At 64.1% G+C, this 48,140-nt stretch carries 45 protein-coding genes and 2 pseudogenes; 27 read left to right on the top strand and 20 right to left on the bottom strand.

The window, feature by feature from the left end:
- Positions 1-167, bottom strand: a pseudogene (locus tag ASR47_RS26815) (IS1595-like element ISJsp4 family transposase); the annotation flags it as partial.
- A gap of 343 nt (positions 168-510) precedes the next feature.
- Between ASR47_RS26815 and ASR47_RS01760 the strand changes: the two are divergent.
- Together ASR47_RS01760 and ASR47_RS01755 are read left to right on the top strand one after the other, a co-directional pair.
- Entirely contained in the window at positions 511-978 is a 468-nt protein-coding gene (locus ASR47_RS01760; protein ID WP_065306048.1) for a cache domain-containing protein, read from the top strand.
- A gap of 61 nt (positions 979-1,039) precedes the next feature.
- On the top strand, positions 1,040-2,590 hold the full coding sequence (locus tag ASR47_RS01755) for a methyl-accepting chemotaxis protein (RefSeq protein WP_281218412.1): 1,551 nt from the start codon (positions 1,040-1,042) through the stop codon (positions 2,588-2,590).
- Between the two features lie 33 nt (positions 2,591-2,623).
- On the opposite strand, the gene ASR47_RS01750 is transcribed toward ASR47_RS01755, so the two are convergent.
- Together ASR47_RS01750 and ASR47_RS27310 are read right to left on the bottom strand one after the other, a co-directional pair.
- Positions 2,624-2,920 (bottom strand): hypothetical protein, encoded by a 297-nt coding sequence (locus tag ASR47_RS01750; RefSeq protein WP_065306047.1) that lies wholly within the window; start codon positions 2,918-2,920, stop codon positions 2,624-2,626.
- 71 nt (positions 2,921-2,991) lie between these two features.
- Positions 2,992-3,150 (bottom strand): hypothetical protein, encoded by a 159-nt coding sequence (locus ASR47_RS27310; protein WP_171898867.1) that lies wholly within the window; start codon positions 3,148-3,150, stop codon positions 2,992-2,994.
- 118 nt (positions 3,151-3,268) lie between these two features.
- Between ASR47_RS27310 and ASR47_RS01745 the strand changes: the two genes are divergently transcribed.
- The 4 genes and pseudogenes from ASR47_RS01745 to ASR47_RS28310 form a co-directional block, all read left to right on the top strand.
- Positions 3,269-4,486: a Bcr/CflA family efflux MFS transporter gene (locus tag ASR47_RS01745; protein WP_065306046.1), complete on the top strand. Its 1,218-nt coding sequence runs from the start codon at positions 3,269-3,271 to the stop codon at positions 4,484-4,486.
- An 18-nt stretch (positions 4,487-4,504) separates the two neighbouring features.
- The gene (locus tag ASR47_RS01740) at positions 4,505-5,107 is read left to right on the top strand and encodes a TetR/AcrR family transcriptional regulator (RefSeq protein WP_065306045.1); all 603 of its coding nucleotides are present in this window, start codon (positions 4,505-4,507) and stop codon (positions 5,105-5,107) included.
- A 16-nt stretch (positions 5,108-5,123) separates the two neighbouring features.
- Entirely contained in the window at positions 5,124-5,630 is a 507-nt protein-coding gene (locus ASR47_RS01735; protein WP_065306044.1) for a nuclear transport factor 2 family protein, read from the top strand.
- Positions 5,631-5,970: 340 nt separating this feature from the next.
- A pseudogene (locus ASR47_RS28310) lies at positions 5,971-6,165 on the top strand (hypothetical protein); the annotation flags it as partial.
- A gap of 16 nt (positions 6,166-6,181) precedes the next feature.
- Here the strand turns inward: ASR47_RS28310 and ASR47_RS01730 are convergent.
- The gene (locus tag ASR47_RS01730; RefSeq protein ID WP_065306043.1) at positions 6,182-6,619 is read right to left on the bottom strand and encodes a hypothetical protein; all 438 of its coding nucleotides are present in this window, start codon (positions 6,617-6,619) and stop codon (positions 6,182-6,184) included.
- Between the two features lie 473 nt (positions 6,620-7,092).
- Between ASR47_RS01730 and mgtA the strand changes: the two genes are divergently transcribed.
- The 3 genes from mgtA to ASR47_RS01715 are packed head-to-tail and all read left to right on the top strand — an operon-like array spanning position 7,093 to position 10,652.
- Positions 7,093-9,792 carry a magnesium-translocating P-type ATPase gene (gene mgtA / locus ASR47_RS01725; protein WP_065306042.1) on the top strand — a complete coding sequence of 900 codons (2,700 nt, stop codon included), beginning with the start codon at positions 7,093-7,095 and terminating at the stop codon, positions 9,790-9,792.
- A 36-nt stretch (positions 9,793-9,828) separates the two neighbouring features.
- A complete protein-coding gene (locus tag ASR47_RS01720; RefSeq protein ID WP_065306041.1) occupies positions 9,829-10,167 on the top strand; it encodes a hypothetical protein in 339 nt (112 codons plus the stop codon).
- A complete protein-coding gene (locus ASR47_RS01715; RefSeq protein WP_065306040.1) occupies positions 10,167-10,652 on the top strand; it encodes a ribonuclease HI family protein in 486 nt (161 codons plus the stop codon). Before ASR47_RS01720 ends, ASR47_RS01715 begins: the two co-directional genes overlap by 1 nt.
- 101 nt (positions 10,653-10,753) lie before the next feature.
- On the opposite strand, the gene ASR47_RS01710 is transcribed toward ASR47_RS01715, so the two are convergent.
- The 3 genes from ASR47_RS01710 to ASR47_RS01700 all read right to left on the bottom strand — a co-directional run bounded on the left by ASR47_RS01710 (position 10,754) and on the right by ASR47_RS01700 (position 14,754).
- Positions 10,754-12,325: a methyl-accepting chemotaxis protein gene (locus tag ASR47_RS01710; protein ID WP_065306039.1), complete on the bottom strand. Its 1,572-nt coding sequence runs from the start codon at positions 12,323-12,325 to the stop codon at positions 10,754-10,756.
- 134 nt (positions 12,326-12,459) lie between these two features.
- The gene (locus tag ASR47_RS01705) at positions 12,460-14,085 is read right to left on the bottom strand and encodes a methyl-accepting chemotaxis protein (RefSeq protein ID WP_065306038.1); all 1,626 of its coding nucleotides are present in this window, start codon (positions 14,083-14,085) and stop codon (positions 12,460-12,462) included.
- Positions 14,086-14,262: 177 nt separating this feature from the next.
- Positions 14,263-14,754, bottom strand: a complete 492-nt coding sequence (locus ASR47_RS01700) for a chemotaxis protein CheW (RefSeq protein ID WP_065306037.1) — start codon at positions 14,752-14,754, stop codon at positions 14,263-14,265.
- A 201-nt stretch (positions 14,755-14,955) separates the two neighbouring features.
- On the opposite strand from ASR47_RS01700, the gene ASR47_RS01695 reads away from it, so the two are divergent.
- The 3 genes from ASR47_RS01695 to ASR47_RS01685 all read left to right on the top strand — a co-directional run bounded on the left by ASR47_RS01695 (position 14,956) and on the right by ASR47_RS01685 (position 17,973).
- Positions 14,956-15,630 carry an HD domain-containing protein gene (locus ASR47_RS01695; RefSeq protein WP_065306036.1) on the top strand — a complete coding sequence of 225 codons (675 nt, stop codon included), beginning with the start codon at positions 14,956-14,958 and terminating at the stop codon, positions 15,628-15,630.
- Positions 15,631-15,730: 100 nt separating this feature from the next.
- Entirely contained in the window at positions 15,731-17,008 is a 1,278-nt protein-coding gene (locus tag ASR47_RS01690) for a TCR/Tet family MFS transporter (RefSeq protein WP_065306035.1), read from the top strand.
- Positions 17,009-17,136: 128 nt separating this feature from the next.
- Complete coding sequence (locus ASR47_RS01685; RefSeq protein ID WP_065306034.1) at positions 17,137-17,973, top strand: substrate-binding periplasmic protein; 837 nt, start codon at positions 17,137-17,139, stop codon at positions 17,971-17,973.
- A 10-nt stretch (positions 17,974-17,983) separates the two neighbouring features.
- Here the strand turns inward: ASR47_RS01685 and ASR47_RS01680 are convergent, their stop codons facing one another.
- Positions 17,984-19,939 carry a CocE/NonD family hydrolase gene (locus ASR47_RS01680; RefSeq protein WP_065306033.1) on the bottom strand — a complete coding sequence of 652 codons (1,956 nt, stop codon included), beginning with the start codon at positions 19,937-19,939 and terminating at the stop codon, positions 17,984-17,986.
- A 290-nt stretch (positions 19,940-20,229) separates the two neighbouring features.
- Between ASR47_RS01680 and trpS the strand changes: the two genes are divergently transcribed.
- From trpS to crtB, 8 genes are all read left to right on the top strand, one after another.
- Positions 20,230-21,303 carry a tryptophan--tRNA ligase gene (gene trpS / locus ASR47_RS01675; RefSeq protein WP_245714230.1) on the top strand — a complete coding sequence of 358 codons (1,074 nt, stop codon included), beginning with the start codon at positions 20,230-20,232 and terminating at the stop codon, positions 21,301-21,303.
- A gap of 4 nt (positions 21,304-21,307) precedes the next feature.
- The gene (locus ASR47_RS01670) at positions 21,308-22,903 is read left to right on the top strand and encodes an aminotransferase class V-fold PLP-dependent enzyme (RefSeq protein ID WP_065306032.1); all 1,596 of its coding nucleotides are present in this window, start codon (positions 21,308-21,310) and stop codon (positions 22,901-22,903) included.
- Complete coding sequence (locus ASR47_RS01665; RefSeq protein WP_065306031.1) at positions 22,896-24,116, top strand: voltage-gated chloride channel family protein; 1,221 nt, start codon at positions 22,896-22,898, stop codon at positions 24,114-24,116. Before ASR47_RS01670 ends, ASR47_RS01665 begins: the two co-directional genes overlap by 8 nt.
- Positions 24,117-24,299: 183 nt before the next feature.
- Complete coding sequence (locus ASR47_RS01660; RefSeq protein WP_065306030.1) at positions 24,300-25,280, top strand: polyprenyl synthetase family protein; 981 nt, start codon at positions 24,300-24,302, stop codon at positions 25,278-25,280.
- Positions 25,270-26,598, top strand: coding sequence for a glycosyltransferase (locus ASR47_RS01655; protein ID WP_082988658.1), 1,329 nt, complete (start codon positions 25,270-25,272; stop codon positions 26,596-26,598). Before ASR47_RS01660 ends, ASR47_RS01655 begins: the two co-directional genes overlap by 11 nt.
- The gene (gene crtY / locus ASR47_RS01650; protein ID WP_065306029.1) at positions 26,591-27,778 is read left to right on the top strand and encodes a lycopene beta-cyclase CrtY; all 1,188 of its coding nucleotides are present in this window, start codon (positions 26,591-26,593) and stop codon (positions 27,776-27,778) included. Before ASR47_RS01655 ends, crtY begins: the two co-directional genes overlap by 8 nt.
- A complete protein-coding gene (locus ASR47_RS01645) occupies positions 27,775-29,265 on the top strand; it encodes a phytoene desaturase (RefSeq protein WP_065306028.1) in 1,491 nt (496 codons plus the stop codon). The genes crtY and ASR47_RS01645 overlap by 4 nt, the downstream gene beginning before the upstream one ends.
- Positions 29,262-30,230 carry a 15-cis-phytoene synthase CrtB gene (gene crtB / locus ASR47_RS01640; protein ID WP_065306027.1) on the top strand — a complete coding sequence of 323 codons (969 nt, stop codon included), beginning with the start codon at positions 29,262-29,264 and terminating at the stop codon, positions 30,228-30,230. The genes ASR47_RS01645 and crtB overlap by 4 nt, the downstream gene beginning before the upstream one ends.
- Here crtB and ASR47_RS01635 read toward each other — a convergent pair.
- Positions 30,139-30,660: a sterol desaturase family protein gene (locus ASR47_RS01635; RefSeq protein ID WP_065306026.1), complete on the bottom strand. Its 522-nt coding sequence runs from the start codon at positions 30,658-30,660 to the stop codon at positions 30,139-30,141. The genes crtB and ASR47_RS01635 overlap by 92 nt on opposite strands.
- Positions 30,661-30,686: 26 nt before the next feature.
- On the opposite strand from ASR47_RS01635, the gene ASR47_RS01630 reads away from it, so the two are divergent.
- Complete coding sequence (locus ASR47_RS01630; RefSeq protein WP_082988656.1) at positions 30,687-31,145, top strand: DUF2141 domain-containing protein; 459 nt, start codon at positions 30,687-30,689, stop codon at positions 31,143-31,145.
- A 12-nt stretch (positions 31,146-31,157) separates the two neighbouring features.
- On the opposite strand, the gene ASR47_RS27775 is transcribed toward ASR47_RS01630, so the two are convergent.
- Entirely contained in the window at positions 31,158-31,493 is a 336-nt protein-coding gene (locus ASR47_RS27775; RefSeq protein ID WP_245714229.1) for a hypothetical protein, read from the bottom strand.
- 9 nt (positions 31,494-31,502) lie between these two features.
- Positions 31,503-32,141 (bottom strand): chemotaxis protein CheB, encoded by a 639-nt coding sequence (locus ASR47_RS27770; protein ID WP_245714228.1) that lies wholly within the window; start codon positions 32,139-32,141, stop codon positions 31,503-31,505.
- A 132-nt stretch (positions 32,142-32,273) separates the two neighbouring features.
- On the opposite strand from ASR47_RS27770, the gene ASR47_RS01620 reads away from it, so the two are divergent.
- Complete coding sequence (locus ASR47_RS01620) at positions 32,274-32,621, top strand: DUF1294 domain-containing protein (RefSeq protein ID WP_065306025.1); 348 nt, start codon at positions 32,274-32,276, stop codon at positions 32,619-32,621.
- Positions 32,622-32,755: 134 nt separating this feature from the next.
- Here ASR47_RS01620 and ASR47_RS01615 read toward each other — a convergent pair whose 3' ends face one another.
- The 4 genes from ASR47_RS01615 to ASR47_RS01600 all read right to left on the bottom strand — a co-directional run bounded on the left by ASR47_RS01615 (position 32,756) and on the right by ASR47_RS01600 (position 37,872).
- Positions 32,756-33,499 (bottom strand): DNA-binding protein, encoded by a 744-nt coding sequence (locus ASR47_RS01615; protein WP_065306024.1) that lies wholly within the window; start codon positions 33,497-33,499, stop codon positions 32,756-32,758.
- Positions 33,500-33,646: 147 nt separating this feature from the next.
- A complete protein-coding gene (locus tag ASR47_RS01610) occupies positions 33,647-34,264 on the bottom strand; it encodes an LON peptidase substrate-binding domain-containing protein (protein ID WP_065306023.1) in 618 nt (205 codons plus the stop codon).
- Positions 34,265-34,318: 54 nt separating this feature from the next.
- A complete protein-coding gene (locus tag ASR47_RS01605; protein ID WP_065306022.1) occupies positions 34,319-35,557 on the bottom strand; it encodes a DEAD/DEAH box helicase in 1,239 nt (412 codons plus the stop codon).
- A gap of 107 nt (positions 35,558-35,664) precedes the next feature.
- Positions 35,665-37,872: a TonB-dependent receptor plug domain-containing protein gene (locus tag ASR47_RS01600; protein WP_245714227.1), complete on the bottom strand. Its 2,208-nt coding sequence runs from the start codon at positions 37,870-37,872 to the stop codon at positions 35,665-35,667.
- Between the two features lie 222 nt (positions 37,873-38,094).
- Here ASR47_RS01600 and asd point away from each other — a divergent pair, with 222 nt between their 5' ends.
- Complete coding sequence (gene asd / locus ASR47_RS01595) at positions 38,095-38,943, top strand: archaetidylserine decarboxylase (RefSeq protein WP_065306020.1); 849 nt, start codon at positions 38,095-38,097, stop codon at positions 38,941-38,943.
- Positions 38,944-38,948: 5 nt separating this feature from the next.
- Here the strand turns inward: asd and ASR47_RS01590 are convergent, their stop codons facing one another.
- Entirely contained in the window at positions 38,949-39,854 is a 906-nt protein-coding gene (locus ASR47_RS01590; RefSeq protein WP_065306019.1) for a LysR family transcriptional regulator, read from the bottom strand.
- 118 nt (positions 39,855-39,972) lie between these two features.
- On the opposite strand from ASR47_RS01590, the gene ASR47_RS01585 reads away from it, so the two are divergent.
- The 3 genes from ASR47_RS01585 to ASR47_RS01575 all read left to right on the top strand — a co-directional run bounded on the left by ASR47_RS01585 (position 39,973) and on the right by ASR47_RS01575 (position 42,559).
- Complete coding sequence (locus ASR47_RS01585; RefSeq protein ID WP_065306018.1) at positions 39,973-40,572, top strand: FMN-dependent NADH-azoreductase; 600 nt, start codon at positions 39,973-39,975, stop codon at positions 40,570-40,572.
- Between the two features lie 29 nt (positions 40,573-40,601).
- On the top strand, positions 40,602-41,489 hold the full coding sequence (locus ASR47_RS01580; protein WP_065306017.1) for a pirin family protein: 888 nt from the start codon (positions 40,602-40,604) through the stop codon (positions 41,487-41,489).
- A gap of 122 nt (positions 41,490-41,611) precedes the next feature.
- Positions 41,612-42,559, top strand: coding sequence for a cation diffusion facilitator family transporter (locus ASR47_RS01575; protein WP_065306016.1), 948 nt, complete (start codon positions 41,612-41,614; stop codon positions 42,557-42,559).
- 10 nt (positions 42,560-42,569) lie between these two features.
- Here ASR47_RS01575 and ASR47_RS01570 read toward each other — a convergent pair whose 3' ends face one another.
- From ASR47_RS01570 to ASR47_RS01560, 3 genes are read right to left on the bottom strand one after another with little or no spacing between them, the layout of a single operon-like run.
- The gene (locus tag ASR47_RS01570; protein ID WP_065306015.1) at positions 42,570-44,825 is read right to left on the bottom strand and encodes a RelA/SpoT family protein; all 2,256 of its coding nucleotides are present in this window, start codon (positions 44,823-44,825) and stop codon (positions 42,570-42,572) included.
- 7 nt (positions 44,826-44,832) lie between these two features.
- On the bottom strand, positions 44,833-45,183 hold the full coding sequence (locus ASR47_RS01565; protein ID WP_065306014.1) for a RidA family protein: 351 nt from the start codon (positions 45,181-45,183) through the stop codon (positions 44,833-44,835).
- A 36-nt stretch (positions 45,184-45,219) separates the two neighbouring features.
- On the bottom strand, positions 45,220-46,101 hold the full coding sequence (locus tag ASR47_RS01560) for an alpha/beta fold hydrolase (protein ID WP_065306013.1): 882 nt from the start codon (positions 46,099-46,101) through the stop codon (positions 45,220-45,222).
- A gap of 244 nt (positions 46,102-46,345) precedes the next feature.
- Between ASR47_RS01560 and ASR47_RS01555 the strand changes: the two genes are divergently transcribed.
- Positions 46,346-47,689: a dicarboxylate/amino acid:cation symporter gene (locus ASR47_RS01555; RefSeq protein ID WP_217270514.1), complete on the top strand. Its 1,344-nt coding sequence runs from the start codon at positions 46,346-46,348 to the stop codon at positions 47,687-47,689.
- A gap of 125 nt (positions 47,690-47,814) precedes the next feature.
- On the opposite strand, the gene ASR47_RS01550 is transcribed toward ASR47_RS01555, so the two are convergent.
- The coding region (locus ASR47_RS01550) for an IS1595 family transposase (RefSeq protein ID WP_150127629.1) at positions 47,815-48,140 on the bottom strand (326 nt) is incomplete at its 5' end.

Genomic DNA, 48,140 nt, shown 5'->3' with positions numbered 1-48,140 from the left:
GATAGACATGCCGGACAATGCAGTTGCGCCTGCGCTGTCTGCTCGATCAGGGTGATGGCCGCAGCCTGTGGCGCGCTGGTGCGCAACAGATCGCCGCTGGCAAGGCGCTGGCGATGCGACAGTTGCGGGAATTGCCTGGCGAAGGCCTGCCACTGGGCTCTATCCATGATCGGCTCCTTGAAAGGAAATACCTGATCAGTTAGACCTCAGCAACTGCGGCGCGTTCCCACCGTTTTCGCTGACATAGCCTTTTTTTATCGCTCGTGCGCTTTGCTCCGCATGGACCAGACTCTCACGTTGATAGCCACTTCCCGGTGTTTCACGCGGGACGCACAGGCATGGCACCTTGCACGCGACGTTGTAAAACCACCCATGACAAAAAATAGTTTTATTGCATGGGTGCATGATCACTGGCATCGCGCTACTATGAAACATCGGCTTTCCGATAGGCGCCACCTTATCGCACCGGCCTGCGCCGGCTTTCCAATACGCACCATGAAGGAGACTGCAATGTCCAAGTTAGCCCCTGCTTTTTGCCTGTCGCTCATCCTTGCCGCGAGCGCGCTGCCGCCAGTGGGCAACGCCGCCGAAGGAGGCGCCACGCGCGCCGATGCCGAGACCATGGTCAGGAAGGGTGCGGCCTACATCAAGAGCGCTGGCGATGCCAAGGCTTATGCTGACATCACCGGCAAGACGCCGCAATTCATCCTGCATGACTTGTACCTGGTCGTCTACAAGCTCGACGGCACCGTCGTCGCGCATGGCGCCAACCCCAAGATGGTGGGCAAAAACTTGATCGAACTGAAGGATATCGATGGCAAGGCCTTCGTCAAGGAACGCGTTGACCTGGCCAGGAGCAAGGGTAGCTTCTGGCAGGAATACAAGTTCACGAATCCCGAGAACAAGAAGATCGAGCCGAAGGCGATGTACTGCGAAAAGCTGAACGAAACCGTCGTCTGCGGCGGCATCTACCTGTAGCCGGCCACCGCGCCGCCCGTGCCGGGATCACGCACAGCTCTTTTAACAATATGGGTTTCCTGTGAAAATCGCACACAAGATGTTGATCGTCCCGGTGGTGGCGCTGGCTTGCCTGCTCGCCATGGGAACGATGTCTTATTTCGCCATGCAGCAGGGCGAGCGGCGCATGCATGAATTGAAAGATGTCACCCTGACGGCGGAACGGCTGGCCAGCCGGCAAGCCATCGCCCTGGGCCAGGTGCATGCCGGGGTATATGCCAAGATCGCCATCGCCGCCAGTCTTTCTGAAGCGCAATTCAAGGAGTTCGGCACGCAAACAGAAAGCCAGCTCGACACCATCAGGCAAAGTTTGACCGAGCTGAAAAGCTATGCCGGCGCCACCACCGAAGCAGCCCAGGCGCTGCCGGCCGTCGAACGTTACCGGGCCAGCATCGCGCAGGCGCTGGATCTGGCGTCGATGGACCCCAACACCGGCGTGGCGGCCATGCAGGGCGCGACCACGCACTATCAGGTGGTGCGCAAGCAGCTCGATCAGGTGTTGCTCAATCTCGACCAGCGCACCGGCAATGCGCTGCAAGAAACCAGGCATGCGGGCCAGCGCGCCGCCTGGTTCTCGCTGGGCACGATGGCCATCGGCTTTGCCGTACTGGCGACAATCGCCATCTGGGTGGCGCGCGCCGTGGTGCGGCCCATCGACGAGGCCTGCCGCGCGGCCGAGTCGCTGGCCGCCGGCGACCTGACCATGCGCATCCATGCGGGGGGCGACGACGAGGTGGGCAAGCTGTCGCGCGCGCTGGCGACGGTAGTGCAAAACTGGAATACCCTGCTGAGCGAGATCAGGCAGGCCGGTTCCACCATCACGGTGGAGGCGAGCGAAATCGCGCTGGGCAATGCCGATCTGTCGGCGCGCACGGAATCGCAAGCCCACTCGCTGCAGGAAACGGCGTCATCGATGCATCAGCTGACCGATACCGTGCGTGAAAATGCCAGCCATGCGCACCAGGCCAACCAGATGGTGCTGTCTACCTCGGGCGTGGCACTGGAAGGCGGCCGCGTGGTCGGCCAGGTGGTCGAGACCATGGGCTCGATCAAGGCCAGCTCAGGGCGCATCGTCGACATCATCGCCGTCATCGACGGCATCGCGTTCCAGACCAATATCCTGGCCTTGAACGCGGCAGTGGAAGCGGCGCGCGCCGGCGAGCAAGGACGCGGCTTCGCCGTCGTCGCCACCGAGGTGCGCGGCCTGGCCCAGCGCTCGGCCACGGCGGCGCGGGAAATCAAGCAGCTGATCGAGGATTCCGTGGCCAGGATAGAAGCGGGCAGCGAGCTGGCAGACAGCGCCGGGCGCACCATGGGCGATATCGTCGCCTCGGTCGGGCAGGTGACGGAGATCATGAACGACATCACGGCGGCCAGCCAGCGCCAGAGCAAGGGCATCGAGGAAGTCAACAATGCCATCACTGAAATGGATGAGCTGACGCAGCGCAACGCCGCCCTCGTCGAGCAATCGGCCGCCGCCGCGCAAAGCATGCAGGACCAGGCGCACGAACTGCTCAGGGTGGTAGGCACCTTCCGCCTGAGTAACGCGGCGCCGCAGTTGCCGCAGCACTGAAGCAAATACGCTGAATTCGGCAACGGCGCCTTTTTATCGGCCTTCCGGATTGTCGAAGATCACCTCCAGCGCCTCGCCAAAGCGTGGCGTATCGACCGGGTCGACCAGGTACACCGCGTTGACCCGGTCATGCCTGGTATGGATGCGCACGCAGCGCCGGGCGCTGCGCCACTGATAGACCACGCGGCCAAGATCCCAGTCATCGTAGTCGACCGGCATGCCCAGCAACTGGAAGATATCATCCAGCGGCCGCTCGGCCAGATTCTTGACGCCACGAAAATAAATCTCCGCCACCTCGCCGCTCGCCACTTCCGGGTAGTTGTTTTGCATTTGCCGCCTCCTGGTGCGGATGATAGCCGAAATCATCCGGCCTGCAGGCCGGCGCCGCTTCGATAGGAATGTCACAGCACCAATATCGCCGCAGCCGGCACGGCCAGCACGCCAGCGGCCACGCCGAGCAATACCACGTCGCGCCGTTCGCCGCGCGCACGATTGGTGCTCCACGCCGCGAACAGGAGCGCTACCGCTACCCCAACGAGCAAATTACCTAAATGCATCATGTCGATTCCCCTTGCTGATCCGCTTGATTAAAAAATACGCTACCTACCGGTAGGCAGCAAGTGTACAATAAAAAGCGGCGGCAGTGTAGCCTCCGCGTTTTTTATTGAAAGGTAGTCCATGCAACAGCACACTCTTCCCCGCGCCGGCAGCCTCGGCCTGGCGGCGTCCCTGGCCCTGGTGGCCGTCCTTGGCCCGGCGGGCATCGACATGTATCTGGCCTCGATGCCGGCCATGGCGCGCGAACTGCAGACCTCGTATGCGAATGTGCAGCTGAGCCTGACGGTATTCCTGCTGGCGATGGGCATGGGCCAGTTGCCGTGCGGGCCGCTGACCGACATGCTGGGCCGGCGCCGGCCACTGCTGGCCGGCATCGCCGTGTATATCGCCGCGGCCCTGTGGGCGGCGCAGGCCGATCAGCTGCCCATGCTGCTGCTGGCGCGGCTGCTGCAGGGCCTGGGGGCGGCATTGACACTGGTGGTGGTGATGAGCATGGTGCGCGACGTGGCCGATGGCGTGCGGGCGGCGCAACTGTTCGCGCTGTTGATGACCATCGTTGGCCTGGCGCCGGTACTGGCGCCGGCCGTGGGCGGCATGGTCGATGCGCACTACGGCTGGCGCGCCGTGATGCTGGCGCTGGCCGGCCTGGGTGCGCTGACCCTGCTCAACAGTGCGCTGTTCCTGCCTGAAACCTTGCCAGTATCGAAACGCGTGTCGCCCAAAGGCGCGCTACGCACCTACGCCCGCATCGCGCTGAACCGCGCTTTCCTGCTGCCCGCACTGGCGCTGGCGGCCAGCTTTTTCTTCCTGTTCGCCTATATCGGCGGTGCCTCGCTGGTGTACCAGCACGATTTCGGCTTGCCGGCCGATACTTTCGGCCTGGTGTTCGGCGCCACCGGCGTGGCGGTGCTGCTGGGCGCCATGGCCAGCGGCAGCCTGGTCGGTCGCCATGGCGTGCTGCGCCTGTCGATGGGGGGCGCCTGCGCCATGCTGGGCGGCGCCGTGCTGGCGCTGGCGGCGGCCGCGCTGGGACTGGGCTTGCCGGGCGTGCTGCCGGGCCTGTTCCTGGCGCTCGGCGGGCTGGGCGTGGCCGAAGCGACCCTGATGGCGATCGCCATGGGTTCGCAGCAGCGCGCGCTGGGCTCGACGGCGGCCCTGCTGGGCGCGATACAGCTGACGATTGCGGGCATGGCCACGCCGGTGGCGGCCAGCCTGGCGCAGCTGGGGCCGCTGCCGTGGCTGTTGTTCTTGACCGCGGCGGGCCTGCTGGTATCATGGCTGACGCTGGTCAGCGCCCGCTCCAGTCCTGCGCACTCGGCCAGCCTGCCCCTACACTAATGCTACTTGCCTCACCTTATGAAGAAACGCTCGGCCTCGGCCGATAATATCTGCGCCGTCGCCGTCGCGCATTTTTCCGAACACGGCTACGACGCTTCGTCCCTCAACGATATCGCCGCACTGGCCGGCATGCGCAAGGCATCGCTGTATTCCCACTTCAGCGGCAAGGACGCGCTGTTCCTGGCCGTGTTCGACGATGCGCTGCAGCAGGAACAGGCCTTCATGGACAGCTGCTTTGCCGATGAAGCGAGCCGCTTTGCCAGCGGCGGCCAGCAGGCCGGCGCGCTGTACTGCGACCGCATGGCCGGGCGCTATGCCGATTCGGCCCACCTGCGCTTCCTGCTGCGCACCGCCTACCTGCCGCCATCGACCTTGCGGTTGCAGGTCGGCGCCGGCTTCGAAGCGCTGCTGGCGCAGTTGCTGCAGCACTATGTGGCCAGCCTCACCCGCCTGGCCCCTGCCCTGCCGCCACAGCGCACCGACCTGTATGCGCAGGCCTACCTGGGTATCGTCGACAGCCTGCACGTGGAACTGATCTACGCCGGCGGCGCCGCCTTGCAGCAGCGCCACGCGGCGCTGTGGCAGATCCTGTCCGATTCGCTGTCGATTCAATCTGTTTAACCTCCTGAAAGACCCCATGAAACACAGCCTGCCTGCCCTTCTGCTTTTCAGCGCTTTCAACGTCCAGGCGGCACCCTCGCAGACCGACCGCCAGCAACTGGAACAGGTGGTGGAAACTTTCCGCTTGTCCCTGATCAACAAGGACAAGGCCAGCTTCATGAAGCTGCTGTACAGCGAGACCATCCCCTGGATCGGCGTGGTCAAGGACAAGAGCATGAACATGATCGAAGACCGCGGCGACAAGGTCAGCAAGATCACGCCGGGCGCCAGCGCCGTCAGGTTCATCGATTCCATCGTCAGCGACACGGAAGCGATCGAAGAGAAATTCGACAATGTGCGCATCGATAGCGACGGCGATATCGCCCAGGTGTATTTCGACTACAACTTCAACCGTGGCGACTATCGCTCCAACTGGGGCCAGGAAGCATGGCAACTGGTGCGCACCACGCAAGGCTGGAAGATCAATTCGGTGATCTGGTCGATGGAATTCAACCCGCAAAAGCCGCCGAAAAAATCGCCCTGATCAAGCGCTAATGCCGTTCAGTTAGTGTCCCTGCGCTCCCGGTAAACCTGTAGAACAAATTAAAAACCCAGTCGCCCGCACAGGCCAACCGGGCCAAGCGAGCCTGAAAAATGTCGAGGGCAAGGCGCGGCGACGAAGACAGTACGCATGTACGGCGAGGAGCTGCAACGCAGCCATCGGCATTTTCTCAGGCTCGCGTCTCCGGCCCGCCGTTTTTACGTTTGTCAGCCTTACGCGTTTACATGCGTTGGACAGATTAACTGAACGGCATTACTGATCAAGCGCTGACTTTTTGCAGCATCGCCAGCGGCGCCGGCACGCCCTCGTCCTCTTCCGGATGCTGGTACAGGGCCTGCATTTCCGCCGCCGTCGATTCGGCATTGAGAACGCGCTCCATGCGTTCGCAAACCGGCGCACCCATCCACGGCGCGTGATCTCCAGACGCCTGGCGCCAAACCGCCACCTGCTATGCGCCGCGCCCGCCTACCTGGCGAAACACGGCAAGCCGAAGTCGCCGGCGGACCTGCGCCGGCATGCCTGGCTTGCCGGTTTTACGATGGCCGCAGGCCAAACGCCATGTCCCCCTCCATGCTCAGCACCATGCACCACGCATCATCGGCGGCCATGAAATAGTGGTGCTGCGGAATCGGCAACAGCGCTTCCAGGTGCAGGGCAAACACGCTGACAGGCGCCAGCAAGGCAAAATCGATGGCGCTGTCGCCCAGATACACGGCCTGGCCGTGCAGGCCATGCAGCGCCACCATCGCCCGGAAAAAATCGCCGCTGGCGGCCAGCTGGCGGTCAGGGCAATTTCCGCGGCGCTCGATTGCACCGGGTACGTCGCTCCAGCGTATTTTGGAGCCGGTAACGGGATAGCGTTGCGCCAGCCTGGCAAAATAGCCGGCGCTGTCGGCATCGGCCACCATGGTTCCAGCCAGCAGCGGGCCGTGCAGATCGTTCAATAATGCTGTTTCAAAATAGTTTTCCATCGTCCCCCTCTCGGTCATTCCCTGCGCCACATTACGCTTCGGTAATGTAGCCGATATTTGCTTGACGTTGCCAGGCTGCACTTTTATCATCGGTGCATTATTCATTTTACGGAGTCCCACGTGGGTACTTGTTCCAGTGACAGTAGTCGATCTTGTATCGACAATTAATTCCGGCAAGCACGCGTCCTCTCCCCCGCCGCGCCTTGCCGAGCAAGGTGTGGTCTGCGCCAGCGTACACTGGCGCGCACTTCCTCCCTGACCATTGATTGTCCTGACGGACGGCTACTGAGCCCGACCGCGGCAACGGCATCTCGCCTGCGCCCGGCGACAAGTCTCGCCTGACCTCCCTGCCTCGACAGGAGAACGGTGATGATCTGCCATCAAACGCCACAACGCACTACCCCGCCCGCCGCGTCCGCCCGGCCCGCATGCCGGTTCCTGCCGCAACCATACTTCGCCTGAAAGGAAGAGCCATGACCCTCTTCACCCGCCTGTTCGAATCGTTCCTGCGCAAGCGCCACACGGCTGGCCACTTCCGCCGCCAGGCCATGCCTTTGGAAAACAGCAGCGCCCGGGCCGTCCCTGTGCCCGACCACCTGGCGCGCCAGCTGCTGGCCGCCGCCACCGAAGCCTTGCCCGACGCCATGGCAAGGCTGGCCACGCGCGAAGCGGGCCTGTCCGAAGACGAAGCGCAAGCCGTGCTGGCGCAGACCGGCCCGAACGAAGTCGAGCACGAAAAGCCGCTGGCCTGGTACCAGCATCTGTGGCTGTGCTACAAGAACCCGTTCAACTTGCTGCTGACGGTGCTGGCGATCGTTTCCTACCTGACCGAAGACGCCAAGGCGACGATCGTCATCGGCAGCATGGTGATTTTGTCGACCCTGCTGCGCTTCGTGCAGGAAGGCCGCTCGAACCGCGCCGCCGAACGCCTCAAAGCCATGGTCGGCAATACCGCCACCGTGCTGCGCGGCGGCAAGCAAATCGAACTGGCCATCCGCGCGCTGGTGCAGGGCGACATCATTGTGCTGTCGGCCGGCGACATGATCCCCGCCGACTGCCGCCTGCTGAGCGCAAAGGACCTGTTTGTCAGCCAGTCGGCGATGACCGGCGAATCGCTGCCGGTGGAAAAGATGGCCGAGCTGGCCGGCATGGCCGACACCCACGGCAAGAACCCGATGGATCTGGCCAATTTGCTGTTCATGGGCACCAATGTGATTTCGGGCGCCGCCACGGCGCTGGTGCTGGCCACCGGCAACCGCAGCTATTTTGGCGCCATCGCCACGCGCGTCACCGCCACCGAGCGCACGCCGACGGCGTTCGAAGCGGGCGTCAACAGCGTCAGCTGGCTCTTGATCCGCTTTGCCCTCGTGATGGCGCCGCTGGTGTTCCTGATCAACGGCTGGACCAAGGGCGACTGGATGGAAGCGTTCCTGTTCGCGCTGTCGGTGGCGGTTGGCCTGACGCCGGAAATGCTGCCGATGATCGTCACCAGCACCCTGGCCAAGGGCGCCGTCAAACTGGCGAAAAAGAAAGTGGTGGTCAAACGCCTGGACGCGATCCAGAACTTCGGCGCCATGGATGTGCTGTGCACCGACAAGACCGGCACCCTGACGCAGGACAAGATCGTGCTCGAGCGCCATACCGATGTGTTTGGCCGCCCTTCGGACGAGGTGCTGCAGTTCGCCTACCTGAACAGCCACTACCAGACCGGCCTGAAAAACCTGCTCGACCGCGCCGTGCTCGACCATGTGCAGCTGCAGACGGAAATGCAGCTGGCGCGCGACTATGTGAAAGTCGATGAGATTCCGTTTGATTTCGTGCGCCGCCGCATGTCGGTGGTGGTCTCCGAACGCAATGATCACCACGAGCTGATCTGCAAGGGCGCGGTCGAGGAAATGCTGGCCGCCTGCAGCCACCTGCGCCTCGACGGCGTCGACGTGCCGCTGGACACATCCCTGCTTGACAAGGTGCTGGCCACCACCCACGGCCTGAACGCCGAAGGCCTGCGCGTGGTCGCCGTGGCGGTCAAGGAAGTGCCGCCGCATAAAACCGTGTACGGCGTGGCCGATGAAACGGCGCTGACCCTGATCGGCTATGTGGCTTTTCTCGACCCGCCGAAGGAATCGACGGCGCCGGCCCTGCGCGCGCTCAAGCAGCATGGCGTGACGGTCAAGGTGCTGACCGGCGACAACCACCTGGTGACGGCCAAGATCTGCCGCGAAGTGGGCCTGGCCGTCCATGGCGTGCTGCAGGGACCCGAGCTGGACGACATGGACGACGCGCAAGTGGCGCAGGCGGCCGAAAGCCACACGGTATTTGCCAAGCTCAGCCCGCTGCACAAGGAACGCCTGGTGCGCGCCCTGCGCGGCAACGGCCATATCGTCGGTTTCATGGGCGACGGCATCAACGACGCGCCGGCCCTGCGCGCGGCCGATATCGGCATCTCGGTCGATTCGGCGGTCGATATCGCCAAGGAGGCGGCCGACATCATCCTGCTGGAAAAAAGCCTGATGGTGCTGGAAGAAGGCGTGCTCGAAGGGCGCCGCACCTTCAGCAATATGCTCAAATATATCCGCATGACGGCCAGCTCGAACTTCGGCAATGTGTTTTCCGTGCTGGTGGCCAGCGCCTTTTTGCCGTTTTTGCCGATGCTGCCGCTGCATCTGCTGGTGCAGAACCTGCTGTACGATGTGTCGCAGATCGCGATTCCGTTTGATAACGTCGACGCCGAACTGATACAGCAGCCACTGAGCTGGAACCCGCGCGACATCGGCCGCTTCATGGTGTTTTTTGGCCCTTTGAGCTCGATTTTCGACATCAGCACCTTTGTGTTGATGTGGCATGTGTTCGGCGCCAATACGCCGGCCCAGCAGACCCTGTTCCAGTCGGGCTGGTTCGTCGTCGGCCTGTTGACGCAGACCCTGATCGTGCACCTGATCCGCACGCCCAAGCTGCCCTTTATCGACAGCATCGCCTCGGTGCCGCTGCTGGTGGCCACCACGGCCATCATGGCGGTCGGCGTATTCTTGCCGATGGGCCCGCTGGCCAGCTACTTCAAGCTGCAGGCCTTGCCGCTCAGCTACTTCCCATGGCTGCTGGCCATCCTGGTCGCCTACACGGTGTTGACGACCCTGATGAAACGCGTTTATCTGCGCAAATTCGGCTGGCAATAGTATGATGTGCCGCTTGTAACCACCGTGAAGGCGCGCATGAGCGGCACACTCTCTTCCAAACGGCCCAAAGCCATTTTGCTGTCGGCCCTGGTATTTCCCGGCACCGGACATCTGCTGCTGGGCCGCAAGGCGCGCGGCGCGCTGTTCCTGCTGCCGTCGCTGGTGGCATTGCTGCTGGTGATCCGCAATATCATGGAACGCACCGGCCAGATCATGGACCAGATCAACAGCGGCGCCCTGCCGCTCGATGTGCAGCTGATCACGGAAAAAGTGGCGGCCCTGTCAGCCAACGACGGGCCTGGCATGCAGCTGGCCGTCGGCGTGCTGGTCGCCTGCTGGATCGCAGCGCTGGTCGACCTGCTGTTCATCAAATAATGGTGTCGGAAGCTGCCGCGCGCAAGGCGCGGCTGCGGCGCGAGCGGCATGCGGCGCGCAAGCGCGACGAAGGCGGGCCGCATGCCTGGCGCGGCTGGTTCGACGGCTCGGCCCACCCGAACCCGGGCCGCCTCGGCATCGGCGCGCTATTGCTGGGGCCAAATGGCGAGCGCATCGAAATCAGCGAGCCGGCCGGCGATGGCGACAGCAGCGACGCCGAATATGCGGCCCTGACGGCCCTGCTGCGTGCCGCCGTCAAGGTCAAGCCGGCACAGCTGCTGCTGTGCGGCGACAGCCAGGTGGTGATCAATGATGTGCTGGGCACCGCCATTGTCAAAGGATTGGCAATGGAACGCGCCAGGGTGCTGGCGCTGATGGAACAATTGCCGCAGGTAAGCCTGCGCTGGGTGCCGCGTCACCGCAATGGCGAAGCCGACCGATTGTCGCAAATGGCGATTACCGCCGGATTGCGTAGGTCGGATTAGCGCTTCGCGCGTAATCCGACAACGGTGTTAACGCTGACCGTGGTGTTGTCGGATTACGCGCTTGCGCGCTAATCCGACCTACCCGACCTACCCTATCCGACCTACCTCAACGCCAGCGCGCTGCGCTCGTGCAGCTTGAATACGCTAACCACCTCGGCCAGCTTCTGCGCCTGGTGCTGCATCGATTCGGCCGCTGCGGCCGCCTCTTCGACCAGCGCCGCATTTTGCTGCGTGACGGCGTCCATCTGGCCGATGGCCCGGTTGATCTCGTCGATACCCACGCTCTGCTCGCTGCTGGCGGCCGTGATTTCGGTAATGATGTCGCCCACGCGCTGCACGCTGGAAACGATATCGTTCATGGTCGAACCGGCCTGGGCCACCAGCAAGCTGCCCGCATTGACCTGCTCGACGGAGGCGCCGATCAGGGTCTTGATTTCTTTGGCCGCCTGGCTGGAGCGCTGCGCCAGGTTGCGCACTTCGGACGCCACCACCGCAAAGCCGCGCCCCTGCTCGCCGGCGCGCGCCGCTTCCACCGCCGCGTTCAGCGCCAGGATATTGGTCTGGAAAGCAATCCCGTCGATCACCGCGATAATGTCGACGATCTTGTTCGACGAGGCATTGATCGACTCCATGGTGCCGACCACCTGCGCCACCACTTCGCCGCCCCTGACCGCCACTTGCGAGGCCGAGGCCGCCAATTGATTGGCCTGGCGCGCATTGTCGGCATTCTGTTTCACGGTCGAGGTCAGCTCTTCCATCGACGAGGCGGTTTCTTCGAGCGAGCCGGCCTGCTGCTCGGTACGGCTCGACAAATCCTGGTTGCCGGCCGCAATCTGCGTCGACGAGGTGGCGATGCTGTCGGTGCCGCTGCGTACTTCGCCGACGATGCGCAGCAAACTGGCGTTCATGTCTTTCAGGGCCCGCAGCAACTGCCCGGTTTCATCGTGGGCGCTGGCGTCGATCAGCGCCGTCAGGTCGCCATCGGCCACGCGGCGCGCCACGGCGACGGCCGTGCGCAGCGGATGGACAATGCTGGTCGTCAGCAGCCAGGCGCAGACGGTGCCGAAGGCCAGCGCCAGCACGGCCAGTCCCAGCAGCAGGTTGCGGCTGGTGATGGCCATCGTATCGATATCGTGCGCGGTGGCGTCGATGCTGGCGCGCTGGTGCAGCAGCAGATCCTGCACGAATTTCTGGAACTTGGCCGAGCCGGGAACGAAGGTATTTTCAAACACGACTTTTGCCTCGTCAAGCTGGCCGTCCGTCTTCATCTTGTAGATCTGGTCACGCGAACTCAGGTAGACCTTGCGCATCTCGCTGACATTGCGAAAGATTTCCTTTTCTTCCGTGGTCACCAGCAGCGCTTCGATTTTCTTTTGCAGTTCACCCGAGATCACCGACGAAGCCTTGGACTCGTCCGCAAAATAAGCGCCCAGCGTGGTGTCGCTGCTGCGCGCGATCGCCGTGGTGCGGCGGATGCCACTGTCGATCTTGCTGTACCAGTCGGAAATATAGCGCTCCTTGGCCAGCGGCTGCTCCATCATCACGCGCGTATCGGCGGCCACGCTGTGCAAGCGCCAGACACTGATGCCGGTAATGAGCATGGAAAACAACAAGATGCCTGCAAAACCCAGGCCCAGGCGTACACCGATGCTGACGTTTCTTAACAAATTCATATGATTATCCTGACAGACGACGCAGATTGCGCCATAGCAATACGGTAAAAGAAAAACAAGAAGAGAGCAAGCCGGGAATACGGCGCTGTTGCAGGCGGCACGCATGGACGCGCGCCGCCGGGGAAAGAGAACAACTAGCGCGTGCCGCCCAGGCGCAGGGCCGCCGCTGCTGCAGGGCGTGGCGTGGCCGCCACGGCGCGCGCCGCCGTATTGTGGTCAAGCTTGAAGACACTGACGATCTGCGCCAGCTTGTGCGCCTGGTCCTGCATCGATTCGGCAGCCGCCGCCGCTTCTTCGACCAGCGCCGCATTTTGCTGCGTGACGGCGTCCATCTGGCCGATGGCCCGGTTGATCTCGTCGATACCCACGCTCTGCTCGCTGCTGGCGGCCGTGATTTCGGTAATGATGTCACCCACGCGCTGCACGCTGGAGACGATATCGTTCATGGTCGAACCGGCCTGGGCCACCAGCATGCTGCCCGCATTGACCTGCTCGACGGAGGCGCCGATCAGGCTCTTGATTTCTTTGGCCGCCTGGCTGGAGCGTTGCGCCAGGTTGCGCACTTCGGACGCCACCACCGCAAAGCCGCGCCCCTGCTCGCCGGCGCGCGCCGCCTCCACCGCCGCGTTCAGCGCCAGGATATTGGTCTGGAAAGCAATCCCGTCGATCACCGCGATAATGTCGACGATCTTGTTCGACGAGGCATTGATCGACTCCATGGTGCCGACCACCTGCGCCACCACTTCGCCGCCCCTGACCGCCACTTGCGAGGCCGAGGCCGCCAATTGATTGGCCTGGCGCGCATTGTCGGCATTCTGTTTCACAGTCGAGGTCAGCTCTTCCATCGACGAGGCGGTTTCTTCGAGCGAGCCGGCCTGCTGCTCGGTACGGCTCGACAAATCCTGGTTGCCGGCCGCAATCTGCGTCGACGAGGTGGCGATGCTGTCGGTGCCGCTGCGCACTTCGGCCACGATATTGAGCAAGCTGCCGTTCATGTCTTTCAGGGCCCGCAGCAACTGCCCGGTTTCATCGTGGGCGCTGGCGTCGATCCGCGCCGTCAGGTCGCCGTCGGCCACGCGGCGCGCCACGGCGACGGCCGTGCGCAGCGGATGGACGATGCCGATCGTCAGCAGCCAGGCGCACACCACGCCAAACACCAGCGCCAGCGCCGCCAGGCCCAGCAGCAGGTTGCGGCTGGTAACGGCGACCGCGTCGATATCGCGCGCGGTGGCGTCGATGGCGGCGCGCTGGTGTTCCAGCAGGTCGAACACCATTTTCTGGTATCTGGCGGCGGCCGGCACAAAGGTTTTTTCAAACACCTCATTGGCGGCGTCGGCCTGCGCTTCGCCCTTGAGCTTGTAGACCTGGTCGCGCGAGCTCAGGTACACCTTGCGCTGCTCCAGCAAGGCGGCGAACATGGCTTGTTCCTGCGGCTGGTCGATCAGCGCCTCGATCTTCTTCTGCAGTTCGGCCGAGCTGGCCGACGAGGTTTTCGATTCCTCGGAAAAATACGCGCTCAGCGAGGTGTCCGAGCTGCGCGCAATCGCGATGGTGCGGCGCACGGCGCTGTCGATGCGGCTGTACCAGTCCGAGATATGGCGTTCCTTGGCCAGCGGCTGCTCCATCATGGCGCGCGTGTCGGCCGCCACGTCGTGCAGGCGCCAGACGCTGATGCCGGTGATCAGCATGGAAAAGAGCAAGATAATGGCAAAGCCGGCGCCCAGGCGCACACCGATGCCGACGTTTCTGAATAAGTTCATGTGAAATCCCGAGAAGCACTGGCCGACTGCGCGAGCAGTATCGCGGCGACGCTATGCGTACCGGATGGCTGCTGGAGGAAGCGGGCAATGATGAAAAGAAGCGCACGGTTTGCGGGCAAACCATGCGCCTTGGCTACCCCGGAAATGCGGGGTAAAAACGCGGAAGAAGCTGGTGGATCAGGCCGCCAGTTTTTCGATCAGGCCCATGTCGGCGCTCGACATCAGCTGGTCGATATCGACCAGGATCAGCATGCGCTCGTCGATGGTGCCCAGGCCTATCACGTACTCGGTATTGATCGAGCGGCCCATGTCGGGCGCCGGTTTGATCTGTTCCGGCAGCAAGGTTGTCACGTCCGAGACGCGGTCGACCACCATGCCGACCACGCGGTTGCCGATATTGAGGATGATGACAACGGTAAACTGGTCGTAGCTGGGCGTACCCAGGTTGAACTTGATGCGCATGTCGACGATCGGCACGATGATGCCGCGCAGATTGACCACGCCCTTGACGAATTCGGGGGCGTTGGCAATGCGGGTCGGGGTTTCATAGCTGCGAATTTCGCTGACTTTTTGAATATCGATGCCATATTCTTCCTGGCCCAGGGTAAAGGCCAGGTATTCGGCGGCCTTGGCAACGATGGCGCCTGGCTCGCTGGAAATGGTGTTCATGGTGTTCCTTTGGAATGGACAACGTGCGCGCATGAAAGCGGTGCTGCGCACACGGCGTGAAAATTATTAAATAATGCACGGGAATTGCAATGAAGCAATATTACAGCATATAAATATTCATTGCACCAAAAAAGAACATCGTGCATGCCGCAATAGCCATTTCATGCCACACTAACGGCTTTCATTTCGATATCCGACACCATGCAAGCTTTGCTTTCACACTGGCAGCCGCGCCTGCTGGCATTGGCCGGCGCCGGCCTGGGCAACGACAGCGCCCACGACATCAACCATCTGCAGCGCGTATGGCGCAATGCCGGCGCCCTGCTGGAGCAGCACCCGGTAGCGGACGCGCTGGTGGTGATGGCGGCCTGCTATCTGCACGACCTGGTCAACCTGCCGAAAAACCATGCCGAGCGCCACCTGGCCTCGCGCCAGGCGGCCGCGCTGGCTTGCCGCCAGCTGGCCGAACTCGGTTTTCCGGAAGACAAATTGCCGGCCGTCGCACACGCCATCGAGAGCCACAGCTTTTCGGCCAACCTGGCGCCGACCACCATCGAAGCGCAAATCGTGCAGGACGCCGACCGGATCGACGCGCTCGGCGCCGTCGGCCTGGCGCGCATGTTTTATACGGCGGCCCGCATGGACAGCGCGCTGGCCCATGGCAGCGACCCGCTGGCGCTGCACCGTACGCTCGACGACAAGGCCTATTCGCTCGACCATATCGTCACCAAACTCGACAAGCTGCCCGGCAAGATGCAAACGCCGGCCGGGCGCGCGCTGGCCGAACGGCGCTTGCAGATCCTGCTCGATTTCCGCGCCACCTTTGCCGAGGAATGGGCGCCGGCACCGCCAGCATCTGATGTAAAAGGGCAATGAGCGAGCAATAGCCAGCGCGGCGCGTGCTGTCTATAATACAAAGTCTGACCATTCCAGCCCTGCGCCCCTCATGGCCGCAAGGCGCGCGACGAAAGCTTGCATGCCCGACCACGCCACGCCCGACTCTTCCCCGCCCAGGGCACCGCCTGTGCGCGCCGGCAATCTCAATTTCATCCTGGTCTGCGTGTTTATCGACATGCTGGGCATCGGCCTGGTGGTGCCGGTGCTGCCCATCCTGATCGGCGACTTTGTCGATGGCAAGGACCAGCAAGCCATGTGGTACGGCATCATGGCCGCCGTCTTCGGTTTGTTGCAGTTCATTTTCATGCCGATGCTGGGCGCCATCAGCGACCGCGTCGGGCGCCGGCCGGTGCTGCTCTATTCCATGGCAGGCATGTGCGTGAACTTCCTGGCCACCGGCTGGGCACCGAACCTGGCGTGCCTGTTTATCGGCCGCATTATCGGCGGCGTATCGTCGGCCAGCATGTCGGTCGCTTCCGCCTACGCCTCCGATATCTCCACCCCGGACAACCGCGCCAAAAGCTTCGGCAAGATCGGCGCCGCCTTCGGCCTGGGGTTTATCTGCGGCCCGATGCTCGGCGGCTTGCTCGGCGATATCAACCTGCACCTGCCGTTCTTTGTCGCCGCCGGCCTGTCGGCGGCCAATTTCGTGTACGGCTATTTTTTCGTGCCCGAGTCGCTGGCGCAGGGCTCCCGCGCGCCATTCACGCTGGCCCGCATCAATCCGTTCGCGGCCCTGGTCAAGCTGGCGCGCCGCGTGGAGATCCGTGGCCTGGTGCTGGCCTTCGGCCTGATGACGTTCGCGCAGATGATGCTCAACACCACCTGGGTGCTGTACACCCACTTCCGTTTCGACTGGACGCCGCGCCAGAACGGCATCGCGCTGTTCTGCGTCGGCCTGTGCGCGGCGGTGGTGCAGGCCGGTTTGCTCGGCATCCTGATCAAGCGCCTGGGCGAGGTGCGCCTGTCGCTGCTGGGCATGGCCTCGGGCGCCCTCACCTATCTGCTGTATGGCCTGGCCACGCAGGGCTGGATGATGTATGCGCTGATCCTGTGCAACCTGCTGGCGTTCGCCGCCGGCCCCGCGCTGCAAGGCATCATCTCGAAAAGCTCGGCAGCCAGCGAACAGGGCGAACTGATGGGTTCCTTGCAGTCGATCAGCAGCCTGGGCATCATTATCATGCCGCTGCTGGGCAGCCTGATCCTCGGCGAAGTGAGCCACCTGCCGGCTGATGACTGGCGCATCGGCAGCACCTTTTTTGTCTGCGCCCTGATGCAGACGCTGGGCATGATCGTCGCCTGGCGCTACTTCAAGGCGCGGCGCGGCCTGCGCCTGGTGGTTTCCACCATCAAATAGACGGCGGCGCAATATTTCCATAGGGAAATGAACAGGCGAAGTGGGCTACAATAAGAGACGACATCGCAGATAACCGCAATATCGGCCGCGCCTTACAAAAGCGCATGCCGATGGCAAGCAAGGATGGTATGACTGATCTTTATCGCAGCGCCTGGCGCCGCACCACGGCCGCATTGTCGCTGGCATTGCCAGCACTGGCACTGCCCATGCTGGCCTGGGCCGAGTGCTCGCGCGACATCCATGTGCCCGTCTCGCAGATCGGCGCCAGCGTCGTCGGCGCCGGCACCACTGTCAGTGGCATCTATCCCGACATGCTGCGCACGCTGGGCGCCAAAATGGGCTGCAACTTCGTCTTCACCGTGGTGCCGCGCGCGCGCCTGGAAGCGCTGTTTGAAACCGGCAAGGCCGATCTGCTGATACCGGCCAGCAGCACGCCAAGGCGCGACCAGCACGGCCTGTTCATCCCGCTGCTGGGCAACCGCCCGCTGCTCATCTCCCTGCAGGGCGGACGCGAACCGGTCACCAGCATGCAGGAACTGATCGAGCGGCGCGAACTGCGCGTGGCGCTGGTGCGCGGCTACGACTACGGCCCTTCCTACCAGGCCGTGGCGAGGGAACTGGGCAGCCAGGGCCGCCTGTTCTATGAAGTCGACGCGCTGTCGATCGCGCGCCTGATGCAAAGCGGCTTTATCGACGCCACCATCATGAACCCGACCATCTTGTCGGGCGCGGTGCAAAACGACGCGCGCGTCCATGGCCTGGCCGAGCGCCTGCGCCTCGAAGCGCTGCCCGAGCTGCCGTGGGGCCTCTCCGGCGCCTATATCTCGCGCAAGTCGCTCAGTGCGAACGACCAGGCGGTGCTGCGCGAACTGCTGGAAAAAGCCGGCCGCTCGGGCACCTTGATGGAAAGCTTCCAGCGCAACCACCGCCCCGAACTGCTGTCCATGAGCATACGGCCGCGCTGAACACGCCAGCCTAGCGCGCCACCTGCGCCGCCTCCTGCGCCGAGATGATCGGCAACTCGACCGCACTGGCGCTGCCTGGCGCGTGATACACGCGCTGGGTCGCCTTTTTGTAGTCCCCGGGCTGGGCCAAAAAGATATTCGGCACAAAGGTTTGCGGATTGCGGTCGTACAGCGGGAACCAGCTTGACTGGATCTGCACGGCGATGCGGTGGCCGGGCAGGAACACGTGATTGGCGTTCGGCAGCGCAAAGCGGTAGCGCTCGACTTTGCCCGATGGTATCGCCGTCGGATGCGCCAGGCTGTCGCGGTAGCGGCCGCGGAAGATATCCATCGCCACGCCTAGCTGGTAGCCGCCCATGGCCGGCTGCGACGGCACTTCATCGGGGTATACGTCGATCAGTTTCACCACCCAGTCGGCATCGCTGCCGCTGGTGCTGGCAAACAGGTTGACCATGGGTGCGCCGGCGATGCGCACGGCCTCTTTCAGCGGCGCCGACACATAGCTGAGCACGTCGGTGCGGTCGGCATAGCCGCGCTGGTCGCTGACCAGCCATGGCTTCCACACATCGCCATCGTTCAGGCGCACCGGGCGCGGCACGAACGGCACCGGCTTGGCCGGATCGGCCACGTATTCGTCGAACGCGCCACCGGCCTCGGGTGCGCCGGGCGGCGCGTCAAAGCCCAGCTTGTTTCCGTCCTGCAGATAAATCGCGGTCAGTTGGGTGTCGCAGGTGTCGCAGGCCAGCGGCCAGCGCTGCAACCGCTGCCATCGGTTGGTGCCGCTCTGGTAGGACACCACAGGCGCCGTGTTCGCCTGCGGCGCGTCGTCCTTCAGGTATTGATTCAGGAACGGCTGCATCACCTTTTCGCGGAACTGGCGCGCCGTGTCGCCATCGAATTTCAAGGCGCCCAGACTGCTGCCTTCATAGTTGACGCCGCTATGGCGCCATGGGCCGACGGCCAGGTAGTTCAGGTTGTTGAGCTTGTCTTTTCCTTCCATCGCCGCATAGGCGGCGTAGGCGCCGTAGATATCCTCCTGGTCCCACTGGCCCACCACATGCATGGTCGGCACAATCAATGGCCGCCCGGCGAGGATCTTGTCGAGCGCCTGCTCCTGCCAGTAGCTGTCGTAGGCCGGGTGTTCGAACAGTTTTTTGGTGTAGGTCAGCTTGTCGATGCCGAACTTTCTGGCGAAATCGCCGGCCGAGCCGATGCGCAGATAGGCCTCGTAATCGTCGTACACGCCCAGCACCGGAGACTCGGCGCTGCCGCGCACGCTGGTCTGCCAGGCCAGGTAGGACAAGCTGGGCATGCGGAAGGCGCCATTGTGAAACCAGTCGTCGCCGCGCCAGCCGTCGACCATGGCGCTCATGGGGATCGCCACTTTCAGCGCCGGGTGCGGGTCGACCAGCGCCATCAGCACGGTATGGCCCTCGTAGGAAGAACCGAGCATGCCGACCTTGCCGTTCGACTCGGGTATGTTTTTCGACAACCAATCGATGGTGTCCCAGGCGTCGGTCACATTGTCGACTTTGGTATTGTTGAGCGGACCGCGCACCGGGCGCGTCATCACATACTCGCCCTCGGAACCATGCTTGCCGCGCACGTCCTGGAACACGCGGATATAGCCGTTCTCGACCAGGGTGTCGTCGCCTTGCGGCAAGGTCGCCAGCATGCTGGCGCTGGTGGCGCGCTGGGCGCGGCGCGCCGCGTTATACGGCGTGCGCGTGAGCATGATCGGTGCGCGCTTCGCATCCTTCGGCACCACGATCACCGTGTACAGCTTGACGCCGTCGCGCATGGGGATCATCACCACGCGCCTGACGTAGTCGTTCAGGTCGGGCATGACCAGCCTGGCGCCGATATCGGGCGTCATCGGCGGCGTTTGCGCCAGCGCGAAGGCCGGCATGGCGAGGAGGGTCATCAGGGCAAGACCGGCAAGCCGGACGGGTGGCGCGACACGCATGTGAACTCCATTGATCAGGACAGGCCAAAATAGCCAACGAGCAATAATACCTGTTATACAAAACCATCACGGCAGATAAATCTGCCGGGCGGCTTGACAGACCGCTGTCAAACTGCAACCATACCGCCATGAATTTTATCCAGTCACAACACGCTTGCTCGAATTGGTGGTCCCGCTCACTCCGCGCGGCCACTGCATAGTGATGTGATTTTGATCAACGCCGCCTCGATCGGTGGCGTAACAGGGAAAATCCTGGATCATCCCGACAAGGCGGCTCGAAAGGAAACTTGATGAGCTTGCCAAATACTCCCGATACCAATGACACCGCAGAAGCCGCCGCGCCGCTGTCGGCCGCCGCCATCGCCTCGCAATCGGTGATCCTGACGGGCGACCGTCCGACCGGACCACTGCACCTGGGCCACTACGTCGGCAGCCTGCGCAACCGCGTGGCCTACCAGCACGACTACAAGCAGTTCATCATGCTGGCCGACGCCCAGGCGCTGACCGACAATATGGACGATATCGACAAGGTCCACCGCAACGTGGTGGAAGTGGCGCTCGACTACCTGGCCGTCGGCATCGATCCGAGCAAGACCACCGTCTTTATCCAGTCGCAGATACCCGAACTGGCCGAACTGACGTTTTACTACCTGAACATCGTCACCGTGGCGCGCCTCGAGCGCAACCCGACCGTCAAGGAAGAGATCCGCCTGCGCGGCTTCGAGCGCGATATTCCGGCCGGCTTCCTCACCTACCCGGCCAGCCAGGCGGCCGACATCACGGCCTTCAAGGCCGGCGTGGTGCCGGTCGGCGAAGACCAGATCCCGATGATCGAACAGACCAATGAAATCGTGCGCCGCTTCAACCGCATGTACCACCGCGAAGTGCTGATGGAATGCAAGGCGCTGGTGCCGGAAATCGGCCGCCTGCCCGGCATCGACGGCAAGGCCAAGATGAGCAAGTCGCTGGGCAACACCATCAACCTGGGTGCGACGCCCGAAGAAATCACGGCCGCCGTGAAAAAAGTCTATACCGACCCGCTGCACCTGCGCGTGGCCGACCCTGGCCACCTGGAAGGCAATGTGGCCTTCATCTACCTGGACGCGTTCGACCAGGAAAAAGCGGCGCTGGAAGAAATGAAAGCCCATTATGTGCGTGGCGGCCTGGGCGACAGCATCGTCAAGAAACGCCTGGAAGTGGTGCTGCAGGAAATGCTGGCGCCGATCCGGGCCCGCCGCGAAGAGTTCGCCAAGGACAAGGGCCAGGTCATCCAGATGCTGAAAGAAGGCACGTTACGCGCGCGTGAAGTGGCGGCCCGCACGGCCGACGAAGTCAAATCGGCGCTGGGCCTGAACTATTTCTGATGCAATGAGCGACACCCCTATCGAACAGCTGCTGCGGCGGCATTTTTCCATCGATGCGCTGCAGGAGGCGCCGGCACCGTTGCAGCAGGCGCTGGCCATGCTGGGCGGCTGGCTGGCCGGCGCGCGCGAGGCGCCCTACCCGCACGTGCCGTTCGAGCAGTTGCTGGCGCAGTTGCCCGACACGCGGCTACCGGCCGAGGGCATGCCGGTGACGGATTTCCTGCGCGAACTCGACAGCACGGTGCTGGCCAATACGGCGCAGCTGAACCACCCGCGCTATATCGGCCACATGACGCAGGCCCTGCCCTGGGTCAGCGTGCTGGCGGAAGCGTTTACGGCTGCGCTGAACCAGAACCAGGTCAAGATCGAAACGGCGTATGTATCGACCCTGATCGAAAAGCAGCTGCTGGGCTGGCTGCATCGCCAGGTATACCGGCACGATGACGCCGTCTATGCGCAGGCAATGGCGGCCACCAGCGGCGCGCTGGGCAATGTCGTCAATGGCGGCACCATGGGCAATCTGACGGCGCTGGCCGTGGCGCTGGAACACCAGCTGCCCGGCACCAGGAAGCGCGGCCTGTATGCCACTTTGCACGAGTCGGGCCACGCCGGCCTGGCCGTGATCGGCTCGGCGCGCAGCCATTATTCCGTGAAAAAAGCCTTGGCCACCCTGGGCCTCGGCGAAGCGGCGCTGCACCTGGTGCCGGTCGACCGCGACAACCGCATCGATGTCGAGCAGCTGGAAGCGACGATTGCGGATCTGACGGCGCGCAGGATCAAAATCGTCGCCATGATCGGCATCGCCGGCACCACGGAGACGGGCGCCATCGACCCGCTGGCCGCCATGGCGGCAATTGCCGCGCGCGAAGCGATCTGGTTCCATGTCGACGCGGCCTGGGGCGGCGCGCTGCTGGTCGCCGAACAGTTCCGCCATCTGTACGACGGCATCGCGCAGGCCGACTCGGTGGTGATCGACGGCCATAAACTGCTGTGGGTGCCGATGGCGCAAAGCATGCTGCTGTTCAAGGACAGCGCCAGCCTGAACCTGCTCAAGCACAACGCCAATTACATCTTGCGCGACAACTCGGGCGACCTGGGCCAGACCTCGCTGGAAGGCTCGCGCCGCTTCGACGCCCTGAAACTGTGGACCTCGTTCAAGGTGCTGGGCGTGTCCGGCTACACCACCTTGCTGGAGCAGGCAGCCACCCTGAGCGGCCAATTTCAGGACCTGCTGGCGGACCAGCAGGATTTCGAGCTGGTCACGCGCTCCGACACCTTTATTCTGACCTACCGCTATGTACCAAAGCCGCTGCGCCAGCGCATGGAGCATCTGCTGGCCGGTGGCGAGCTGGACGCGGCACTGGCGCTGAACCAGCGGCTCAACACGCTCAACGCCAGACTGCAGAACCGCCAGAAAGCCGAGGGCCGCAGCTTTGTGTCGCGCACCGTGCTCGAATCGACGCGCTACCCTGGCCCGACCAATGTGCTGCGCGTGGTGATGACCAACGTCAGGACCCGGCCGCAGCACCTGCGCGCCATCCTGGCCGAACAGCGCCAGATCGGCCAGGCGCTGGCAAATGAGCTAGACCTGCGTGGCTAAGCTGCGCCTGCAGGCCAGATGGCTGCTGCTGGCCACCCTGGTCGCCGTATTGGCCGGCACGGCCTCGGCCTGGTTTCTGTTCGCACTGGACTGGGCCACCGGCACCCGCCAGGCGCATGCCTGGCTGATCTGGCTGCTGCCAGTTGCCGGCTTTGCCACGGGCTGGCTCTATCTGCGCTACGGCAGCAAGGTCGAAGGCGGCGTCAACCTGGTGATCACGGAAATCAACACCCCCGACCAACCGATACCGCTGCGCATGGCGCCGCTGGTGCTGGGCGCCACGGTGGTGTCGCACCTGTTCGGCGCCTCGGTCGGGCGCGAAGGCACGGCCGTGCAGATGGGCGGCGCGCTGGCCGATCAGTTGACGCGGTGCTTCCACCTCGATGCGGCGGACCGGCGCATGGTGCTGATGGCCGGCATCAGCGCCGGCTTTGCGGCGGTGTTCGGCACGCCGCTGGCCGGCGCCGTGTTCGGCCTGGAAGTGCTGGCGGTGGGCCGTTCGCGCCACGCCGGCCTCTTGCCCTGCCTGGTGGCCGCCCTGCTGGCCGACCAGGTGGTGCTGCTGTGGGCCATGCTGTTGCACGTGCATCACACCCATTACGCCATCGCCGCCTTGCCTGTTATTTCTGCCATGACCGCCTGGAGCCTGGGCGCGATGGCGATCGCCGGCGTGCTGTTCGGTCTGGCCGCCCGGCTGTTTGCCGGCGCCACCCATGCGCTGGCGCTGGCCATAAAGCGCACCATCGCCTACGCACCGCTGCGCCCATTCGTCGGCGGCGTGGTAGTCGCGCTGGCGGTCTGGCTGCTGGGCAGCGACAAATATATCGGCCTGGGCATTCCCACCATCGTCGATGCCTTGCATCTGCCCTTGCCCGCGCATGATTTCCTGGCCAAGATGGCGTTTACCATCGTCTCGCTGGGCAGCGGCTTCAAGGGCGGCGAAGTGACGCCGCTGTTCTTTATCGGCGCCACGTTGGGCAATGCGCTGGCGCCGCTGCTGCACCAGCCGGTGGGCTTGCTGGCGGCGGTCGGCTTTGTCGCGGTGTTTGCCGGCGCGGCCAATACGCCACTGGCCTCGACCGTGATGGCAATGGAATTGTTCGGACCAGAAATCGGCGCCTATGCGGCGCTGGCCTGCGTGATCGCGTATTTGTGTTCTGGAAAAACCGGAATTTACCGGGCGCAAACCACCGCCAGCGCGGCGACTCGGTGACATGGCACAAGGCAGGCGGCGCTTGCGCGGCTATGATTTGCTTTCATGTCCGTGCCGCATCAGGGTTTTTTGTTAGCCAGCACACCCTGATTCGAGCGAGAACCATCATGTTTTCCAGAACTCCGATACACTCCTGGAAGGACAGTCCGGCTTGTTCCAGCCACGCTAACGGGAGACCAGTGCATGACCACAGAAAGACGACGCTTCGGTGTCGCCATCAACGAGCTCCACGCGGTAGCGGCGGAGGACCACGAGGCCATGAAGCGCCGCTTCGAAGAGCGGATGCGGCAGTTGCTCGCCGATGGTGGCAATGGCGCCGACGGCGGCGACCTGCTGACCCTGTCCATGCGTGCGGCTGCGCTCGGTGCTGGCAAGCGCCTGCGTCCCCTGCTGCTGATGACCATCGCGCGCGACCTCGGCTGTGCCTCGCCGGCGCTGATCGACGTGGCCTGCGCGGTGGAGCTGGTGCATGCCTCTTCGCTGGTGCTCGACGACATGCCTTGCATGGATGACGCCAGGCTGCGCCGGGGCGCACCGGCGATCCATGTCGCATATGGCGAGGATGTCGCCATCCTCGCCTCGATCGCCCTGCTCAGCCGCGCGTTTCGCATCATCGCCTCGGCCACCGACCTCGAACCGCTGGTACGCACCAGCCTGGTGACGGCGCTGGCCGAAGCGGTCGGCGCGCAAGGTCTGGCCAAGGGACAATTCCAGGACCTGCACGGCGGCGCCGCGCGCTCGCCCGCCGATATCGCCATGACCAACCAGCTGAAAACCGGCGTACTGCTGGGCGCCACGGTCGACATGGCCACCATCATCGCGCAAAGCGACGCGCGCGTGACGCAGTCGCTGCGCGCCTTTGCGCTGGCCGCCGGCCAGGCATTCCAGATCCGCGACGACCTGAAAGACCTGCCTGGCAACGACAGCGCCATCACCGGCAAGGACGTCGGCCTCGATGCGGGCAAGGCCACCTTGCTGGCCACCCTGGGCGTGGACGAGGCGCAGCGCCTCCTGTCGCACCACCTGCAGGAAGCGGACCGCCACCTGTCCGACGCGGTCGGCACACGGCAGGGCACGCGCAGCTTTTTGGGCAGTTTTTTTGCCGCGCCGGCGCCCGCCTCCAGCCCCGCGACGCCCATGCTGGCCGCCGCACATGGCGGCTGAAACGGTGCGCATGCGCCATTTCGGCGTGGTGGCGCCGGCCTTTCCCAGCCACTTCAGCGCGATGGAGGCATTGTCGGTGGCGCTGATCGAACGCGGCCACCAGGTCACGTTTTTGCACCGCGCCGAAGCGGCCAGGTGGCTCGGCGACGCCCGCATCGGCTTTCATGCGCTGGGGCGGTCCAGCCACCCGGCCGGCACCCTGGCCGCCGCGCTGCGCCGCGCCGCCAATCCTGGCAGCCCATGGGGCCTGCGCCGCGTGATCGGCGACATGGCCGACACCACCGGCATGTTCTGCCGCGAGCTGCCGCAAGCCGTAAAAAGCCTGGGCATCGACGTGATACTGGGCGACCAGATGGAAGCGGCCGCCGGCATGGTGGCGCAAGCGCTGTCGCTGCCCTTCATTTCCGTGGCCTGCGCGCTGCCGATCAACCGCGAAGCGGGCGTGCCGCTGCCCGTGATGCCGTTTGCGGCCGGCCGCGACGAGCGCGCCGTGCGCATGTGCCAGGGCAGCAGCGACGTCTACGACTGGCTGATGGCGCCGCACCGGCGCAGCATCGCGGCCAACGCGCAAGCGCTGGGATTGCCAGTACGCGACGGCATGCACGACTGGCTGTCGCCATGGCTGCAACTGAGCCAGACCGTGGCCGGTTTCGATTTTCCACGCTTGCAAGCGCCTGCCCACTTGCACCATGTCGGGCCGCTGCGCGGCGCGCCGGGCGGCAGCCGCACGATCGACACCAGCGGTGCGCCCGACCTGGCCGAGGTGGGCGCCGATCGCCCGTTTATCTTCGCCTCGCTCGGCACCCTGCAAGGCCACCGCCACGCGCTGCTGCTGCGCATTGCAAAAGGGTGCCGTCTGGCAGGTGCGCAATTGCTGGTGGCCCACTGCGGCGGCCTCGATGCGCTCCAGTGCGAACAACTGAAACAGGCAGGCGCCACCTGGGTCTGCGCCTTTGCCGACCAGCAAGCCGTGCTGGCGCGCGCCGACGCCGTGGTCTCGCATGCCGGGCTGAACACGGTGATGGACGCGATCGCCGCCGGCACGCCGGTGCTGGCCGTGCCGATCGCATTTGACCAGCCCGGCGTTGCGGCGCGCATCGCGCATGCCGGCATCGGCTTGCGCGCCTCGGCGCGCTGGGCCAGCCCGGCACGCATCGCCGCGCAGCTGCGCCGCCTGCTCGACGAACCGGCATTCGCCCGGCGCTGCACCGCACTGGCCAACGCCGTGCGCACGGCCGGCGGCACGGCGCGCGCGGCGGACCTGGTCGAAGCGGCGCTGCAGACATCCGGCCACGACGCGGGAGCGGCACTTGCATAAGTCCGCACCGGCAGTCCCTTACGACGTGATCCTGGTCGGCGGCGGCCTGGCCAATGGCCTGATCGCCTGGCGCCTGCGCACCCAGCGCCCCGGCCTGCGCATCCTGCTGATCGAGCGCGATGGGCAACTGGGCGGCAACCATACCTGGTCCTTTCACGACAGCGACGTCACCCAGGCCCAGCTCGAATGGCTGTCGCCCTTGCTGTCGCACCGCTGGCCCGGCTACGAGGTGCTGTTTCCCGGCCATGCGCGCACCCTGGCCGGCGGCTACGCCAGCATTGCGTCCGGCGACTTCGCGCGCGTGATCGAAGCGGCGCTGGGCGACTGCCTGCGCCTGGGCACGGCGATCGCCAGCCTGACGCCCACCTCGGTGCACCTGGCCGATGGCGAGGTGCTGCAGGCGCGCGCCGTGATCGACGGGCGCGGCATGCGAGCCAGCCGCCGCCTGGCGCTTGGCTACCAGACGTTCCTGGGCCAGGAAGTGCGCCTGGCCGCGCCGCATGGCCTGGAAGCGCCCATCATCATGGACGCCAGCGTGGCGCAGCAAGGCGGCTACCGCTTTGTCTACGTGCTGCCGTTCGCACCGGACCGCGTGCTGATCGAAGACACGCATTATGTCGACACCAGCGCCTGGGAACCGGAGCGCCTGCGCGCCAATATCGCCGCCTATGCCGCCGCGCGCGGCTGGCGCATCGCCGAGCTGCTGCGCGAAGAACATGGCTCCTTGCCGATCGTGCTGGCCGGCGACATCGACGGCTTCTGGGACGACCTGCAGGGCCAGCCCTGCGCCGGGCTGCGCGCCGGCCTGTTCCACCCGACCACCGGCTACTCGCTGCCGCATGCGGCGCGCCTGGCCGAGCGCATCGCGGCGCTCGATACCTTCGACGCGGAGCCGTTGTTTGGCGTGATCCGCGCCTGCGCCCTGCACGCCTGGCGCGGCCAGCGATTTTTCCGCCTGCTCAACCGCATGCTGTTTCTGGCCGGCGAAGCGGATCACCGCTGGCAGGTGATGCGCCGCTTCTATCATCTGCCGGCGCCGCTGATTTCACGTTTTTATGCGGGCAGGCTGACCCTGGCCGACCAGCTGCGGCTGGTCTCGGGCAAGCCGCCCGTGCCGGTCGGCCAAGCCATGTCCGCCGCACTCAAATTCCACCCTCACCAGATCAGGAAACCTGAATGAACAATGCAAAACAAGCGGTGGTTGTCGGCGCCGGCTTTGGCGGCCTGGCGCTGGCCATCCGGCTGCAGGCGGCCGGCATGCAAACGACCTTGCTGGAAAAACGCGACAAGCCGGGCGGGCGCGCCTATGTGTATGAAGACCAGGGTTTCGTGTTCGACGCCGGCCCCACCGTGATCACCGATCCGACCGCGATCGAGGAATTGTTCACGGTCGCCGGCAAGAAGATGTCGGACTATATCGAGATGCTGCCGGTGGCGCCGTTCTACCGCCTGTGCTGGGAAGACGGCCACCATTTTGATTACGTCAACGACCAGGAATCGCTGGACCGCCAGATCCACGCGCGCAACCCGAAAGACGTGGCCGGCTACCAGCAATTCCTCGCGTATTCGAAAGCCGTGTTCGAGGAAGGCTACCTGAAGCTGGGCGCCGTGCCCTTCCTGTCGTTTCGCGACATGATCGCGGCCGGCCCGCAACTGGCGCGCCTGCAGGCCTGGCGCAGCGTCTACAGCATGGTCTCGCGCTTTATCGAAGACGACCATCTGCGCCAGGCGTTCTCCTTCCATTCGCTGCTGGTGGGCGGCAACCCGTTCGCCACCTCCTCGATCTACACGCTGATCCACGCGCTGGAACGGCGCTGGGGCGTGTGGTTTCCGCGCGGCGGCACCGGCGCACTGATCCTGGCGCTGGTGCGCCTGTTCGAAGACCTGGGCGGGCGCATCGAACTGAACGCCTCGGTGGCGCGCATCGACACCAGCGGCAACTGCGCCACCGGCGTACGCCTGGAAGACGGGCGCGTGTTTCCGGCGCAGATGGTGGCCTCGAACGCCGATGTGGTGCACACCTACGGCTCGCTGCTGGGCCACCATCCGCGCGGCGTGTCCGAAGCGGCCTCCTTGAGCAAGAAACGCTTTTCCAATTCGCTGTTCGTGCTGTATTTCGGCCTCGACCATCACCATGAGCAGCTGCGCCACCACACGGTGTGCTTCGGCCCGCGCTACGAAGGCCTGATCAAGGATATCTTCAAGGGCCAGCAGCTGGCCGACGATTTTTCGCTGTACCTGCACGCGCCCTGCGTGACCGATCCGTCGCTGGCGCCGCCGGGCTGCGGCAGCCACTACGTGCTGGCGCCCGTGCCGCACCTGGGCAACGCCGATATCGACTGGGACGTGGAAGGGCCGCGCTACCGCGACCGCATTTTCGACTATCTGGAAGAGCGCTACATGCCGGGCCTGCGCAGCCAGCTCGTCACCAGCCGCATCTTCACGCCGCATGACTTCCGCGATGAACTCAACGCCCATGTGGGTTCGGCCTTTTCGCTCGAACCGATCCTCACGCAAAGCGCCTGGTTCCGCCCGCACAACCGCGACCGCGATGTATCGAACCTGTACCTGGTCGGCGCCGGCACCCATCCCGGCGCCGGCGTGCCGGGCGTGATCGGTTCGGCCAAGGCCACGGCCGGCCTGATGCTCGAGGACGCCGCACAATGAGCGAGGCGCTGCTGGAACACGCCACCGTGACGATTGCGGTGGGCTCGAAAAGCTTTGCCGCCGCCGCGCGCCTGTTTGCGCCCGAGGTGCGGCGCAGCGTGCTGATGCTGTACGCCTGGTGCCGCCATTGCGACGACGTCGTCGATGGCCAGGAACTGGGCTTTGCCGCCGTCCCGCTCGATGCGCTCGCCGCCGCCGAAGCGCTGGCGCGGCTCGAAGCGCAAACCCGCCGCGCCTATGCGGGCGAGGCCATGGCCGAGCCGGCGTTTGCCGCCTTCCAGGAAGTGGCGCTGCGCTGCAAGATCGCGCCGCAATACGCGTTCGACCATCTGGCCGGCTTTGCGATGGACGTGCAGGAAGCGCGCTATGAAACGCTGGACGACACCTTGCGCTACTGCTATCACGTGGCCGGCGTGGTGGGCCTGATGATGGCCACCATCATGGGCGCGAGCGGCCCTGCGGTGCTGGACCGCGCCTGCGACCTGGGCATCGCTTTCCAGCTGACCAATATCGCGCGCGACATCGTCGACGACGCGCACATCGAGCGCTGCTACCTGCCCGCGCAATGGCTGCGCGAGGCCGGTATTGCCCAGGCCGAGCTGGCGTTGCCCAAGCAACGCGCCGCGCTGGCCACGGTGGCGGCGCGCCTGGTCGATGAGGCCGAACCGTATTACGCGTCGGCCACGCAAGGCCTGGCCGCGCTGCCCCTGCGTTCGGCATGGGCGATCGCCACCGCGCACCGCGTGTATCGCCAGATCGGCATCGAGGTCAAGGCGCGTGGCGCGAGCGCCTGGGATGAACGGGTGGGCACCTCGCGCACCACCAAATTATGGCTGCTGCTGCGCGGCGGCGCCGACGCGCTGGCGTCGCGCTTCAGGAAGCCGGGGTCTGCGCGTCCTGCGGCGCTGTGGCAGCGGCCGACTCGCGCAGCGGACCGCCATGCAGGGCCTGCAGCTGCCGTTTGAGCTGCGTGACCGGTGGCGCATACAGAAAGCCAAAGGAGACGGCGCCGTCCTTGCCATGCACGGCGTGGTGCATGCGGTGCGCCTGGTACAGGCGCTTGAGGTAGCCGCGTCTGGGCACATATTGAAACGGCCAGCGCTGGTGCACCAGGCCGTCATGGGCAATGAAATACAGCATGCCGTAGGCGGTCATGCCGGCGCCTATCCATTCGAGCGGATGGCGCCCTTCGGTGCCCAGCCAGATCAGCACGATGGCGATGCCGGCAAAGACGACCGCATATAAATCGTTTTTTTCGAACCAGCCGCTGCGTGGTTCATGGTGGGAGCGGTGCCAGCCCCAGCCGAAACCGTGCATCACATATTTGTGCGCGACCACCGAGAACAGCTCCATGAACACCACGGTGGCCAGCACGATCAATGCATTGATTAACATTTGTTTTTAACAGGAGTGACAAGAAGATGAGCAAGCCTACCATAGCAGCGCCCGCACACCGCACAATCGCCGCCATCGTGGCCACCACCGCCCTGCTGTACGGCGGTTTGCTGGCCTCCGGCGCGGCGCTGGCCGCCAGTATCGAAGTGCACGTGACCAATATCAGCAACGCCAAGGGACAGATCCGCGTGGCCGTCTGCGATCAGGAACGATTCCTGAAACAGTGCGTGCATACGGCCTCGGCGCCGGCGCAGGCCGGGGAAACCGTGCTCAAGGTGGCCAACGTGCCGGCCGGCACCTGGGCCGTGCTGGCCTATCACGATGAAAACGGCAATGCCGAACTGGACCGCAACATGATCGGCATCCCCAAGGAAGACTACGGCTTCAGCCGCGATGCGGCCAGCCGCTTCGGCCCGCCCAAGTTTGCCGACGCCGCCATCGCGGTGGAAGACGGCGACATGGCGGTGAAGATCAAGCTGCACTAAAACGCGCACAAGTCAGGCCAGCAGCACCCGCTTCAACAGCTCGGCCTGCTCCCTGGCCTGGCGCGCCTTTTGCGTGTATTCGCTGGCCGCGCCCGGATGCAGCCAGGCGGTGGCCTTGGCGGCCAGGCTGGCAAACAGCTGCTCCTTTTCCTGCAGCGCGCGCACGGCGGCCCAGATGGCGTCCTCGGCTTTTTCGTGCTGCAGTTCGCCGAGGATGCGGGCCATGAAACTGTGGCCCGTGTGGCAGCGGAAGCGCTGTGGCTGCGGCTCGCGCAGTTCCCACAAGGTGCCCTGGCATTCGGGGCAGGTGAAGGTCGACGGCGTGGCGATTTTCTGTAATTGCTCCATATTGCCCACTCACCTCGCAAAACGGTTTTCCACGGCGATCCAGGCCGGCGCCTCTGTCCTGTCCGCAACTGACGCGGCCATGTCCTTGACCAGCGCCAGCAGCGCCGGGGCGATCCCGGCTGCCGGCAAGCGCCGGTCGACCGCCACGTTGCGTAGCGCGCTGTCCGGCATCGACGGCGCCACCGCGTCTTCCGGCTCCTGTACCAGCGCCATGCCGCCACAGGCCTTGATGGCCTGCAGGCCGGCCGTGCCGTCATCGAGATAGCCGCTGAGGATCACGCCCACCACCTGCGGTCCCAGCGCGGCGGCGGCCGAGCGGAACAGCGGATCGATGGCCGGGCGCGTATGGTTTTCGCGCGGCCCCCGGGTCAGCTCGACCATGGGCTGGCCGGCCGTGATGGATACCAGCATGTGCAGGTCGGGCGGCGCCAGCAGGATGCGGCCAGGGCGTATCGGTTCGCGGTCCTGCGCATGGCGCACCGGCAGGGCCGAGGTTTTCGCCAGCAGCGCGGGCAGCAGGCTCTTGCGCGCACCGACGTGGGTGACGACCAGGATGGCGGCGGGAAAATCAGCCGGCAAGGCGGCAAAAATGGTGGACAAGGCTTCCATGCCGCCGGCGGAAGCACCGATTGCTATCAAGGGCTGCACGACCGTCTTCCTTCCCCAGTGTTCATGCAGCCATTGTGAAAGCGCGCGCGCGCGTCCTCCGTGCGCTTGCTAACACAGGTGCGTAGCCGGGACTACCGTTACAATGCGGCTCACTTCGCTTCCAGGTCCGCCATGTCCTATTTTGTCCTTGCCGTGTTCGCCTTGCTGTATCTTGCCGCCACCGTGCTGGTTCAGCTGCCGCCGCTGGTGGCGGGCGTGTATGGCGTGATGAGCATCACCTGTTTTGCCGCCTATGCCATCGACAAGCGCGCCGCGCGCGCCAAGGCCTGGCGCACGCCGGAAAAAACCCTGTGGCTGCTGGGCCTGTTGTGCGGCTGGCCAGGCGCCCTGCTGGCCCGGCAATGGCTGCGCCACAAGACGGCCAAGCGTTCGTTCCAGGTGGTGTTCTGGATGACCGTGGTGCTCAATATGGCGGGGTTTGCGTGGATGACGCTACAGTACGCTCAGATAAATGGATAACAACTTGCGTCTCGACACCTGACAAAACCGTAGCGAGCGGAAGGATAGACGGCTAAGAAGCGCAACCGTGCCAAGGCACGGTGAGCATCGCAGGCTGCCTGTACCGATGCGCAGCAGGTTTGGTCAGGTGTCCTTCAGACAGGGGTCTTGAAGATGGGATCGACGATGAATTGCTGCGCCTTGATGCGCAAGGTGCGCTCTTCATCGAGTTCGGCGCGCGTCTCTCCCAGTTCTTCGCGTTCGGCTTCCAGTTCCAGGCGCGCCGTGGCCAGTTCGGTTTCCACGCGAGTCAGGGTTTCCAGTTTCAGCTGGGCTGCGATCAGCTCGGCGCGCGCCGTTTCCGCCGCCGCTTCCAGGCGCGGAATGCCTTCGAGCTTGAACTGCGCCTTGGCCAGGTCCATGCGCGCCTGCTCGGCCGCTTCTTCCAGGCGCGGCAGGCCTTCCAGGCGCAGCTGGGCCTTGGCCAGGTCGGTGCGGGCCTGGTTGGCCACCTGGCGCTCGCGCTCGAGTTCGGCGCGCAAGGTCTCCAGTTCGCCGGCCTGCAGCTCGAGCAATTCCTGCTGGCGCTCGTTCTCGCTGGCCAGGTCCATCAGTTCCTGTTGATTGTCGTTCATCTCGGCGTCATGCGCAGTCTGGCTGGCGGTCAATTCCTGTCCTACAAAATCGAGTATGGCCTGGCGCAGCACGGGCGACAGTTCGGCCGCGGCGGCGATCTGGCGCTGGGCGCCGGCCTTGCGCCTTTGCAGCAACTTGCTGATGGTACCCAGGCAGGCGACGCCGCCGAGTTTTTCGCGCAGCGCGCGCACCGTGATGGCCTGGCCTTCGGCCGCCATCGCATCCATCGCCGCATTGATCTGTTCCACGCCTGCTTTTGCCATGATCGTTCTCGTCTACGTTGCCTGTGGCCGGGAAGCCGCATTGCTCTGGGGCATCATCTTATGCCAGCGGCGGCATAGCGTAAAGTATTTCTCAACAGAAATTGCAATTGCACAACAGAAGCTTGATCCAGGTGATGCCGGCCGCCTTTACTCCTCCAGCAAGCCATTGTCGGACAGCGTGTCCTGGATCAATTCCAGCCGCAGCACGGGATTTTCCTGGCTCAGCAGCAACTGCTTCTGCACCGGCGTCAGCGACAGCAGCTCGCACCAGCGATTCGCTACCCAGCCGCATTCATCGAGCCGGTACGGCGGCTGGATCGGCATCTGGTCCATGGGAATTTTTTGTTCCTGCAAGGTACGGATCAGGGCGCCCAGGGCGTCGGCCACGTTCTGCTGTTCGCGCGGAACCGGCACCGCCCTATCGCCGGGCAATAACTCGACCTGCGCCATCCACAAGCCGGTTTTCATCTGCTCACTGGAAACAATCTGGAAGCGCTGCGTGCCCATGCATTTGATCTGCAGCAGGCCGGACAAGGGCGCGGCCCAGTCGATCACGCGCGCCAGGGTGCCGACCTGGGCCAGCGTCTCGTGCTGGCCAGGCTTGCGCACCTCGGCGCCGTCTAGCAGCTGCACCACGCCGAAGGGCTGCTCGCCCGTGATGCATTTGCGTATCATGTCCAGGTAGCGCACCTCGAAGATCTGCAAGGGCAGATAACCATCGGGATACAGCACGGTATTGAGCGGGAACAAGGGTATCGAGGTCATGCCCTCATGATGGCATGAATGCGCGCGGCGTGCAGCACGACTCGACCGCCGAGTCTACTTGTAAAAGCGGCGCTTGGCCGCGCGTTCGGCCGCCTTGGGCGCCAGCACCTTGACCGGCTTTTTCTGGATCGCCCCGCCGGCCGCCGTGCCCGGCACGCGGTGCTCGGCCTCGAAGCCCGGCTCTTCGCTGCGTTTCAGGGTCTGGCGCGTCAGCGCTTCGACCGCCGACAGCAGCTCCACCTCATCGGCGCAGACCAGCGAAATCGCTTCGCCGGTGGCGCCGGCGCGGCCGGTGCGGCCGATGCGGTGGATATAGTCCTCGGCCACGGTCGGCAAGTCGAAATTGACCACCTGTGGCAGTTGCTCGATATCGAGGCCGCGCGCGGCCACGTCGGTGGCCACCAGCACCTGCACTTCCCTGGCCTTGAAGCGGGCCAGCGCGCGCAATCGGTTCGGCTGGGTCTTGTCGCCGTGAATCGAATCGGCGCGCACGCCCTGCTCCAGCAAGGTTTTCACCAGCACCTCGACGCCTTTGCGGGTTTTCACGAACACCAGTACCTGGCCCCAGCGTTTTTTCTTCAGCAGATGCAGGAACAGTTCCGGCTTGCGCTTCTTGTCGCACACGATCACCGACTGTTTCACGGCTTTCACCGTGCTGTTGCGCGGGCTGACCTCGACCGACAGCGGGTCTTTCAGCATGGTCTTGGCCATGGCGCGGATGGCGTCCGAGAACGTGGCCGAAAACAGCAGGGTCTGGCGCTGCTTGGGCATGGTCATCAGCAGCAGATCGAGTTCGCGCTCGAAACCGAGATCGAGCATGCGGTCGGCTTCGTCGAGCACCAGGGTCTGCAGCTGCTCGAACTTGATGGCGCCCTGTGACTGCAGGTCGAGCAGGCGGCCCGGCGTGGCCACCAGCACGTCGAGCCCCTTGCGCAGTTTGGCTGTTTGCGGTTCGATCGGCACGCCACCGTAGGCGACGAAACTGCGCAGCGGCAAGTTGCCGCCATAGCTGAGAAAGCTCGCATAGACCTGCTCGGCCAGTTCGCGCGTGGGCACCAGCACCAGCACGCGCACGCACTGCGGCGCCACCATGCCTTCCAGTGTCAGGCGCTGCAGCAGCGGCACGGCAAAGCCCGCCGTCTTGCCGGTGCCGGTCTGGGCGGCGGCCATCAGGTCGCGCCCGGCCAGCACCGCGGGGATCGCCTGCGCCTGCACGGGGGTCGGCTTGGCATAGCCGAGCTCGTCAAGTTTGCGGACCAGGGGATCGATCAGGCCGAGGGAGGAAAACGTCATGGGGAACCTTGCAGCAGTATAAGGACAGCGTATCGGAAGCCGCGATTATAGGACAAGGCGGGCCAGCAAGGTCCACCGCAACAGCGTTGCCCTGCAAGATTGTTTCTTTAAAACTTCATTTCCATGGTCGCGCGCGCCTGTGGCGCCGTGCCCGAGACGCCGGCGCGTATCATGCTGCCGTGAGCATCGGCATAGGCACTGTTGCTTTCATAATCTTGCGCCAGCAGGTTCGATACGGCCAGGCGCAGCTGGTGCTTCGGATTGAATTTCCATAGCGCATACAGGTCGAGATCGCGCCGTGGCGAACTGTAGGCGTATTGCTGCGGCGTGATGCGCACCGGGCCGCCGCCGGTAAAGCTCAGGCTGCCGCCGGTGGTCAGCATGCCGCCCGGCGTCTTGTAGTCGATGCCGACGGTGCCGCTGACCGGCGTTTGCTGGTCGAGCCGGTTGTTCGGCCCTGGCACCTGCGCCACTTGCGACCAGTTGCGGTTGATGCTGGCGCGCAAGTCGATCGCCGGCGCCGTCGCCCCCTGCACTGCGCGCAAGGGAAATTTCGCTTCAAGGCCCAGCGTCCGCGTGTTGGCGCGGCCGTCGTTGACGGGCGTGGAGACCCAGCGTCCGTCCTGCCACAGCAGGCCCTGGCGCGTATAGCCGTCGATGCGGCGCGCCGAGGCGCGCGCACTGAGCAAGGCGCCTTCGGCCCAGTAATGGTCGTACGAAGCGTCGACGCCCAGCGCCAGTTCCGGTTTCAGTTGCGGGTTGCCCTGGCGGTCGGGTTCGAACTGGCTATTGTTGGTCGAGATGCTGCGGCGCGGCACCAGGCTGGACGTCGACGGCGCCTTGTAAGTGCGCGTCAGGGCCAGGCGCAGCTGGTCACCCTTGGTATCGGGCAATTTCCACAGGGTCTGCAGCAGCGGGCTCCAGACACTGCTGCGCTGCCCGACATCCTCGAAACGGTTGCCCGAGGTACGGGTGGCAATGCCTTCCCAGCGCAGTCCCGCATACATCGACCAGCGCGGCGTGATATCCCATTCGTCCTGCGCGTACAGGGCCAGCAAGTTGACATGGGCCGCGAAGTTGTCATCGCTGGCAAGCGGAACGTCTCCGCCCGCCACAGCGCGCTGTCGTTCGTGGCGCTCTTCCTCGCGCCGGCTGACAGTACCATCCCAGCCAGTCGACAGCGCATGGCCCGGCATCCAGGGCGAGTAAAACTTGCCGCTCGATGACAAGGTTTTGTACGTCGCCCCGACCTCCACCTTGCGGTCCAGCGCCAGCCCCAGGCCGTCGATATCGCCCAGGGTGGCGCTCCCGGTCGAACTGTTGCTGACCATGCCGCGCAAGCCCAGTTCCAGTTTGGCGCCACCGTCCAGCTTGTGTACCCAGCCGAGGTCGGCACGGCCGAACCGCTGGCGAGTTCGATTGCGGCTGTCGTCGTTATCGACGTCGGGCCGCGCGCCCAGCAAGGTTTCCGTGTGGTAGTTGCTGTGGCTGTTGCTACGGCCGGCATTGAGAAAAAACTGCGCTGTGAAACTGTCGCCACCGGCGCTATTCCAGTTCAGCCGTGGCGCCAGGTTGACGCCTTCGGAGCGTCCGCCGCCACCGCCACTGATCAGGCGCAACAGGTTTTGCTGGCCATCGGGCAAATAAGCGAGATCCAGCGCGGGACTGTCGTGAAGGCCGCCAGCATCGTAGTCGTAGCGGTACACCGAGGCGGACAGCGAATACGACAACCGGCCATCCTTGTCCGACCATTGCAAGCTGCCATTGCGCGAAAATGCATCGCGTCCGCCGCCCATGCCCAGCTTGATCTCGCGCTGCGCTGTTTTCACGGTGTTTTTCAGCACCACATTGATGGTGCCGGCGATCGACTGCGTGCTGTACTCGGCGCTGGCCGCGTGCAGGATCTCGATGCGCTCGATCAGTTCGGGCGCCAGGCTGTCGAGCGAAAAACCGGCCGGCGCCCGTTCGCCGTTGAGCAGTATCTGCGTGTAGCCGCTGCCCAGGCCCCGCATGCGGATCTCGCCACCCTGCCGTCCGGCCGCGCCGGTCACGGTAATGCCGGGCAGGCGCTTGAGCACATCGGTGACGGTGGTGTCGCCGTATTTCAACATTTCGTCGCTGCCCACCACCATCTTGCTGGCCGTATCGTCGCGGCGCGGATCGTAGGCGCCGCCCTTCACTTCCACTTGCTGCACCGGCTCGGCCTGCGGCGTGTTCTCGGCAGGCCTGGGGCCGTCCTGGGGTGCTTGCTGCGCCCAGGTATTGCAGACAAACAGAATGGCAGCACCGCACACGGCAACACGAAAGAAGGGCAAACAGACTGGCATAGGGATAAGTTGAAGTGGCGCGATACCGGAAGCGGGCAGCGGCATTTTGCGGCATTTTTCGCATGGCGAGACAGTTTCCAAAAAATATATCCTGCAACCTGGAAAATGGCTTGCCGGCCAGCGAACGCAATTGCCGGATTCGCCCTCGCCACCCGACACCGCTATAATGCGTTTACATCATTGTTTCCCTCCCCTCAAAGGCCCCCTATCGTGTCCGACCGTCTTGCCGTCCTGCCCCAATATCTGCTGCCCAAGAGCGCGTTGACCAATTTCGCCGGCCGCGTCGCCGGCGCCAGGGGCGGCGCCATGACCACCCGGCTGATCCGCTGGTTCGTCGGCCGCTATAACGTCAACATGGACGAGGCGCTCGATTCGGACGTCACGCACTACACCAGCTTCAACGACTTTTTTACGCGCGCGCTGCGTCCCGGCGTGCGTCCGATCGCGCAAGCCGATTATGTCTGCCCGGTTGACGGGCGCATCAGCCAGTTCGGCGCCATCGACAAGGACCAGATCTTCCAGGCCAAGGGCCATCAGTTCACCACCACCGCGCTGGTCGGCGGCGACGCTGCGCTGGCGGCGCAATTCGAGCATGGCAGCTTTGCCAACCTGTACCTGAGCCCGCGCGACTACCACCGCATTCACATGCCATGCGACGGCCGCCTGACGCGCATGATCTATGTGCCGGGCGAATTGTTTTCCGTGAACCCGACCACCGCGCGCGGCATTCCGGGCCTGTTCGCCCGCAACGAACGCGTGGTGTGCGTGTTCGACACCGCCAACGGCCCTTTCGTGATGACCCTGGTCGGCGCCACCATCGTCGGCAGCATGGCCACCGTCTGGCACGGCGTGGTCAACCCGCCGCGCTCGGGGCAAGTGCGCGACTGGAGCTATGCCAACGACCATATCGTGCTGAAAAAAGGCGAGGAACTGGGCCGCTTCCTGCTGGGCTCGACCGTCGTCATGCTGTTCCCGAAAGACAGCTTGCGATTCAACCCGGCGTGGCAACCGGCCGGGCCGGTGCAGCTCGGTGAAGTGATGGGTAATTTACCGAAGTAAAGCATTCAGACAGGCATGCTCGCCTCGTACATTTCCGCCATCATATCGAGGAATGCACGCGTCTTGGCCGGCATCAGCCGCCGGCCAGGAAACACGGCCCAGCCCGTGACCAGCGGAAAATTCCACTCCGGCAACACCCGCACCAGTTCCCCCGTCTGCAGATAAGCCTTGGCGAAGCGGTCGGTGCTGGCCGCAATCCCCACACCCGTGCAGGCCATGCGCACCAGCAATTCCGGCGAATTGGCCAGCAGGCGCACCGGCAGTTCGCGCTCCCAACTCGTCTTGCCACGTATCAAGGTCCAGCGCACCAGGCCGTGCGCCGTGGGCGGCAAGCTGAGCAAATCGTGCCGGAACAGATCATCCGGGTGCTCGGGCAGGCCATGCACGCTGGTGTATTGCGGCGAGGCATACAGCGCCAGCGTGCTGAAGGCCACGCGGCGCGCCGCCAGGCTGGCGTCGTCGGGCAGCTTGCCCATGCGGATGGCCAGGTCAAAGTGTTCTTCCAATAAATCCACGCGGCGCGCCGACAAATCGAGTTCCAGCGAAATCGCCGGATAGCGGCGCACGAATTCGGCCAGCACCTGGCGCATCAGGGTATCGGCAAAATCGGCCGGCATCGAGATGCGCAGCAAGCCGCTGGGCCCGGCCTGGCGGTGCTGGGCCAGCGCGCCGGCCGCCTCGGTTTCTTCCACCACCTTGCGCGCGTGTTCGAGCAGGCTGGCGCCAAATTCGGTCAGCACCAGCTTGCGCGTGGTCCGCTGCAACAGGCGTTCGCCCAGCTTGCCTTCGAGTAGTGAAATACGGCGTGACAGGGTGGACTTGGGCAAGTCCACGCGCTCGGCGGCGCGCGAAAAACTGCCGCATTCCACCACGCGGGCAAACAGCAGCAAATCGCCGGGATCGATGTCCATGGTGTCCTTATTGTTCCATCAATGGATTAATGTTATCCATTTTAACGGCTTCCGCATCGATTTTGGAATTGCTATAGTTCATTCATCGCAAGACACCTCACTCACACGGAGAAACAAGATGAACATCCTGCAAATCAATTCCAGCGCCCGCAGCACCGGTTCCGCCTCCACCCGCCTGGCCGACGCCCTGGTTGCCAGGGTTGTCGCCGCCAACCCCGGCGCCGCCGTGGTGCGCCGCGACCTGGCCGCCCAGCCGCATCCGATGCTCGATGAAGCAACCCTGCAGGCGCTGTTCACGCCGGCGGAGCAGCGTAGCGCCGAACAGGCTGCCCGCATCGCGCTTGACGACGCCCTGATCGCCCAGGTGCAGGCGGCCGACGTGATCGTGGTCGGCGCGCCGATGTACAACTTCGGCATCACCGTGCAACTGAAAAGCTGGTTCGACGCGATTGCCCGCGCCAACGTCACCTTCAAGTACACGGAAAAAGGCCCGGTCGGCCTGCTGACCGGCAAGAAAGTCCTGGTAGGCCTGTCGCGTGGCGGCCTGCACCGTGGCGGCGCCACCGACAGCCAGGTGCCTTACCTGAACACCATGTTCGGTTTCCTGGGCCTCACCGACGTGCAGTATGTGTATTCGGAAGGCATGGGCATGGGTCCGGAAGCCGTCGCCAAGGCGCAAGCCCAGGCGGACGCCGAGATCAACGCCATCCTCGTGTAATCGTTTCATACTGAGAACTGGAGAGCATCATGAACGATATCACTACCGCCACCACAGTCACCACCGCGCGCACCGTCGAGCGCGTCATTGCCGGCCAGGCCGTCATGGATGGCGCCGGCGTGAAGATCAACCGCGTGTTGACGCAGCAATTGCAGCGCCGCCTCGATCCGTTCCTGATGCTCGACAATTTTGCCAGCGACCAGCCGAACGACTATATCGCCGGCTTCCCCGAGCACCCGCACCGCGGCTTTGAAACCGTGTCCTACATGATCACGGGCCGCATGCGCCACCGCGACAGCGCCGGCCACGAAGGCCTGCTGACCTCGGGCGGCGTGCAATGGATGACGGCTGGCAGCGGCGTGATCCACTCGGAAATGCCGGAACAGGAAGCAGGCGTGATGGAAGGCTTTCAACTGTGGCTGAACCTGCCCGCCAGCGACAAGATGCGCACGCCCTGGTACCGCGATTTCGACAGCGGCGAGATCCCGCGCTACACCACCGATGCAGGCGTGGCGGTGCAGGTGATTGCCGGCAGCAGCCATGGCGTGGCCGGCGCGGTGCAGCGTGAACGCACCGAACCGCTGTACCTCGATATCGACCTGCCGGCGGGCAGCAGCTTCGAGCAGCCCTTGCCGCCCGGCCATAACGCCTTTCTGTACACTTTCCGGGGTGCGGTCGAGGTTGACGGCAAGGCGGTGCCGGCCCTGCGCATGGCGATTTTCGCCAACACACCGGGCAGCGACGGCGTGCGCATCACGGCGTCCGAAGGCGGCCGCGTGATCCTGCTGGCCGGCCAGCCATTGAACGAGCCGATCGCGCAATATGGCCCCTTCGTGATGAATACCCAGGCCGAAGTATTCCAGGCGGTGCAGGACTTCCGTGAGGGCAAGTTCGGCGAAACTGCCGCCACTGCGTAAATGTCGGCGGCTTGAAGAAACCTGCATCGCTCACGCCATGCAGGTTTTTTTACGCCTGCCGTTCTCGCGGCGCGCCGGCCTTTCCTTTACACTGGCGGCAAGATCATTCCACGAAGCACGCCATGCACGACAAGCACGACCATGACCACACCCATCTGCACGCCCACCTGAAAGGCGACGCCAAGCACACGCACTCGTTCACGGGGCGCAAGCAAAGCGTGCTGGCGTGGGCGCTGGGCTTGACCTTGTCGTTTGCCGGCGTCGAAGTGGCGTTCGGCTTCCTGTCCCATTCGCTGGCATTGATTTCCGACGCCGGCCATATGGTGACGGACGCGGCCGCGCTGGGCCTGGCGCTGCTGGCCCAGGTCATCGCGCGCCGCCCGCCCTCGCCGCGCCACTCGTTCGGCTTTGGCCGCGCCGAAGCCCTCGCCGCCTTTGTCAACGGCCTGGCCATGCTGTGCGTGGTGGGCTGGATCTGCTATGAAGCGGTGCTGCGCTTTTCCTCGCCCGAAGCCGTGCATGGTGACACGGTGGTGGTGGTGGCGGTGATCGGCCTGGCGATCAACGTGGTGGTGGCGTGGGTGCTGTCGAAAGACAAGGAAAGCGTCAATACGCGCGCCGCGCTGGTGCACGTGATGGGCGACCTGCTCGGCTCAGTGGCCGCCATCGCCGCCGGCGCCGTGATCTATTTCACGGGCTGGATGCGGATCGACCCGCTGCTGTCGGTGCTGGTGTCACTGCTGATTTTGAAATCGACCTTTGGCGTGTTGAAGGACTCGTACCACTTCCTGATGGAAGGCGTACCGCAGCAGATCGACTACCTGCAGGTGGGCGCCGACGTCGAGAGAATCCCGGGCGTGCTGTCAGTGCATGACCTGCACGTGTGGGACATGTCGCCGGGCCAGCCGGCGCTGATCGGCCACGTGCAGATCGAACACCTGGACCAGTGGCCGTCCGTGCTGCGCGCCATCAAGAAAATGCTGCTGGCCAGCCATGGCATCGACCATATCACCCTGCAGCCGGAGACAACGGCGATGGCGGGCTTGCATCAGGGCGACAAGACGCACTGATGCGGCAGGCTTAGCTGCGCCTTGCCTCGAGCACGCCACTGACATCCTTGATCACATTCAAGGCTTTCAGCAACTGCGCCGTCGCGCTGATTTCGGCCGTGAAGGTCATGCGGGCCTGGCCCTTGGCGCTTTGGGTGTTGACGCCGATAACGTTGATTTTCTCGCGCGAGAAAATCTCGGAGATATCGCGCAGCAGGCCCTGGCGGTCACCGGCGAGAATGAAGATGTCGACCGGGTACACCGTATCGTGGCCGCCGGTGCTGCCCCATTCGGTGAAGATCACGCGCTCGGGCGCCTTGGCGCGCATTTCCTCGAAATTCTTGCAGGTGGCGCGGTGGATCGAGACGCCCTTGCCGCGCGTGACAAAACCGACGATGCTGTCCGGCGGCGCCGGCTTGCAGCACTTGGCCAGCACCGTCATCAGGCCTTCGGTGCCCACCACCAGCACGCCGGACTTGGCGCCCTGCTCCACGCTGGAGGCGCGGCTTTTGCCGACCAGCACCGCGTCTTCCGGCTCGACCACTTCGCCATTGTCGTGCAGCGCCTGCTCCACATGGCGCAGGCTGAATTCGTCCTTGCCGACCGACAGGAACAGTTCATCGACCTTGCCAAAGCCCAGTTTGTGCGCCAGCGCTTCGAGGTTGACGGCCGTCTTGCCTTCGCGCTGCAGCGATTTTTCCACCAGCGCGCGGCCGTGGCCCAGGGTTTCCTGGATATCGATGGCATGGAACCAGGCGCGGATTTTCGAGCGCGTGCGGGTGCTGACGGCGTAGCCGGCGCCGAGCCAGTCGCGCGACGGCCCGGCCGTGCCAGGCGCGCCCTTGGCGGTAATGATTTCGCAGGTCTGGCCGTTTTTCAGCTGGGTGTTCAGGGGCACCATCACGCCGTCGACCTTGGCGCCGCGGCAGCGGTGGCCGACATCGCTGTGCAGGTGGTAGGCAAAGTCGACCGGCGTGGCGCCGACCGGCAACTCGAGCACGCGCGCCTGCGGCGTCATGACGAAAATGCGGTCGTCCAGCGTGGCCGACTTGAGCTTTTCCACCCATTCGCGCTGGATTTCTTCCTGGCCGACGACGGCGTCGGCCACATCGCTTTTCCAGGCCAGCAGCTGGCGCAGCCAGGCGATTTTTTCGTCGTATTTTTGGCCGGCAAAGTTCGAGCCGCCCTCTTCCTTGTAGCGCCAGTGCGCGGCCACGCCGTATTCAGCAAAGCTGTGCATTTCATTGGTGCGGATTTGTACTTCCAGCGGCCGGCCGTCGTCGGCCGTCACCACCGTGTGCAGCGACTGGTAACCATTCGGTTTCGGTCGCGAGATATAGTCGTCGAATTCCTTGGGGATCGGGGTCCAGATATTGTGCACCACGCCCAGCACGGTGTAGCAGGTTTTCACGTCGGCGACGATCACGCGAAACGCGCGCACGTCATACAGGGCCGTGAAATCGAGTTCCTTGCCGCGCATCTTGTTCCAGATGCTGTAGATATGTTTCGGGCGGCCAAATACTTCGGCGGCGATACCGGCCGCAGCCAGCTCGGTTTGCAGACGCAGAATCGCCGAGGACACAAAGCCCTCGCGCATCATGCGCTTTTCTTCCAGCATCTTGGCGATGCGCTTGTACGCTTCCGGTTCGATGAAACGGAACGACAGGTCTTCCAGCTCCCACTTCAGCTGCCAGATGCCGAGCCGGTTGGCCAGCGGCGCGTACAGGTCCAGGGTTTCCCGGCCATACTCGCGCGTCATGTCGTTGAACAGCTTCAGTTCGGCGAAATAGCGCAGGGTGGTCACGCACGACGCCAGGCGCACCAGCACCACGCGCATGTCCGAGGCCATCGCCAGCAGCATCTTGCGCAGGGTTTCCACTTGCGCCACGGCTTGCTGGGCCGCATTCTTGCCGCGCCCACCGGCACCGCCCGCATGCGAGGTCTGGGTCAGCGCGCGCAGCCGTATCAGCTGGCGCACGCCGGTGGCCAGGTCGCACACCTGCTTGCCGAAGCGCGGCTCGATATCGGCCGCCGTATCGGGTTCGAGCATGGTCAGCTCGAACATCAGGCCGGCAATCCGGGTTTCCGCATCGCTGCGCAGGAACGCCAGGGTGGTGGCCACGCCGATGGCGAAGTCGAGCGCCGGGCGGCCGGCAAAGGTCAGCTTGTCGCCATACGCCTCGGTGGCATAGGCGAGCGCATCGAGCACGCGCGCGCTGTCCGGCGCACTCAGGCCCTCGACCAGTTGTTCCGTGGTGGCGCTATTGGGGGCCGAAGTGGAAACCATGGTGGCCTTAGCGTTCTGCGGCGATGATGACGATTTCAACCAGGCATGCCGGATTGGCCAGTTTGGCTTCGACGGTGGCGCGCGGCGGCGTGTGGCTTGATGCCACCCAGTCGTCCCACACCTCATTCATGCCGGCGAAGTGCTGCATGTCGGCGAGATAGATCTGGCACGACAGGATGCAGGTCTTGTCGCTGCCCGCTTCCATCAGCAGGCGGTCGACATGGCCCAGCACTTCGCGGGTCTGGCCATTGATATCCTGGGTGGTGTCTTCGGCGATCTGGCCGGCCAGGTAAATGGTGCCGTTATGGATGGCGACTTCGGACAGGCGTTTGCCTACGTGCAAGCGGGTAATTTCCATGCTGTTTCTTTCGTTTGTTTCAAAATCGGTAAAACTTTATTTGTTCAACAAAAACTGGCGCACGATGGCGATCTGCTCGTCGTGGATAAAGGTGGGCGCATGGCCGACGCCGGCAATTTCCACCAACTGCGCTTTCGGGCCACGCTGCAGCATGGCTTGCGCCGTGGCGTGCGTCAGCAGGTCCGATTCGGCGCCGCGCACCAGCAGGGTCGGGCAGCGCACGGCGTCATAGGCGGCCCACAGCATGGCTTCGTCGCGGGCGGCGGACTCCGGCGTGGCCGAGCGGAACGGCAGCGCCAGGCCCATGTCGTAATGGCGGCGCCAGTAGCCGTCCTGGTCCTGGCGCAGCACGTCCTGCGCCAGCTTGTGCCATTCCGCATCCGTATGCGGACCGAAACTGGCCGATACGGTGCGCACAAAATCGGCGCCCTGTTCAAAGGTGTCGAAACGCAGATCCTGGCCGATATAGTCGCCGATGCGCTGCAAGGCTTCCGGCGCCAGGGTCGGGCCGATATCGTTGAGGATCAGCTTGCTGACCGGACTGTGCGGCAAGGACGCCAGGCCCAGCCCGATCAGGCCACCCATCGAGGTGCCGAACCAGTCCACCGTCTGGCGCTCGCCCTTGGCCAGCACGCGCGCCAGCAAGGTCACCATGTCGCTCACATATTGCGGCACGCGGTAGAACTCGGGATTGGCCAGCCAGCCGGAACGTCCGCGGCCGACCACGTCGGGGCAGATCACGCGGTAGTCGCTGGCCATGGCCTGCGCCAGGCTGTCGAAATCATCGCCCACGCGCGTGACGCCGTGGGCGCACACCAGCACGTTGGGATTGTCGGGCGCGCCCCATTCTTTGTAGGACATGCTGTGCAGGCCGGCCGGGGAAATGCACTGGACGGACTGGATACGCTCTTCGATCATGCTCATTCCGGGTAGGTACAACGATGGAAAAACAGCGGCGCGCCGCCAGCCATGAAGGGGGCCGCGCGCAAGCCTCTGGCGAAGTGTAGCGCAGCGCGGGCAATGCTCCAAGCGCACGCCTGATTTAGGCCGGCTTTGCTGCGGCGCAGCATGTGCCGCACTGCATTGCCATCCTTAAATACCCGATATACAAAATGTGCATATCTGCGGTTATCCACAATTGAGCGGCCGAACCAATGCGCGGATGATCGCATCCATCAACCCGCAAGAGGAGACTTCCGTGAAAAAACCATTCTACAAAATCCTGTATGTACAGGTGCTGTTCGCCATCGTGGCGGGCGTGCTGCTGGGGGTGTTCTATCCATCGAACGCCGTCGACATGAAGCCGCTCGGCGATGGCTTCATCAAACTGATCAAGATGATCATCGCACCGGTGATTTTCTGTACCGTGGTGTCCGGCATCGCCGGCATGCAGGACGTCAAGAAAATCGGCCGCGTCGGCGGCAAGGCCCTGATCTACTTCGAAGTCGTCTCCACCTTCGCCCTGGCCATCGGCCTGCTGGTTGCTAACATCCTGAAACCGGGCGCCGGCTTCAATGCCGATCCGGCCCACCTCGATGCCAAGTCGATCGAGCAATACACGCATGCCCAGGGCATGACGACCACCGACTTCGTGATGAACATCATCCCGAAAACCTTCGTCGATGCGTTCGCCAAGGGCGACATCCTGCAAGTGCTGTTGATCGCCATCCTGTTCGGCTTTTCGCTGTCGCTGCTCGGTGAGCGTGGCCGTCCGGTCACCAAGCTGATCGACGAACTGTCGCACGCCATCTTCGGCATGGTCAACATCATCATGAAAGTCGCTCCGATCGGCGCCTTCGGTGCGATGGCCTTTACCATCGGCAAATACGGCCTGGCGTCGCTGATCCCGCTGGCCAAGCTGATGGGTTCGTTCTACCTGACCTGCTTCCTGTTCGTGTTCGTGGTGCTGGGCCTGATCGCCCGCTACACCGGCTTCTCGATTACCCGCTTCCTGGCCTATATCAAGGAAGAGCTGCTGATCGTCCTGGGCACCAGTTCGTCGGAATCGGCACTGCCGGCCCTGATGAAAAAACTCGAACGCCTGGGCTGCTCCAAGCCGGTCGTCGGCCTGGTGGTCCCTACCGGCTACTCGTTCAACCTGGACGGCACCAATATCTACATGACCATGGCCGCCCTGTTCGTGGCGCAAGCCACCAACACCGAACTGACCATCTGGCAGGAACTGACCATTCTGGGCGTGGCGATGCTGACCTCGAAAGGCGCCTCCGGCATCACCGGCGCCGGCTTCATCACCCTGGCCGCCACCCTGGCCGTGGTGCCGACGATCCCGGTGGCCGGCATGGCGCTGATCCTGGGCATCGACCGCTTCATGAGCGAATGCCGCGCGCTGACCAACTTCGTCGGCAACGGCGTGGCCACCATCGTGGTCTCGAAATGGGAAAAAGAACTGGATATGGACAAGCTGCACAGCGAACTGGCCAATCCGAGCAACCCGGCCGAAGACGACTACCTGGCGCCGGCACCCGCAGTCAATATCGTGAAGTAAGCTTTTACCTTGCTTGACGAAAAGCCCCGCAGAGCGATCTGCGGGGCTTTTTTCATGGGCGTCATCAATGCAGGGGCAATGTTGCATCAACACCGCCGCGAATGATCAACTGTCAAAAAAGAAGGCTATGTCACCATCAAATGTGGGAACGTCCCCAAAGTGGCCCTGAGCAAGCTTTCGGGGGACAATATTCTCCTGGCGTCGAGTATCCAGCGCCAGCCCAGGTAGTTGGGCAGGTAGCGCGTGGCCACGCCATGAAACGCACGCAGCCAGCCACGCAACCGGCTGTGATAGGCGTTGACATTCTGCACATGCACCGTGCCACGCACGCGGATGCCAGCGCGCAAGTTGACCGCCGCATGCTCGATGCCAATCTCCCTGGCAAAAGCGGGATAGGCAGGATGGCCATCGCTGACCAATAAAATGTCACGGTCGATCACCGGCGGCAGGC

Origin of the sequence: Janthinobacterium psychrotolerans (assembly GCF_001677885.1) — a bacterium.
Taxonomy (GTDB): domain Bacteria; phylum Pseudomonadota; class Gammaproteobacteria; order Burkholderiales; family Burkholderiaceae_D; genus Janthinobacterium; species Janthinobacterium psychrotolerans.
The sequence above is the reverse complement of the archived record's forward strand: the minus strand, read 5'-3'. Positions and strand labels throughout refer to the sequence as shown.

Excerpts from the sequence above, each read along its gene's own strand:
- ASR47_RS01670 (WP_065306032.1), top strand. The coding sequence starts at position 21,308 with ATGAGCGACACCCCTATCGAACAGCTGCTGCGGCGGCATTTTTCCATC.
- ASR47_RS01720 (WP_065306041.1), top strand. The coding sequence starts at position 9,829 with ATGAGCGGCACACTCTCTTCCAAACGGCCCAAAGCCATTTTGCTGTCG.
- ASR47_RS01585 (WP_065306018.1), top strand. The coding sequence starts at position 39,973 with ATGAACATCCTGCAAATCAATTCCAGCGCCCGCAGCACCGGTTCCGCC.
- ASR47_RS27775 (WP_245714229.1), bottom strand. The coding sequence starts at position 31,493 with ATGGAGCAATTACAGAAAATCGCCACGCCGTCGACCTTCACCTGCCCC.
- trpS (WP_245714230.1), top strand. The coding sequence starts at position 20,230 with ATGAGCTTGCCAAATACTCCCGATACCAATGACACCGCAGAAGCCGCC.
- ASR47_RS01685 (WP_065306034.1), top strand. The coding sequence starts at position 17,137 with ATGACTGATCTTTATCGCAGCGCCTGGCGCCGCACCACGGCCGCATTG.
- crtB (WP_065306027.1), top strand. The coding sequence starts at position 29,262 with ATGAGCGAGGCGCTGCTGGAACACGCCACCGTGACGATTGCGGTGGGC.
- ASR47_RS01555 (WP_217270514.1), top strand. The coding sequence starts at position 46,346 with ATGATCGCATCCATCAACCCGCAAGAGGAGACTTCCGTGAAAAAACCA.
- ASR47_RS01715 (WP_065306040.1), top strand. The coding sequence starts at position 10,167 with ATGGTGTCGGAAGCTGCCGCGCGCAAGGCGCGGCTGCGGCGCGAGCGG.
- ASR47_RS01745 (WP_065306046.1), top strand. The coding sequence starts at position 3,269 with ATGCAACAGCACACTCTTCCCCGCGCCGGCAGCCTCGGCCTGGCGGCG.
- ASR47_RS01710 (WP_065306039.1), bottom strand. The coding sequence starts at position 12,325 with ATGAATTTGTTAAGAAACGTCAGCATCGGTGTACGCCTGGGCCTGGGT.
- ASR47_RS01630 (WP_082988656.1), top strand. The coding sequence starts at position 30,687 with ATGAGCAAGCCTACCATAGCAGCGCCCGCACACCGCACAATCGCCGCC.
- ASR47_RS01690 (WP_065306035.1), top strand. The coding sequence starts at position 15,731 with ATGCCCGACCACGCCACGCCCGACTCTTCCCCGCCCAGGGCACCGCCT.
- ASR47_RS01660 (WP_065306030.1), top strand. The coding sequence starts at position 24,300 with ATGACCACAGAAAGACGACGCTTCGGTGTCGCCATCAACGAGCTCCAC.
- ASR47_RS01680 (WP_065306033.1), bottom strand. The coding sequence starts at position 19,939 with ATGCGTGTCGCGCCACCCGTCCGGCTTGCCGGTCTTGCCCTGATGACC.
- ASR47_RS01735 (WP_065306044.1), top strand. The coding sequence starts at position 5,124 with ATGAAACACAGCCTGCCTGCCCTTCTGCTTTTCAGCGCTTTCAACGTC.
- ASR47_RS01700 (WP_065306037.1), bottom strand. The coding sequence starts at position 14,754 with ATGAACACCATTTCCAGCGAGCCAGGCGCCATCGTTGCCAAGGCCGCC.
- ASR47_RS27310 (WP_171898867.1), bottom strand. The coding sequence starts at position 3,150 with ATGATGCATTTAGGTAATTTGCTCGTTGGGGTAGCGGTAGCGCTCCTG.
- mgtA (WP_065306042.1), top strand. The coding sequence starts at position 7,093 with ATGACCCTCTTCACCCGCCTGTTCGAATCGTTCCTGCGCAAGCGCCAC.
- ASR47_RS01645 (WP_065306028.1), top strand. The coding sequence starts at position 27,775 with ATGAACAATGCAAAACAAGCGGTGGTTGTCGGCGCCGGCTTTGGCGGC.
- ASR47_RS01565 (WP_065306014.1), bottom strand. The coding sequence starts at position 45,183 with ATGGAAATTACCCGCTTGCACGTAGGCAAACGCCTGTCCGAAGTCGCC.
- ASR47_RS01605 (WP_065306022.1), bottom strand. The coding sequence starts at position 35,557 with ATGACGTTTTCCTCCCTCGGCCTGATCGATCCCCTGGTCCGCAAACTT.
- ASR47_RS01760 (WP_065306048.1), top strand. The coding sequence starts at position 511 with ATGTCCAAGTTAGCCCCTGCTTTTTGCCTGTCGCTCATCCTTGCCGCG.
- ASR47_RS01705 (WP_065306038.1), bottom strand. The coding sequence starts at position 14,085 with ATGAACTTATTCAGAAACGTCGGCATCGGTGTGCGCCTGGGCGCCGGC.
- ASR47_RS01590 (WP_065306019.1), bottom strand. The coding sequence starts at position 39,854 with ATGGACATCGATCCCGGCGATTTGCTGCTGTTTGCCCGCGTGGTGGAA.
- ASR47_RS01655 (WP_082988658.1), top strand. The coding sequence starts at position 25,270 with ATGGCGGCTGAAACGGTGCGCATGCGCCATTTCGGCGTGGTGGCGCCG.
- ASR47_RS01570 (WP_065306015.1), bottom strand. The coding sequence starts at position 44,825 with ATGGTTTCCACTTCGGCCCCCAATAGCGCCACCACGGAACAACTGGTC.
- ASR47_RS01740 (WP_065306045.1), top strand. The coding sequence starts at position 4,505 with ATGAAGAAACGCTCGGCCTCGGCCGATAATATCTGCGCCGTCGCCGTC.
- ASR47_RS01695 (WP_065306036.1), top strand. The coding sequence starts at position 14,956 with ATGCAAGCTTTGCTTTCACACTGGCAGCCGCGCCTGCTGGCATTGGCC.
- ASR47_RS01620 (WP_065306025.1), top strand. The coding sequence starts at position 32,274 with ATGTCCTATTTTGTCCTTGCCGTGTTCGCCTTGCTGTATCTTGCCGCC.
- ASR47_RS01730 (WP_065306043.1), bottom strand. The coding sequence starts at position 6,619 with ATGGAAAACTATTTTGAAACAGCATTATTGAACGATCTGCACGGCCCG.
- ASR47_RS01750 (WP_065306047.1), bottom strand. The coding sequence starts at position 2,920 with ATGCAAAACAACTACCCGGAAGTGGCGAGCGGCGAGGTGGCGGAGATT.
- ASR47_RS01610 (WP_065306023.1), bottom strand. The coding sequence starts at position 34,264 with ATGACCTCGATACCCTTGTTCCCGCTCAATACCGTGCTGTATCCCGAT.
- ASR47_RS01575 (WP_065306016.1), top strand. The coding sequence starts at position 41,612 with ATGCACGACAAGCACGACCATGACCACACCCATCTGCACGCCCACCTG.
- ASR47_RS01635 (WP_065306026.1), bottom strand. The coding sequence starts at position 30,660 with ATGTTAATCAATGCATTGATCGTGCTGGCCACCGTGGTGTTCATGGAG.
- ASR47_RS01580 (WP_065306017.1), top strand. The coding sequence starts at position 40,602 with ATGAACGATATCACTACCGCCACCACAGTCACCACCGCGCGCACCGTC.
- ASR47_RS01615 (WP_065306024.1), bottom strand. The coding sequence starts at position 33,499 with ATGGCAAAAGCAGGCGTGGAACAGATCAATGCGGCGATGGATGCGATG.
- ASR47_RS01560 (WP_065306013.1), bottom strand. The coding sequence starts at position 46,101 with ATGATCGAAGAGCGTATCCAGTCCGTCCAGTGCATTTCCCCGGCCGGC.